At 72.0% G+C, this 56,018-nt stretch carries 50 protein-coding genes and 2 pseudogenes (1 of these 52 running past the window's edge); 21 read left to right on the top strand and 31 right to left on the bottom strand.

Features of this window, described 5'->3' with window-relative positions:
* Positions 1-98 (top strand): annotated as a pseudogene (locus ACIQGQ_RS29630) (IS5/IS1182 family transposase); the annotation flags it as partial.
* Position 99: 1 nt separating this feature from the next.
* A complete protein-coding gene (locus ACIQGQ_RS29635) occupies positions 100-369 on the top strand; it encodes a hypothetical protein (protein ID WP_402401294.1) in 270 nt (89 codons plus the stop codon).
* A gap of 172 nt (positions 370-541) precedes the next feature.
* Here the strand turns inward: ACIQGQ_RS29635 and ACIQGQ_RS29640 are convergent, their stop codons facing one another.
* From ACIQGQ_RS29640 to ACIQGQ_RS29675, 8 genes are all read right to left on the bottom strand, one after another.
* On the bottom strand, positions 542-2,065 hold the full coding sequence (locus ACIQGQ_RS29640) for an aldehyde dehydrogenase family protein (protein ID WP_402401297.1): 1,524 nt from the start codon (positions 2,063-2,065) through the stop codon (positions 542-544).
* Between the two features lie 100 nt (positions 2,066-2,165).
* Positions 2,166-3,413, bottom strand: coding sequence for a GAF domain-containing protein (locus ACIQGQ_RS29645; RefSeq protein WP_402401300.1), 1,248 nt, complete (start codon positions 3,411-3,413; stop codon positions 2,166-2,168).
* Positions 3,414-3,518: 105 nt separating this feature from the next.
* Positions 3,519-4,112: an N-acetylmuramoyl-L-alanine amidase gene (locus ACIQGQ_RS29650; RefSeq protein ID WP_402401303.1), complete on the bottom strand. Its 594-nt coding sequence runs from the start codon at positions 4,110-4,112 to the stop codon at positions 3,519-3,521.
* Between the two features lie 101 nt (positions 4,113-4,213).
* Positions 4,214-5,227: an acetamidase/formamidase family protein gene (locus ACIQGQ_RS29655; RefSeq protein WP_402401306.1), complete on the bottom strand. Its 1,014-nt coding sequence runs from the start codon at positions 5,225-5,227 to the stop codon at positions 4,214-4,216.
* Entirely contained in the window at positions 5,224-6,711 is a 1,488-nt protein-coding gene (locus tag ACIQGQ_RS29660; protein WP_402401309.1) for an APC family permease, read from the bottom strand. Before ACIQGQ_RS29660 ends, ACIQGQ_RS29655 begins: the two co-directional genes overlap by 4 nt.
* Before the next feature lie 271 nt (positions 6,712-6,982).
* Complete coding sequence (locus tag ACIQGQ_RS29665; protein ID WP_402401312.1) at positions 6,983-8,332, bottom strand: esterase-like activity of phytase family protein; 1,350 nt, start codon at positions 8,330-8,332, stop codon at positions 6,983-6,985.
* A 146-nt stretch (positions 8,333-8,478) separates the two neighbouring features.
* Positions 8,479-9,834 carry an SWF or SNF family helicase gene (locus ACIQGQ_RS29670; protein WP_402401315.1) on the bottom strand — a complete coding sequence of 452 codons (1,356 nt, stop codon included), beginning with the start codon at positions 9,832-9,834 and terminating at the stop codon, positions 8,479-8,481.
* Positions 9,831-12,737, bottom strand: coding sequence for a DEAD/DEAH box helicase (locus ACIQGQ_RS29675; protein WP_402401318.1), 2,907 nt, complete (start codon positions 12,735-12,737; stop codon positions 9,831-9,833). The genes ACIQGQ_RS29670 and ACIQGQ_RS29675 overlap by 4 nt, the downstream gene beginning before the upstream one ends.
* Before the next feature lie 300 nt (positions 12,738-13,037).
* Between ACIQGQ_RS29675 and ACIQGQ_RS29680 the strand changes: the two genes are divergently transcribed.
* Both ACIQGQ_RS29680 and ACIQGQ_RS29685 read left to right on the top strand, forming a co-directional pair.
* Positions 13,038-14,144, top strand: a complete 1,107-nt coding sequence (locus tag ACIQGQ_RS29680) for a fatty acid desaturase family protein (protein WP_402401320.1) — start codon at positions 13,038-13,040, stop codon at positions 14,142-14,144.
* 85 nt (positions 14,145-14,229) lie between these two features.
* Entirely contained in the window at positions 14,230-14,412 is a 183-nt protein-coding gene (locus ACIQGQ_RS29685; RefSeq protein ID WP_366297090.1) for a hypothetical protein, read from the top strand.
* Between the two features lie 73 nt (positions 14,413-14,485).
* On the opposite strand, the gene ACIQGQ_RS29690 is transcribed toward ACIQGQ_RS29685, so the two are convergent.
* A complete protein-coding gene (locus ACIQGQ_RS29690) occupies positions 14,486-15,331 on the bottom strand; it encodes a hypothetical protein (RefSeq protein WP_402401323.1) in 846 nt (281 codons plus the stop codon).
* Positions 15,332-15,501: 170 nt separating this feature from the next.
* Between ACIQGQ_RS29690 and ACIQGQ_RS29695 the strand changes: the two genes are divergently transcribed.
* Entirely contained in the window at positions 15,502-16,404 is a 903-nt protein-coding gene (locus tag ACIQGQ_RS29695; RefSeq protein ID WP_402401326.1) for an oxygenase MpaB family protein, read from the top strand.
* A 21-nt stretch (positions 16,405-16,425) separates the two neighbouring features.
* Here ACIQGQ_RS29695 and ACIQGQ_RS29700 read toward each other — a convergent pair whose 3' ends face one another.
* The 3 genes from ACIQGQ_RS29700 to tatA all read right to left on the bottom strand — a co-directional run bounded on the left by ACIQGQ_RS29700 (position 16,426) and on the right by tatA (position 18,177).
* Positions 16,426-17,025 (bottom strand): class I SAM-dependent methyltransferase, encoded by a 600-nt coding sequence (locus ACIQGQ_RS29700; protein WP_402401329.1) that lies wholly within the window; start codon positions 17,023-17,025, stop codon positions 16,426-16,428.
* 126 nt (positions 17,026-17,151) lie between these two features.
* Positions 17,152-17,727, bottom strand: coding sequence for a TerD family protein (locus ACIQGQ_RS29705; RefSeq protein ID WP_352280347.1), 576 nt, complete (start codon positions 17,725-17,727; stop codon positions 17,152-17,154).
* Positions 17,728-17,886: 159 nt separating this feature from the next.
* A complete protein-coding gene (gene tatA, locus ACIQGQ_RS29710; protein ID WP_402401332.1) occupies positions 17,887-18,177 on the bottom strand; it encodes a Sec-independent protein translocase subunit TatA in 291 nt (96 codons plus the stop codon).
* Between the two features lie 272 nt (positions 18,178-18,449).
* Between tatA and ACIQGQ_RS29715 the strand changes: the two genes are divergently transcribed.
* On the top strand, positions 18,450-19,856 hold the full coding sequence (locus ACIQGQ_RS29715; protein WP_402401627.1) for an LCP family protein: 1,407 nt from the start codon (positions 18,450-18,452) through the stop codon (positions 19,854-19,856).
* Between the two features lie 23 nt (positions 19,857-19,879).
* Here ACIQGQ_RS29715 and ACIQGQ_RS29720 read toward each other — a convergent pair whose 3' ends face one another.
* From ACIQGQ_RS29720 to ACIQGQ_RS29730, 3 genes are read right to left on the bottom strand one after another with little or no spacing between them, the layout of a single operon-like run.
* On the bottom strand, positions 19,880-20,428 hold the full coding sequence (locus tag ACIQGQ_RS29720; protein ID WP_402401335.1) for a GNAT family N-acetyltransferase: 549 nt from the start codon (positions 20,426-20,428) through the stop codon (positions 19,880-19,882).
* Positions 20,425-23,175 (bottom strand): magnesium-translocating P-type ATPase, encoded by a 2,751-nt coding sequence (mgtA, locus tag ACIQGQ_RS29725; protein WP_402401338.1) that lies wholly within the window; start codon positions 23,173-23,175, stop codon positions 20,425-20,427. The genes ACIQGQ_RS29720 and mgtA overlap by 4 nt, the downstream gene beginning before the upstream one ends.
* A complete protein-coding gene (locus ACIQGQ_RS29730) occupies positions 23,159-23,524 on the bottom strand; it encodes a metalloregulator ArsR/SmtB family transcription factor (protein ID WP_352280352.1) in 366 nt (121 codons plus the stop codon). Before ACIQGQ_RS29730 ends, mgtA begins: the two co-directional genes overlap by 17 nt.
* A gap of 211 nt (positions 23,525-23,735) precedes the next feature.
* Here ACIQGQ_RS29730 and ACIQGQ_RS29735 point away from each other — a divergent pair, with 211 nt between their 5' ends.
* The 3 genes from ACIQGQ_RS29735 to ACIQGQ_RS29745 all read left to right on the top strand — a co-directional run bounded on the left by ACIQGQ_RS29735 (position 23,736) and on the right by ACIQGQ_RS29745 (position 25,881).
* The gene (locus ACIQGQ_RS29735; RefSeq protein WP_402401342.1) at positions 23,736-24,149 is read left to right on the top strand and encodes a roadblock/LC7 domain-containing protein; all 414 of its coding nucleotides are present in this window, start codon (positions 23,736-23,738) and stop codon (positions 24,147-24,149) included.
* 114 nt (positions 24,150-24,263) lie between these two features.
* Positions 24,264-25,418 carry a DUF6397 family protein gene (locus ACIQGQ_RS29740; protein WP_402401346.1) on the top strand — a complete coding sequence of 385 codons (1,155 nt, stop codon included), beginning with the start codon at positions 24,264-24,266 and terminating at the stop codon, positions 25,416-25,418.
* A complete protein-coding gene (locus ACIQGQ_RS29745; protein WP_402401349.1) occupies positions 25,393-25,881 on the top strand; it encodes a GNAT family N-acetyltransferase in 489 nt (162 codons plus the stop codon). The genes ACIQGQ_RS29740 and ACIQGQ_RS29745 overlap by 26 nt, the downstream gene beginning before the upstream one ends.
* A gap of 41 nt (positions 25,882-25,922) precedes the next feature.
* Here the strand turns inward: ACIQGQ_RS29745 and ACIQGQ_RS29750 are convergent, their stop codons facing one another.
* Positions 25,923-28,067, bottom strand: a complete 2,145-nt coding sequence (locus tag ACIQGQ_RS29750; protein ID WP_402401352.1) for a SpoIIE family protein phosphatase — start codon at positions 28,065-28,067, stop codon at positions 25,923-25,925.
* 260 nt (positions 28,068-28,327) lie between these two features.
* On the opposite strand from ACIQGQ_RS29750, the gene ACIQGQ_RS29755 reads away from it, so the two are divergent.
* Positions 28,328-29,398 carry an enoyl-CoA hydratase/isomerase family protein gene (locus ACIQGQ_RS29755; protein ID WP_402401354.1) on the top strand — a complete coding sequence of 357 codons (1,071 nt, stop codon included), beginning with the start codon at positions 28,328-28,330 and terminating at the stop codon, positions 29,396-29,398.
* 77 nt (positions 29,399-29,475) lie between these two features.
* Here ACIQGQ_RS29755 and ACIQGQ_RS29760 read toward each other — a convergent pair whose 3' ends face one another.
* From ACIQGQ_RS29760 to ACIQGQ_RS29780, 5 genes are all read right to left on the bottom strand, one after another.
* On the bottom strand, positions 29,476-30,954 hold the full coding sequence (locus ACIQGQ_RS29760) for a rhamnulokinase family protein (RefSeq protein ID WP_402401357.1): 1,479 nt from the start codon (positions 30,952-30,954) through the stop codon (positions 29,476-29,478).
* Between the two features lie 16 nt (positions 30,955-30,970).
* Positions 30,971-33,016 (bottom strand): bifunctional aldolase/short-chain dehydrogenase, encoded by a 2,046-nt coding sequence (locus tag ACIQGQ_RS29765; RefSeq protein WP_402401360.1) that lies wholly within the window; start codon positions 33,014-33,016, stop codon positions 30,971-30,973.
* Positions 33,017-33,155: 139 nt separating this feature from the next.
* The gene (gene rhaI / locus ACIQGQ_RS29770) at positions 33,156-34,322 is read right to left on the bottom strand and encodes an L-rhamnose isomerase (protein ID WP_402401363.1); all 1,167 of its coding nucleotides are present in this window, start codon (positions 34,320-34,322) and stop codon (positions 33,156-33,158) included.
* A 263-nt stretch (positions 34,323-34,585) separates the two neighbouring features.
* The gene (locus tag ACIQGQ_RS29775) at positions 34,586-34,813 is read right to left on the bottom strand and encodes a hypothetical protein (protein WP_402401365.1); all 228 of its coding nucleotides are present in this window, start codon (positions 34,811-34,813) and stop codon (positions 34,586-34,588) included.
* Positions 34,814-35,686: 873 nt separating this feature from the next.
* A complete protein-coding gene (locus ACIQGQ_RS29780) occupies positions 35,687-36,187 on the bottom strand; it encodes a hypothetical protein (protein ID WP_402401368.1) in 501 nt (166 codons plus the stop codon).
* Positions 36,188-36,362: 175 nt separating this feature from the next.
* On the opposite strand from ACIQGQ_RS29780, the gene ACIQGQ_RS29785 reads away from it, so the two are divergent.
* The 4 genes from ACIQGQ_RS29785 to ACIQGQ_RS29800 all read left to right on the top strand — a co-directional run bounded on the left by ACIQGQ_RS29785 (position 36,363) and on the right by ACIQGQ_RS29800 (position 39,972).
* Positions 36,363-37,217, top strand: a complete 855-nt coding sequence (locus ACIQGQ_RS29785) for a pentapeptide repeat-containing protein (protein ID WP_402401371.1) — start codon at positions 36,363-36,365, stop codon at positions 37,215-37,217.
* A 146-nt stretch (positions 37,218-37,363) separates the two neighbouring features.
* Complete coding sequence (locus ACIQGQ_RS29790) at positions 37,364-38,734, top strand: radical SAM protein (protein ID WP_402401374.1); 1,371 nt, start codon at positions 37,364-37,366, stop codon at positions 38,732-38,734.
* Positions 38,735-38,933: 199 nt separating this feature from the next.
* Positions 38,934-39,485, top strand: coding sequence for a GH25 family lysozyme (locus tag ACIQGQ_RS29795; protein ID WP_402401629.1), 552 nt, complete (start codon positions 38,934-38,936; stop codon positions 39,483-39,485).
* Between the two features lie 208 nt (positions 39,486-39,693).
* Entirely contained in the window at positions 39,694-39,972 is a 279-nt protein-coding gene (locus ACIQGQ_RS29800) for a hypothetical protein (protein ID WP_352280364.1), read from the top strand.
* A gap of 26 nt (positions 39,973-39,998) precedes the next feature.
* Here the strand turns inward: ACIQGQ_RS29800 and ACIQGQ_RS29805 are convergent, their stop codons facing one another.
* The gene (locus tag ACIQGQ_RS29805; RefSeq protein WP_402401377.1) at positions 39,999-41,303 is read right to left on the bottom strand and encodes a nucleotidyl transferase AbiEii/AbiGii toxin family protein; all 1,305 of its coding nucleotides are present in this window, start codon (positions 41,301-41,303) and stop codon (positions 39,999-40,001) included.
* Positions 41,304-41,577: 274 nt separating this feature from the next.
* Between ACIQGQ_RS29805 and ACIQGQ_RS29810 the strand changes: the two genes are divergently transcribed.
* Positions 41,578-42,759, top strand: a complete 1,182-nt coding sequence (locus ACIQGQ_RS29810; RefSeq protein ID WP_402401380.1) for a S1 family peptidase — start codon at positions 41,578-41,580, stop codon at positions 42,757-42,759.
* Between the two features lie 63 nt (positions 42,760-42,822).
* On the opposite strand, the gene ACIQGQ_RS29815 is transcribed toward ACIQGQ_RS29810, so the two are convergent.
* Positions 42,823-43,380: a hypothetical protein gene (locus ACIQGQ_RS29815; protein WP_402401383.1), complete on the bottom strand. Its 558-nt coding sequence runs from the start codon at positions 43,378-43,380 to the stop codon at positions 42,823-42,825.
* Positions 43,381-43,667: 287 nt separating this feature from the next.
* Here ACIQGQ_RS29815 and ACIQGQ_RS29820 point away from each other — a divergent pair, with 287 nt between their 5' ends.
* Entirely contained in the window at positions 43,668-44,126 is a 459-nt protein-coding gene (locus tag ACIQGQ_RS29820) for a hypothetical protein (RefSeq protein ID WP_402401386.1), read from the top strand.
* Positions 44,127-44,364: 238 nt separating this feature from the next.
* Here the strand turns inward: ACIQGQ_RS29820 and ACIQGQ_RS29825 are convergent.
* A pseudogene (locus ACIQGQ_RS29825) lies at positions 44,365-44,883 on the bottom strand (MFS transporter); the annotation flags it as partial.
* A gap of 145 nt (positions 44,884-45,028) precedes the next feature.
* On the opposite strand from ACIQGQ_RS29825, the gene ACIQGQ_RS29830 reads away from it, so the two are divergent.
* Positions 45,029-45,949 (top strand): LysR family transcriptional regulator, encoded by a 921-nt coding sequence (locus ACIQGQ_RS29830; protein ID WP_402401389.1) that lies wholly within the window; start codon positions 45,029-45,031, stop codon positions 45,947-45,949.
* 49 nt (positions 45,950-45,998) lie between these two features.
* Here ACIQGQ_RS29830 and ACIQGQ_RS29835 read toward each other — a convergent pair whose 3' ends face one another.
* From ACIQGQ_RS29835 to ACIQGQ_RS29850, 4 genes are read right to left on the bottom strand one after another with little or no spacing between them, the layout of a single operon-like run.
* Positions 45,999-47,156: an XdhC family protein gene (locus ACIQGQ_RS29835; RefSeq protein WP_402401392.1), complete on the bottom strand. Its 1,158-nt coding sequence runs from the start codon at positions 47,154-47,156 to the stop codon at positions 45,999-46,001.
* Complete coding sequence (locus ACIQGQ_RS29840) at positions 47,149-49,314, bottom strand: xanthine dehydrogenase family protein molybdopterin-binding subunit (protein WP_402401395.1); 2,166 nt, start codon at positions 49,312-49,314, stop codon at positions 47,149-47,151. Before ACIQGQ_RS29840 ends, ACIQGQ_RS29835 begins: the two co-directional genes overlap by 8 nt.
* Positions 49,311-50,303: an FAD binding domain-containing protein gene (locus tag ACIQGQ_RS29845; RefSeq protein ID WP_402401398.1), complete on the bottom strand. Its 993-nt coding sequence runs from the start codon at positions 50,301-50,303 to the stop codon at positions 49,311-49,313. Before ACIQGQ_RS29845 ends, ACIQGQ_RS29840 begins: the two co-directional genes overlap by 4 nt.
* Complete coding sequence (locus tag ACIQGQ_RS29850; protein ID WP_402401401.1) at positions 50,300-50,863, bottom strand: (2Fe-2S)-binding protein; 564 nt, start codon at positions 50,861-50,863, stop codon at positions 50,300-50,302. The genes ACIQGQ_RS29845 and ACIQGQ_RS29850 overlap by 4 nt, the downstream gene beginning before the upstream one ends.
* Positions 50,864-51,132: 269 nt before the next feature.
* Between ACIQGQ_RS29850 and ACIQGQ_RS29855 the strand changes: the two genes are divergently transcribed.
* The gene (locus ACIQGQ_RS29855) at positions 51,133-51,726 is read left to right on the top strand and encodes a TetR/AcrR family transcriptional regulator (RefSeq protein ID WP_402401404.1); all 594 of its coding nucleotides are present in this window, start codon (positions 51,133-51,135) and stop codon (positions 51,724-51,726) included.
* On the opposite strand, the gene ACIQGQ_RS29860 is transcribed toward ACIQGQ_RS29855, so the two are convergent.
* Positions 51,723-52,172, bottom strand: coding sequence for an SUKH-4 family immunity protein (locus ACIQGQ_RS29860; protein ID WP_402401406.1), 450 nt, complete (start codon positions 52,170-52,172; stop codon positions 51,723-51,725). The two genes, ACIQGQ_RS29855 and ACIQGQ_RS29860, sit on opposite strands and share 4 nt — an antisense overlap.
* 125 nt (positions 52,173-52,297) lie before the next feature.
* Here ACIQGQ_RS29860 and ACIQGQ_RS29865 point away from each other — a divergent pair, with 125 nt between their 5' ends.
* Positions 52,298-52,834: a hypothetical protein gene (locus ACIQGQ_RS29865; protein WP_402401409.1), complete on the top strand. Its 537-nt coding sequence runs from the start codon at positions 52,298-52,300 to the stop codon at positions 52,832-52,834.
* 90 nt (positions 52,835-52,924) lie between these two features.
* Complete coding sequence (locus ACIQGQ_RS29870; RefSeq protein ID WP_402401412.1) at positions 52,925-53,266, top strand: DUF5713 family protein; 342 nt, start codon at positions 52,925-52,927, stop codon at positions 53,264-53,266.
* A gap of 33 nt (positions 53,267-53,299) precedes the next feature.
* Here ACIQGQ_RS29870 and ACIQGQ_RS29875 read toward each other — a convergent pair whose 3' ends face one another.
* The gene (locus ACIQGQ_RS29875; protein ID WP_402401415.1) at positions 53,300-54,118 is read right to left on the bottom strand and encodes an alpha/beta fold hydrolase; all 819 of its coding nucleotides are present in this window, start codon (positions 54,116-54,118) and stop codon (positions 53,300-53,302) included.
* Positions 54,119-54,344: 226 nt separating this feature from the next.
* Here ACIQGQ_RS29875 and ACIQGQ_RS29880 point away from each other — a divergent pair, with 226 nt between their 5' ends.
* A complete protein-coding gene (locus ACIQGQ_RS29880; RefSeq protein WP_402401418.1) occupies positions 54,345-54,557 on the top strand; it encodes a DUF4287 domain-containing protein in 213 nt (70 codons plus the stop codon).
* A gap of 17 nt (positions 54,558-54,574) precedes the next feature.
* Here the strand turns inward: ACIQGQ_RS29880 and ACIQGQ_RS29885 are convergent, their stop codons facing one another.
* Positions 54,575-56,018 carry the 3' portion of a hypothetical protein gene (locus ACIQGQ_RS29885; protein ID WP_402401421.1) on the bottom strand. 866 nt of this gene lie beyond the right edge of the window, so the window shows 1,444 of its 2,310 coding nt (coding positions 867-2,310); its start codon lies beyond the right edge, outside the window; the stop codon is at positions 54,575-54,577.

A 56,018-nucleotide genomic window follows, 5' to 3' on the forward strand; every position in this document is an offset into this window, starting at 1 on the left:
TGCGGATCCGCTACGAGATACGAGCCGATCTCCACCTCGGACTACTCCAACTCGCCTGCAGCATCATCTGCTTGCGAAGACTCCGAACCTCATTTTGAAATGATCAGTAAGAAGGCCCTGACTCCCAATGAGCAGCCGACGCTCCTCGCCAAGAGGCCCTATGACCTCCGGCACGCCGGGATCTCGTTCTGGCTGCACTCCGGCGTGGATCCTGCCGAATGCGCGCGCCGGGTCGGTCAGAGCATCCAAGTGCTCTTCCAGTACTACGCAAAGTTCCTGGACGGTCTTCAGGAGCATTCCAACCGGCTCATCGAGGAGTCGATGCAGGAGTGGAGCCGGCGCAGCGAAGACGGCAGCGCCAAGGGCTGAGCCGCAATCTGGCCCGTGTATGGCCCGGAACTGCTGGTCAGGACTGGGATACCGGTGGGATGAAATGGGAGAAGGGGGGTATTTCGGCACCTCTCCCACAGGAAGGCTCGAGTGCTCCAAGGAGGCGCCTGACCCGAGGAAAACCCCAGGTCAGGCGCCTTCTTTCGTGCCGCTAGAAGAACCCAAGCTTCTTCGGCGAGTAGCTCACCAGCAGATTCTTCGTCTGCTGGTAGTGCTCCAGCATCATCCGGTGGTTCTCCCGGCCGATCCCGGACTGCTTGTAGCCGCCGAAGGCCGCGTGCGCCGGGTACGCGTGGTAGCAGTTGGTCCAGACCCGGCCCGCCTGGATGGCGCGGCCCGCCCGGTACGCGGTGTTGGTGTCCCGGGTCCAGACACCGGCGCCCAGGCCGTACAGCGTGTCGTTGGCGGTCCTGATCGCGTCGTCGAAGTCGGAGAAGGACGTGACCGCGACGACCGGGCCGAAGATCTCCTCCTGGAAGACCCGCATCCGGTTGTCCCCCTCGAAGACCGTCGGCCGGACGTAGTAGCCGCCCGCCAGCTCTCCGTCGTACTCGATCCGCTCCCCGCCCGTGAGGATCTTCGCGCCCTCCCGCACACCGATGTCCAGGTACGAGAGGATCTTCTGGAGCTGGTCGTTGGAGGCCTGGGCGCCGACCATCGTGTCGGTGTCCAGCGGGTGCCCCAGCACGATCTTCTCGGTGCGGGCGATGCCCGCCTCCAGGAACTCGCCGTACAGCCCGCGCTGGATCAGCGCGCGCGAGGGGCAGGTGCAGACCTCACCCTGGTTGAGGGCGAACATGGTGAAGCCTTCCAGGGCCTTGTCCCGGAAGTCGTCGTCGGCGTTCCACACGTCGTCGAAGAAGATGTTGGGCGACTTGCCGCCTAGCTCCAGCGTCACCGGCTTGATGTTCTCGGAGGCGTACTGCATGATCAGCCGGCCCGTCGTGGTCTCACCGGTGAAGGCGATCTTCGCGACGCGCGGGCTGGAGGCGAGGGGCTTGCCCGCCTCCGCGCCGAAGCCGTTCACGATGTTCACGACGCCGGGCGGCAGCAGGTCGGCCACCAGCTTCAGCCACACGTGGATGGAGGCCGGGGTCTGCTCGGCCGGCTTCAGGACCACCGCGTTGCCCGCCGCGAGCGCCGGGGCCAGCTTCCACGTCGCCATCAGGATCGGGAAGTTCCACGGGATGATCTGGGCGACCACGCCGAGCGGCTCGTGGAAGTGGTACGCGACCGTGTCGGCGTCGATCTCGCTGAGGGTGCCCTCCTGGGCGCGCAGCGCACCGGCGAAGTACCGGAAGTGGTCGATGGCCAGCGGAATGTCGGCGGCCAGCGTCTCACGCACCGGCTTTCCGTTGTCCCAGGTCTCGGCGACCGCCAGCTCCTCCAGATGCGCCTCCATCCGGTCGGCGATCCGGTTGAGGAGCAGCGCGCGGTCGGCCGCCGAGGTGGCGCCCCAGGCGGGGGCCGCGGCGTGGGCCGCGTCGAGGGCCAGCTCGACGTCCTCGGCCGTGCCGCGGGCGATCTCGGTGAAGGGACGGCCGTTGACCGGGCTCGGGTTCTCGAAGTACTGGCCCCGGACGGGCGCCACGTACGCGCCGCCGATCCAGTGGTCGTAGCGGAACTCGTACGAGACGATGGCGCCCTCGGCACCCGGCGCGGCGTAACGGGTCATCTCTGTGGCCTCCCGGATCCGGTGCCGCCCGCCGTCGGGCGGCCCTCGGCGCGAGCCTAGGAGGCCGCACGTTGCAACCCCGTTGCGCCGCGCCCGGGGATCAGCGCTGTTCGGACTCCAGCGCATGGGCCCTGGCGAGCAGGGCCGGGCGCTGGGCGGGCCGGGCGGCCGAGGCGAGTGCCCGCCAGACCGGGAGGTCGTTCTCGCCCCAGGGGCTGTACGCCCAGTCGGCCAGCAGCCCGGGGTCGCCGCGGGCGATCAGAGCGGCCCGCAGCTGGTCGTCGAGCCGGCGCCGCAGGCGGATGACGGACGGCGACTGCGAGGCCGGGAGCAGCGGCCCGGAGTACGCGTTCATCGCCGCGGCCACCGCCCCCGACGCCAGCCTGCGCGCCACCGTGTCGAAGTCGGCGTCGACCGGGGAGGCCAGCCGGTACGGGCGGGAGAGCAGGAGGTCCGGCCCCAGCAGACGCCGCAGCCGGGAGAGCTCGGCGCGCAGGGTCACCGGAGTGACCGACTCGTTCTCGTACAGCTCGACGAGGAGTTCGTCGCCGCCGAGGCCCTCGGGGCGGCGGGCGAGCGTCACCAGGATCTCGCTGTGCCGCCGGCTGAGCCGCAACCGCCGGTCACCCGCCACCAGCAGGGCCTCGTCCCGGCCCAGCGCGCTCAGCCGCACCCTGGTGTCCGGCGCCGGGGCCAGCAGTGCGAGCTGGCTCTCGGCGGCGCGCGCCACCGCTTGCACGAACGCCAGGCTGTGCGGGTGGGCGAGCCCGTCCCCGCCGGTGATGTCCACCGCGCCCAGGACCCGGCCGGTGTGCGGGTCGTGCAGGGGGGCCGCCGCGCACGTCCACCGCTGCACCGGGCGCAGGTAGTGCTCGGCGGCGAAGACCTGCACCGGCCGGTCCACGGCCAGCGCCGTCCCCGGGGCATTGGTTCCGGCCACCGACTCGGCCCAGCGGGCCCCTTCCACGAAGTTCATCCGGCCTGCGGCCCGACGGGGTCCCGCCGGACCCTCGACCCAGAGCAGCCTGCCGTGCGCGTCGCAGACCGCGAGCAGGTGCTCCCCGTCGGTCGCGTACGCCCCCACCAGCTCGCGGATCAGCGGCATGACGGGGGCCAGCGGGTGCCCGTCCCGGTACGGGCCCAGGTCCTCCGGGCCCAGCTCGACCAGGGGCGCGCGATCCGGACCGACCCGGGCCCTGGCCGAGCGCCGCCAGGACTCACCGACGACCGGCCGCACCGGTCCTTCCAGTCGGCCGGCCGTGGTGAACGCCTCGTGCGCGCGGCGCAGTTGGCCGATCCGCTCGCCGGGGTCCGCGCCGGCGGCCAGCGCCACCCAGGGGTCCTTCAACTAGCCCTCCGGTCCAGGGGAATCGTGCATCCCCATCGTCACCGCGGCGGGCCGCCGCGACAACCGCCGCGCACCGGAAGCACCGGTTCGGGTGGTGCGGCCGGATCAGCCCGTCGAGTACAGGTTGACGAGCCGGATGTAGCGCACCCAGTCCCACTGGGGGCCGGGGTCGGTGTGGTCGGTGCCCGGCACCTGGGCGTGGGCGAGGATGTGTGCGCGGTCCTTCGGGATGTTGTACCGGTCGCACACCGACGCGGTCAGCAGCGCGGACCGTTCGTACAGGGCATTGGTGAAGTAGGAGGGCTGGTCCACCCAGCCCTCGTGCTCGATGCCGATGCTGCGCGTGTTGTAGTCCCAGTTCCCCGCGTGCCAGGCGATGTCCTTCTCCCGGACGCACTGGCCGACGTAGCCGTCCGACGAGCGGACCACGTAGTGCGCGGAGACCTGCTTCGCCGGATTCTGGAAGATCCCGATCGTGTTCCCGTACGTCTCCTGGGTGACATGGATGATCACGTACTGCACGGGATAGGCCGAAGGGCGGCTCGACACCGTGTAGTTGGAGGTGGAGGCGGGCGTCCAGTGCGCGAGAGGGTAGTCAGTGTCGCCCGCCGTGGTCGCCGCCGCGGCCCGGGCGGAGGCGGGCAGCAGGGCGGCGGCCGCGGTGGCGGCGGCTCCCTGGAGAATCCTTCTGCGGTGCATGAGCGCTCCTGTTGTGTGGGGGGAGAGGGGCGGGACAGGGCAGGGGGAGGAACGGACGGAGCGGGAGGAGGGACGGGCAGGGTGGGGGAGCCCGGCCGGTGTCAGCGGTCGAACACCGCCGATGTCTCCCGCAGATGGCGGTGAAGGCCACGGTGGGGGTCACCCGCGGGAAGCCATTCCTTGCGGATCTTCGCCACGCTGGTGTAGTTCGTGTCGCACACATTGGCCAGCGGCGCCTCGCCCGCCTGGCTGATCAACTGGTACGCGTCGAGCTCGGACAGGCCGTAGTCGCGCGAGAGCCACTGCACCAGGTCCAGCTGGGAGATCCGGAACGCGTCCTCCAGCGGACGGGCCGATCCGGTCGACATGAGGTGGGTGTCGGACTCGATGCGCGGCCACGGCGTACTGACGCCCTTCAACAGCTCGACCAGCACCACCGTGTTCATCGCGCACTCCACGGCCACCCCGCAGGTCTCGCCCTCGCCCTGGCGGGCGTGGCCGTCACCCAGGCTCAGCAGCGCGCCCTCGACGTTGACCCCCAGGTAGCAGGTGACGCCCGCCCGCATCTCGGGCGTGTCCATGTTGCCGCCGTGCGCGTCCGGCACCAGCGCGGACCGGACCTCCAGATTGGCCGGGGCCACCCCGACCGTGCCGTGCATCGGGTCCATCGGCAGCTCCACCTGGATGTCACTGTCCCGGGCGCTGAACAGACAGGTGCGGCGTGCCCGGTCCAGCTGCCACATCCACACCACCTCGGGCAGCGGGGCCTGCAACGAAGCGGTGGTGTGGGTGGAGGTGAGCGCCCCGAAGAGCGGAACGGTCGTCGAGGCGGCCCAGTCCCTGGCCGGTTCGATCGAGACGAAATGGACCGCGACCGTGTCCCCTGGCTCCGCGCCCACCACGTGGAACGGGCCGGTCTGCGGATTGAGGAACGGGAACTCGCAGACCTCGGAGACCAGATCCTTCTCGGAGCGGACCCGTCCGGCGAAGCAGTCCTCCGTATAAAGGTCGAGGAAGGTGCCCGGCTCGATCCGGGCCACCGGGGCCGCTCCGCCGAAGGTCCAGGCGTACTCGCCCTCCTTGGGCCGGACGGTCAGGACACGGGGGTCGCTCATCGTTGCTCTGCTCCTGTCGCAGTCGTCCCGGCCGGTACCGGGTCGTCGTCGAGGTGGATCCGCCCGGTCTCCGCCACCCGCTCCGGATGCCGGCGCATCAGCACCACCAGCACAACGACCCCGATCAGCATCCAGACACCGACGACCGGGCCCGCGTACGACACGGGTGCGCTGAGCTCGGAGACGAAGTCGAAGGCGGGGATCCCGGCGGCGGTCAGCAGCGCGGGCACGAACGCCGCGATGCCCAGTACGGGGAAGAGAAGGTGGAGTACGGGGTTGAAGGCTTCGCGGCACCGGCGCAGGAAGTATCCGGCGCACGACAGGTTCACGATGATGTACACACCGATGATCACGGTGACGATCACCGTCGCCAGCAGCGTGAACGCGGTCACCGGGTCGTAGGCGAACCCGAGCCCGAGCGTCGCGCCGACCGCGATCACGAACTGTGCCGCCACCCCCATGACGGGGGAGCGCCGCCGGGGGTGCAGCCGGGCGAAGCCCCGCGGGAACACCCCGATACGGCCGAGCGCGAACGCGGTACGGGTCGACACATTGGCACACGCGTTGGCGTTCGCCACGGTCGAGTTGACCACGGCGAGGAAGAGCAGCACCCAGAACAGCCCGAACGAGGCACGGGCCACCCCCTCCCACGAGGCCGCGCCCGAGCTGCCGAACCCGGCGAATTCGTCGGGCCCGAAGTACACCGACATGGCGTACGTGGTCAGCACGTACACCAGGCCGATGGAGAGCGCCGCTCCGAGTACGGCCCGCCGCATCGTGCGTCTCGGGTTCTTCGTCTCCTCGGCGAGCGGGGCCGCGGCCTCGAATCCCGCGAAGGCGAGCACGGTGTAGACGGAACCGGCGAAGATCCCGCTCGTACCGCCGTATCCTTCCGCGGTGTGCGACGTGCCGAACACCGAGAGGGTGTTGTCGGAACCGGCCTGGCCGATGAGCAGCGCCGCGAAGACGACGAAGACGAGCACCTCGAAGATGCCGAGCACGGTTCCGAAACGGGCCGAGGCCCGTACCCCGAAGTACCCGGCGAGCGCGATGATCACCGCCCCCAGCAGTGACCACGGCCACCACAGGTCGGCCGGGTAGGAGGACCACTCCTGGTGCAGGGTGCCCGACACGGTGAAGCCGAGCTGGAGCAGCAGCAGCGCGGGCACCAGCGCCTCGACGAAGACATAGCCCCAGCCGACGAGGAAGCCGATGGCCGGATGCAGCCCTTGGGCGGAGTAGGTGGCGACGGATCCGGCGGCCGGCAGCCGGCGGGCCAGCTCGGCGACGCACGACGCGGTGAACAGGCAGGCGACCAGGGCCACCACCACCGAGAGCGGCAGACTGCCGCCCGCGAAGGCGGCCCCGGCGGGGATCGACGCGGCGATGGCCGCGGCGGGAGCCATCGCCGTGACACTCTGGAACAGGACCTCGCGCAGCCCGACGGCATCGCGTAACAGCCCGTTGTTCGATTCCCCCGACATCCCTGGCTCCCTCTGCGTCCGATGACCGGAAGGCGGTGTCCGATGTGCGGCCGTGCGTCTCGCGCGCCCTACCGTACGGGGCGCCGCACGGCTCGCGGAAGACGGTGGGAGAGGGAAACGGTTCCCCCGCTCGGGGGAGGACACCGGCATGTACGGCGATGTCGGTACGGACGTGTCACGGACGAGGTGGAGCGAGGATCCCGGTCCCCGGCGGGACGGGCCGCCGGGGACCGGGGCGGGGCGGCGCACACGGGCAGGCGCCGCGCTCCGGTCAGCCGCGCAGCGGGCGCGGCAGCTTGATCTGCGTCACCGATGTCCTGATGCCGCTGTCGACCAGACGGCCGTCGGCGTCGAACGCCTCGGGGCCGTCGGTCATCCCGAAGTCGTTGTCGTTGATGATCGCGACGGTGTCCCGGCCGGTCACCGCCACCCCCTCGATCTTCCCCGGCACGCCGGGCACCTTGCCGAGGTCGACGACCAGGCTCTTGCGGAGCACCGGCACACCCGCGGCGGCGGGGTCGCCGAGCTGCTCGTAAGACGGGGACGTCGTCGGGTCGTCCCAGGCGGAGCCGAGGATGCCCCGGCCCTGAGGGAGCGTCACCCGGTGCAGCCGGGCCGCCCGGTCCGTGCGCTCCTCGACCAGCAGGTCGCTTCCGCCGAGCGCGACGACCGAGGAGATCTTCAGCTCGGAGGTGTCGTCCTCGCCCGGGTCGACGACGTCCACCGGGTCGAACCGGTAGGCGTACTCCGCGGTGACCGCCTGCTTCTTCGTGGAGAAGCGCAGCAGCCGCACATTGCGCGAGGACTCGCCCGCGCCCTGGTCGGGCAGCGAGAGCGGGCTCTGCACCGCGATCACCAGGTCGCCGCCCGGCAGGAGGGCCAGACCCTCGAAACCGCGGTTGATCTTGCGGTGCAGCAGTACGCCGGGCAGCGCCTCCACGACCGGGTAGTCCGCACCGGTCAGACCGAGCCCCCGCGGCACGTAGCGGGTGAGCACCTGGCCGCGCGGCGAGACGTGCACCAAGGAGGGGCCGTACTCGTCGACGAGCCAGAAACTTCCGTCGGCGGCGCGGACGATGCCCTCGGTGTCCAGACCGTCGGGGTTGTACTCCAGCGGCGTCGAGGCGTCATAGGTGTACGGGGCCTCGTCGCGGCCCGACTGGTTGGAGAGCCCCGTCACCGGTGCGCCGGAGCGGGTGGTGACGGGGATCGCGTCCACCACCCGCAGGTGCTTCCCGCTGACCCGCACCTTGACGATCGACGGGTTGAAGCCGGGCACCGGGAAGGTGCGCCGCTTCTTCCCGTCGACCTTGATCTGCCCGTTCGGGCCCCGGTCGGTGACCGTCCAGAACTCGCCCGGGCGCTCCGCCGGGTAGATGTCGCTGCCGATGCCGCCGAGCTTCACCCCGCGGTCGTCCGGGACCGTTCCCGGCAGCAGCCCGTTGCTGAACCGGCCGAGCGGTACGTCGCCCAGTACGGCCGTGCCGGTGACCCGGGCCTGGTGCCCCGGGCGTCCGTGACCGTCCGGCGCACCGGTCGCCGTTCCGGCCACGCACACCGTCGCGAGCACGGCGAGCGGCAGCCCGGCAGCGAGGGAACGGCGGACAACACGCACGGACATGGAACCTCCTGGAGAACGAACAGTCCTGACGGCCGTCAGGTTCCGTGTCCGTTCTCAACGGAAGGTGACATCGGACTGAACGCGCGGGGGGAACGCGGCGGCGGCCCGGGGGAGCCCGGGGCCGCCACGTCCCGCGTCGTCCCCGCTCAGCCCTCCGCCGGGGCCGAACCGCCCAACGCGGCCGCCGGATCCTCGTCCGCCGGACCGGCCGGCACCCACCGCCCGTCCTCCTCGCGCAGTGGCCACCACCGCCCGTCCGGCCCGAACCGGAGCTGGACGCCGCCGTCCGCAGAGGTCCAGCGGTTGCCCTCCTCCCGCAGCGCGGGCCGCTCGCCCTCGTCCCATGCCGCCGCGATCCGGGCCCGCGCCCTGGCCAGCGCCTCCCGGTCCGGCACCCACTCCTCCTCCAGCACGGTGAGCGCGGCGACCCCTCCGTACCGCCACGCCCGGACCGCCGCGTCGAACTCGGCTGGGCTCCGCCGCGAACCGGCCGCCAGCCGCTTCGCGATCCACGGGGCGGGCCGGGCCTCGGCGGCCAGTCGCACGGCATCCTGGCGCGGTGTCAGGAGCGTGGGCGGCGGCTGGTGCCCGTGGCCGGGGGCGAGCGCATCGGCCAGCATCCGGTGGGCGCGCGCCGCGCCGTCCGCCGCCAGCAGCTCCAGCGCCGCCGGATCGATACCGGCCCGCGGCTCGGTCTCGGTGTCCAGCGAGGGAGCCGGCCCTGGCGCGTCGGGCAGCGGCGGAGGCGCGGGCAGCGGGGGCAGGATGTCCCGGGCCGCGAACGCCTCGTCGGCCGGTACGCCCTCGTCGTCGACCGGTACGGCGGAGCTGCCGTCCGCCCCGGCGGGCCCGTGCCCCTCCGCGCGGGCCGCGATGCGGATCTGGAGTTCGTCCAGGAGCCGCCGCTCACCGCGCCCCCGCATCAGCAGCAGCACGAACGGGTCCTGGTCCAGCAGCCGCGCCACCTGGTAGCAGAGCGCGGCGGTGTGCGGACAGTGGTCCCATGCCTCGCAGGTGCACTCCGGGTCCAGATCGCCGATCCCGGGCAGCAGCTCCACCCCGGCCGCCTCGGCGTCCTCCACCAGATGCGGGGGCATCTCCCGGTCCAGCAGCGCCGCGATGTGCCCGGCCCGCTCGACGGCCATGCCGAGGAAGCGGTCCCACTCCGCCGCGTCCAGCTCCTGGAGCAGCACGTCGCTGCGGTACGTGGCGTCGCCGTCGCGGACCAGCGCGGTGATCCGGCCGGGCCGTACGGAGACCGCGCCCACCCGGCCCTCCCGGGCGAACTTCCGCCCCTTCTTGAGCTGTTGGCCGTCCAGCGCGGTGTCCTCCAAGGCCTTCAGCCAGGCCCGGCCCCACCACGTCACGGCGAAGCCCCGGCCCTGTGCGGGCGGCAGCGCGGCGAACGTCCGCTCCTGGCCGGGGCCCGTCGCCTCCTCGTCCTCGCCCGTGTACGCGTCGCCCTCGTACGCGTCGTGGTCGCTCTCGTGCGTGCCGTTCATCGTGCGCCCCCTCGCAGCTTTACCAGCTCGGCCAGTTCCGCGTCGGACAGTTCGGTCAGGGCCGCCTCGCCGGATCCGAGCACCGCGTCCGCGAGACCCTGCTTGCGGGCCAGCATGTCGGCGATCCGATCCTCGACCGTGCCCTCGGCGATCAGCCGGTGCACCTGGACCGGCTGGGTCTGCCCGATGCGGTACGCGCGGTCGGTGGCCTGTGCCTCGACCGCCGGATTCCACCAGCGGTCGAAGTGCACGACATGGCCGGCCCGGGTGAGGTTGAGGCCGGTTCCGGCCGCCTTCAGCGACAGCAGGAAGACCGGTGCCTCGCCCGCCTGGAAGCGGCCGACCATCGCCTCGCGCTCGGCGACGGACGTACCGCCGTGGAGGAACTGCGTACGGACCCCGCGTGCCGCCAGGTGCCGTTCGAGCAGCCGGGCCATCCGTACGTACTGCGTGAACACCAGCACGCTCGCCCCCTCCGCCAGGATCGTGTCCAGCAGCTCGTCCAGCAGCTCGACCTTGCCCGAGCGGTCCGCGACCCGCGGTTCCTCCTCCTTCAGGTACTGCGCCGGGTGGTTGCAGATCTGCTTCAGCGCGGTCAGCAGCTTGACGACGAGACCGCGCCGGGCGAAGCCCTCGGCGCCGGAGATCGCGTCCAGCGTCTCGCGCACCACCGCCTCGTACAGCCCCGCCTGCTCGGCCGTCAGCGACACCGTGCGGTCGGTCTCGGTCTTCGGCGGGAGTTCCGGCGCGATGCCCGGATCGGACTTGCGGCGCCGCAGCAGGAACGGCCGCACCAGAGAGGCGAGCCGTTCCGCGGCCGCCGGGTCACCGCCCTCCACGGCCCGCGCGTAACGGGTGCGGAAGGTGCCGAGGCGGCCCAGCAGGCCGGGGGTGGTCCAGTCGAGGATCGCCCACAGCTCGGAGAGGTTGTTCTCCACCGGGGTGCCGGTGAGTGCCACCCGGGCCCGGCCGCCGATCGTCCGCAGCTGCCTGGCCGTCGCCGAGTACGGGTTCTTCACGTGCTGTGCCTCGTCCGCGACCACCATGCCCCACGCGGTCCCCGCGAGCCTCGGCGCGTCGAGCCGCATGGTGCCGTACGTGGTGAGGACGAACTCGTCGTCCGCCAGTGCCGCGAGGCTGCGCGCGGAGCCGTGGAAACGGCGTACGGGTGTGCCCGGCGCGAACCGCTCGATCTCCCGCTGCCAGTTCCCCATCAGCGAGGTGGGGCAGACCACCAGCGTCGGCCCGGCGGCGGACTCGACGGTCCGGCGGTGCAGATGCAGCGCGATCAGGGTGATGGTCTTGCCGAGTCCCATGTCGTCGGCGAGGCAGCCGCCCAGCCCGAGCGAGGTCATGGTGTGCAGCCAGTTCAGACCACGCAGCTGGTAGTCGCGCAGGGTGGCGGCCAGTGCCTCGGGCGGGCCGATCCGCTGCTCGGCCCCGTCCGGATCGGCCAGGCGCCGGCGCAGCCGCTCCAGCCAGCCGGTGGCCTGCACCTCGACCCGGCGCCCGTCGACCTCGGCGGAACCGGTGAGGACGGCACCCAGTGCGTCGATCGGGGCCACCTTGCGGTCCTGGGTCTCACGGGCGCGCCGGGCCTCCTCCGGGTCGATCAGCACCCACTGGTCCCGCAACCGCACCACCGGCCGGTTCGCCTCGGCGAGGCGGTCCAGCTCGGCCCGGTCGAGCCGCTGATCCCCCAGCGCGAACCGCCAGTCGAACGCCAGCAGCGCGTCGGCGGAGAGCAGGGGCTCCGCTCCGGACCCCGTACGGGCTGCGCCGCCTCCTTCCTCGTCCCGCTCCTCGTCGGGCGGTCCGATCACGGCCCGTGCGGTGAGCTTGCGGGCCAGCTCCTTGGGCCAGTGCACCTGGACACCGGCTGCGGCCAGGGCGCGCCCGGCAGGGCCGAGGAGCTCGACGAGCTCGTCGTCGGCCGGGTCCACTGCGTCGGGGACCGAGGCGGACAGCAACGGCGACAGCGGGGGCCAGGCGCGGGCGGCCCGGCGCAGTGCCAGGAGCACGTCCATCCGGGCGCGCGGCCCGAACGCGGCTGCCGTGCGCGCGTCACCCGCCCAGACCTCCGCGGCGTCGGCGACCAGCGCGGGGTCACTGACGCTGTGGATCTGGAGCACCACGCGGAAGGCCGGGCCACCGGACCGCCCCTCGTCGGCGCCGTCCGCGTCCGGGTTCCGCGCCTCCGGTGCGGTGAGGCCGGAGACCTCCACCCGCAGCGAGAGCCGTACGCCCGCGTCGTGCCCGGCCGCTACGTCGGCGGCCCAGGCCCTGTCGCCGGGCAGTTGCTGGGGCTCGTCCGAGGCGAAGGCGGGGCCGCCGCCGGCCGCCACGGCGGCCGGGGTCCTGGGCAGCCCGTCCGCCACGGCGTCGAGGAACGCGCGCAGCAGGCGTTCGGGCCCGGGGAGCAGAAGAGGCCGCCCGGCCGGACCGTCGAGGGGCAGCGCGTGGGCCGACGGCGGCATCGAGGCCGCGAGCGTCCGGATCAGCGCCTGGTCGTCGGCGGTCAGCGGGCCGACCCGCCAGGCATCGTGATCGGTGGCGCTCAGCCCCGGCAGCAGCAGCCCCCGGGCGGCGAACTGAAGGGCGAGGAGCGCGGCCGCGCCCCAGAACGCGGCCGGGCCTGACGCGTCCGCCGAAAGGCGCGCACGCGTCAGCACCGGCAATGCCTCCCGGACCGGGAGGAGCCGTGCCGGTACGGCGTACGGCCGTGCGTCGGCGTCGACGACGGTGAGCTCCTCGACGGTTCCGGGACCGTCGGGCGGAGCGCTGCCGTCCGGATGCCAGAAGGCGATCCGGCCGGTACGGGAGGGGTCCCCCGGGAGGAAGACCACGGAGCAGGCGGAGAGTGCGGAAATCTCGGAGAGCGTTGCGGCAGGAAGTCTGTGCACAGCGAAGCCGAATTCCTCAAATTTGACTAGTGGGATGTCGGGGCGTCGGGGGCGCCGAGGGTACCCCACCCCCGCCCCGCGACGTGAGCGCAATCGCTGTGACATGGGACATGTTCCCAAGCCCCTGGCTGTGCCCTCATGCCGGAAGGCGCTGTTCCGGGACGCCGGGGTGGAGACAGCACCCCCTGGGGGAAGGGGGTTTGCCCCCAGGGTTCCGGGGTGCTGGCGCCATGGTCGGCACACCCGCGACAGCCCTACGTTTTTCCAGGTCAACGCAGCTTTTCAGAGACCGGAGACATCATGCCCCAGGCCATGGCCGCCACGACGGGAGCCACCCGCGACGGTGCGGCAGGCGCTGCCGCGGAAGATCCCGCCACCACGCCTGCGGCAACCGGCGTGGAGGAAGCCGCCCCGCCCCGGGGCAGCGACTTCGCGCCCTTGCTCAGGGCGGTTAAGGGGCAGGGCCTGCTGGACCGGCGGACCGGCTGGTACACGACCGTCATCACCGTCAACCTGGCCGCACTGGCCGCCGTGATCACCGGAATGTTCCTGCTCGGTGACACCTGGTGGACGCTGTTCCTCGCGCTGCCGCTGGCGGTCTTCTGGTCGCGCACCGCGTTCATCGGGCACGACGCCGGACATGCCCAGATCACCGGCGACGGCCGGGCGGTGCGGGCCATCGGCCTCGTCCACGCCAATCTGCTGCTCGGCATGAACGAGGCGTGGTGGAACGACAAGCACGTCCGCCACCACGCCAACCCCAACCACATCGACAAGGACCCGGACGTCGCCGTCGGGGCACTCGTCTGGACCCGGCACCAGGCCGCCCGGCGGGCCGGCTTCGCCCGCTGGCTCACCCGTAACCAGGCCCGCCTCTTCTTCCCGATGCTGCTCCTCGAAGGCATCGCGCTCAAGGTCTCCGGCTTCCAGTACCTGCGCCGGCAGCCCGCCCGGGAGCGCCTGCTCTCGGCCCTGCTCCTCGTCGCCCACCTGGGCCTCTACGCCGCGCTCCTCCTCGCCGTCCTGTCGCCGGGCAAGGCCGTCGCCTTCGCGCTCCTCCACCACGCGCTGTTCGGCCTCCACCTGGGCATGGCCTTCGCGCCGAACCACAAGGGGATGGAGATGCCCGACCCGGACGGCGAACGATGGGGCCACCTCCAGCGCCAGGTCCTCACCTCCCGCAACGTACGCGGCAGCGCCCTCACCGACTGGTTCCTGGGCGGGCTGAACTACCAGATCGAGCACCACCTCTTCCCGAGCATGCCCCGGCCCCACCTGCGGTTGGCCCAGCCCCTGGTACGGGCCCACTGCCAGGCACTGGGCATGCCGTACGCGGAGACCGGGCTGGTCGAGTCCTACCGGCAGGCGCTGCGGCACATGCACGAGGTCGGCGAACCGCTGCGCTGAACGTCCGCCGCTCCTGGAACCGACGGACACGCACAGGCGTTCTCACAGCAGATGCGGCTTCGGGCCGTGAAGGAGGATACGGACGATGTCGAACAGCGCGAAGATCGCCATCGGGGGAGTGGTCGCCGCGGTCATCCTGATGCCGTTCATCGGCTTCTGGCTGTCGCTGCTGGTCCTGGTCGGAGTCCCGGTCGTCGCCTACCTGCTGCTGGATCCCGGGCAGCGGCGAAGGCTCCGCCGGATCACCCGCAAGGAGATAGGCCGCTGAGCCCAGGGGCGGGCCCCGGAAGGAGAGGGGCCACCGACGCGGTCCCGCCCCGCGGACGGCCGGCGGGGGCCGGTCAGACGGGCCGGACCGCGAGCGCGTCCAGGGCCGACAGCAGGCCGGGCAGCTCGGCTCCCCGGCCGACCGGCAGCACCTCGCCCGGCTCCTCGTCCAACAGCACGAAGGCGATGTCGTCGGTCCTGGCCACCAGGGACCAGCCCGGGCCGTCGGCACGCAGCATCCGGGCGTCCTCCGTGGCGAAGGAGGACCGTACGCGGCCCGGCGGCGGCGGTGACTCGACGTACTCCCGGGCCTCCGCGAGCACCCGGCGCACCCCGGGGTGGGCTCCGGACGAGGCACTCTCACCCTTTACCTCAGGGTGAGGGTCGGGCGTCGGCGAGGCGGGGGCGAAGTCGGTCGCGTCGTCGATCTGCTGCCGCCACGCCGCCCACTGGTGCGCGATCTCGTCCGCTCCCAGGCGTCGTTGGGCGGGTCCCCACGTCTCCGTGTCCGGGGGCGACAGCGGCGCCCGGTCGGCGCCCTCGGCCTCCGGATCCGGTGCGGGATCGTGGGGCGCGGCCACGCCCGGGGCCGCGACCGCCAGCGGGAGCGGCCAGCCCGGCAGTGCGCAGACCACCGACCGGTCGTCCGGGGACAGGTCGTACTCCATGCCGCAGTCCCAGGCCGCGATCGCCACGGCGACCAGCGACACGTCCTCGACGACGACGGTCCACCGCGCTCCCGTGCCGTCCTGCCCGAGCACCAGCCCGTACCCCTCGGCATACGGCTCGATGCCGAGCACCGCGCAGGCGGCCGGATAGTCGTCGCCGAGCACGGTCGGGAACTGGGCCGGGGTCAGCAGCGCCGCGGTCAGCACATACAGCGCGTCGTCGTCGGCGACCGTGTCGTTCGGCGTGGCCACAGCACCCTCCTCGTCGGTCGTCCTTGAGTCGTCGGCGCACCTTAACGACTGAGCCACCCGCTCGTCGAGAGGCCGGGAAGCCGGGTGAACGCGGGCCTCTCCGTATCCCCGTGATGACCACCCCGCCGGGGCTAGAGTTGGATCTCCGGCCGACAAAAGGGGGCAGCGCGGTGAAGCGGTACGACCGGCTGAAGGAGATCCAGCGTCTCGACCCGGAGCGCGACTTCCTGCGTATCTACCGGATCACGGCGACCTACGAGTTCCCCTGGGACCTCGCGCGCGCACTCGAACTGGCCCTCTACCGCACCTACGCCGTACCCAGCATCGGCCGCCTCCTCGCGCGGACCGCCGAGCTGACGGACCGTTCCCAGAAGCGCTACGACGACACCGCGCTGCTCCTCGACACGGTCCTGGAGCACGGCTTCGACAGCGGATCGGGCCGCACGGCGCTGCGCCGGATCAACCAGATGCACCGCAGCTACGACATCAGCAACGACGACATGCGCTATGTGCTCTGCACCTTCGTCGTGACCCCGAAGCGCTGGCTCGACAGCTACGGCTGGCGTCGGCTCGCCGACCACGAGCTGCGCGCCTGCGCCGCCTACTACCGGACCCTGGGCGGCCACATGGGCATCAGGGACCTGCCACAGACCTACCAGGACTTCGAGCGAACCCTCGACGCCTACGAGGCGGAGCACTTCGGCTGGGACGACGGGGCGCGCCGGGTCTCCGACGCCACTCTGGACCTGATGGGTTCCTGGTACCCGCGCCCCCTGGCCCCGGTCGCCCGCAAGGCCGCCCTCGCACTGCTCGACGACTCCCTGCTCCAGGCCTTCCGCTACCCCCGCCCCGGCGCCGCGGCCCGGAATCTCACCCGTGGCGCCCTGCGGCTCCGGGCCCGGGCGATGCGGCTCCTGCCACCACGCACCCACCCGCACTACGCCCGGCAGAACCCTGAGGTCAAGGGTTACCAGGACGGCTACGAGGTCGCCGAGCTGGGCACGTTCCCGCGCCCCGGCGTCGGCGGCTGCCCGGTTCGGCACCAGCGCCGCCCCGACGCCCCGGCGGAATGACCGCGCGGATACGGGGAGAAGTCAGGGCGCCCGCACGGCGAGGGCGAGGAAGCCGTCGTCCTCGTCGGTGTACACGTCGAGCCGCCAGCCCGAACGCGCCAGCAGCGGGCGGAGGTTGGGCTCGGCCCGCAGATCGCCGTCGGTGACCGGGCGGCCGTGGCGCGCCGCGAGGGCGGCCCGCCCGATCGGGTGGAAGAGCGCCAGCCGCCCTCCCGGTCGCACCACCCGGGCGAGCTCGGCCAGGTCGGGACCGGGCCGGGAGAGATGGGAGATCAGTCCGGACGCGAAGACGGCGTCGAGGACACCTGTGCCCAGGGGCAGCCGGGCGACATCGGCGAGCAGCAGCGTTCCTTCGCTGCCGCGCCCCGCCCGTACCGCCTCCGCCAGCATGGCCGGGGTGAGATCCGCTCCCAGCACCGTTCCCCGTGGCCCGACGGCCGCGCGCAGCGCGGGGAGCGCCCGCCCCGTTCCGCAGCCGGCATCGAGCACCGCGTCGCCGGGCCGCAGCGCGAGCGAGTCGGCGGCGGCGGCGAAGGCGGGCCCGTCGTCGGGGAAGCGGCGGTCCCAGTCGGCCGCGCGAGCGGCGAAGAACTCCTGGACGTTTCTGTGGGCGTCGGTCATACGGCCATGATCACCCGGACACCCGCGTGGCGACGCCGGGACCCGGCACGGAACGGCGGCCGTCACGGGCCGGGCATCCCCGAAGAAGGGGCGGGCCCGCGACGGCCGCCGTTCCACGCCGCCGCCTCAGACGTTGACGCCGTAGTCGGACGCGATCCCCGCGAGGCCGGAGGCGTACCCCTGGCCGACGGCGCGGAACTTCCACTCGCCGCCGTGCCGGTAGAGCTCACCGAAGACCATGGCGGTCTCCGTCGAGGCGTCCTCGCTGAGGTCGTAACGGGCCAGCTCCACGCCGTTCGCCCGGTTGACGACACGGATGAACGCGTTGCGGACCTGGCCGAAGCTCTGCCCGCGGCTCTGCGCGTCGTGGATCGAGACCGGGAAGACGATCTTGGCCACGTCGGACGGGACCGTCGCCAGGTCCACGTTGATGGACTCGTCGTCGCCCTCGCCCTCGCCGGTGAGGTTGTCGCCGGTGTGCTGGACCGAGCCGTCCGGGCTCGTGAGGTTGTTGTAGAAGACGAAGTGCAGGTCGGAGAGGACCTTGCCGGACTCCGAGCAGAGCAGCGCGCTCGCGTCGAGGTCGTGGTCGGCGCCCGTCGTCGTCCGTACGTCCCAGCCCAGGCCGACCGTCACTGCGGTCAGGCCGGGTGCCTCCTTCGACAAGGAGACGTTGCCGCCCTTGGCCAGGGTCACACCCATGAAACATCCTCCATTGATCCAGTGGTCCAGCGGTTCGGTGACGGAGCCTCGGCTGCCGTCACCGGGTCAACGACGGCATCGTGACCATGGTTCCCATGCTTGCGCAAGCCGTGAAGTGATCGTTCCGCGAGATGCTTCCCGCGGGGGCGGTTCCGAGCGTTACGCGGTCGGCCCGGTGCGGGCGGTCTGCGGGTCGGTGTGCGGCACCGGTGTTCCACTGATCACCTGCGTGCCGGTGCGGGCGGTCTGCGGTTCGGTGGGAGACGTCTGTGCCTCGGCCCCCGGTGTCGGTGTGTCGGTCTCCTTCATGGCCTTCGCCTCACTCTTCAGGATCCGCATGGATTTGCCCAGGGCCCGGGCCGTGTCCGGCAGCTTCTTCGAGCCGAACAGCACGATCACCACGACCGCCACGATCAACAGGTGCCAGGGCTCGAGGCCGTTTCGCAACATGTGGGGTCCCACCCTTCCTTTCGGTTCTTTGGCCGGAGTTTCCGCCCCGCGCCGACTGACAGTGCTTCAGGCTGACTATGGGCAGGTCCGATGATCCACTCGGGCGCCAACACTTGCTACATTGCGCAACTGTACAACCATGAGGGGCTGGCGCACGTCCTACCTCATGGAAACCGGACGGATGGGGTGGGCCGATGGCGGGACGTCGGAAAGCGGCAGCGAGCAGGGGCGCGGTGCGCCTGAGGCGCACGGCCCTGGTCGGGACGTCGTTCATGGTGCTGCTCGTCGCGGGTGCCGGATGGGCCTACCTCAAGCTCGGCGGCTCCATCGACACCTTCAGCGCGGACGGGATCTCGGACAACCGGCCGCCCGGCTCCGCGCAGGGCCAGAACGTCCTGGTCATCGGGTCGGACTCGCGCTCGGGCGACAACAGCGGTCTAGGCGGTGGCACGGGCGAGGTGGGGCGTTCCGACACGGCGTTCCTCCTGCACGTGTACGGCGACCGCAAGCACGCGGTGGCGGTGTCCGTCCCCCGTGACTCGCTGGTCGACATACCGCCCTGCAAGGGGCGGGACGGTAGGTGGACCGAGCCGCAGCACCGCGTGATGTTCAACTCGGCGTTCACGGTGGGGGAGACCGCCGAGGGCAATCCCGCCTGCACCCAGAACACCGTGGAGCAGCTCACCGGTCTGCGGGTGGACCACACCATCGTCGTCGACTTCGTCGGCTTCTCCGCACTGACCTCGGCCGTCGGCGGCGTCCCGGTCTGTCTGCCCAATGACGTCTACCAGCGGGACCTGAGCCCGAAACGCCCCACCCGGGGCGAGAAGATCTTCTCCAAGGGACGGCAGACCGTTTCCGGACAACGGGCGCTCGACTACGTCCGGCTGCGGCACGGAATCGGCGACGGCTCGGACATAGGGCGCATCAAACGGCAACAGGCCTTCGTCGCCGCCCTCATCAAGAAGGTCAAGTCCAACGGTCTGAACCCCACCACACTGCTGCCGCTCGCCAACGCTGCCACCGACGCGATGACCGTGGACCCCGGGCTCGGATCGGCGGACAAGCTGCTGTCCTTCGCCCTGTCGATGAAGAACGTCGACCTGCACAACACCAAGTTCGTCACCGTCCCCTGGCGCTACGAGGGCGCACGGGTCGCGATCGTCGAGCCGGACGCCAGTGCCCTCTGGGCGGCGCTCAAGGCCGACCGCACCATCGACGGGAAGGACGCCAGCGGCAAGAAGTCCGACGGCGGCGACGGCAAGGGCGGCACCCCGGGGGCCGCCGGGAACACCCCGGTCTCCGGCAAGGGCATCAGCGTCGCGGTCCACAACGGCACCACGACCCCCGGCCTCGCCGCGCAGGCGACCGAGCTGCTGCGCTCCCGGGACTTCACCGTCACCACCACCGACACGGCGAGCAGCCAGGACCACGCCACGACCGTCGTCGAGTACGGACCGGGCCTCCGGGAGCAGGCCGAGACCACCGCGCGGCTCTTCGCCGGAGCCAGGGCGGTCGAGTCCACCACCCCCGGCATCCAGGTCATCCTGGGAACCTCCTACGCCCAGAACCCCACGGCCGCCCCCGGGGCGACGGCGCCCACCACCGTTCCCTCCACCGTCGCCGACGAGGGCCGGTCCGCCGACGACGACCCGTGCGCCAACCTCTCGTACGGCTGACGATCCGCCCGGGGCCGGCCCGGTCAGTGCGACGGCCCGGCCGTCCGGAGCCGCAGAACCGGGTGACGGGGCGGCGCGAAGCCGTACGACTCGTACAGCGCGATCCCGTCCCCGGTGGCGTTCAGGGCCACCTCGGCGACAGTGGTCTCCGTACGGAACCAGTCGAGCAGGGCGTCGAGACAGACCCGGGCGTGACCGAGGCGACGGCGACGGGGGTCGGTGCTGACGTTGAAGACGTGCCCCTGGAGGCCGCCCAGGTTCGTCGGGCCCGGGGCGCGCGCGTCGCACGCCCCTGCCGCGCCGGAGACCACACCGAGCCGGGGATCGTCGACCAGGAACGCCGCGAACAGACCGGGCCGCCCCAGTTGGTCGGCGAACCAGTCGGCCGCGGCCGCCCGCCACGGCGCGTCGGGGCCACCGGTCTCCACCCCCATGCCGTCCAGCATCAGCCCCCGCAGCCGTACCAGCGCCGGTACGTCGTCGAGCGTGGCGCGACGGGCGCGTACCGCGGCCGGGCCACCGGGCTCCGCACGGCCGGCGGGCAGGGAGGGACGGGTGTGCGGTTGGATCATGACCGGCTCCACTTCCGTTCGTAGCGGTTGCGGGCCGCCCGCAACGCGGCCGCGTACAAGGTCAGCACCGACGCCAGCAACAGGTAGTAGAGCGGCGGTAGCGCGCTCATGCCCAGCAGTCCGCCGAACGGCGTGAGCGGCAGCAGCAGGCCGACCACCGCGAGGCCGCAGGCGGCCATCCGCAGCGGACCCCCGCCACGACCGCCGGCGGCCCGACCGCCGGTGCGGAGCAGCAGCATCACCAGGGCCTGGGTGAGCAGGTTCTCGGTGAACCACCCCGAGTGGAACGCCTCCTGCTCGCCGGAGGCAGAGGAGCCGTGCAGGGCGATCGCCAGCACCGCGAAGGTCGCCAGGTCGGCGGTGGCGTTGATCAGTCCGAAACCCGTGATGAACCGGAGGAAGTCGCGCGGCCGGAGCAGCGCGGGCCGGCGCAGCACCTCGGCGGCGGGGCGGTCGAAGGCGAAGGCGAGCTGTGCCACGTCGAAGCAGAGGTTCTGCACCAGAACCTGCGCCGGAAGCATCGGCAGGAACGGCAGCATCAGCCCCGCCGCCAGCATCGCGATGACATTGCCCAGGTTGGACGAGAGCGTGATGCGCAGATACGTCGCGATGTTCCCGCTGGAGCGCCGTCCCGCGGTGATCGCGTCGTCGATCGCCGCGAGGTCCTTCTCGGCCAGCACCACGTCGGCGGTCTCGCGCGCCACGTCGACCGCGTCGCGCGGGCAGATCGCGACATCCGCGGCGTGCATCGCGGGCAGGTCGTTGACACCGTCGCCGAGGAACCCGGTGGTCCGCCCGGTGGTGCGCAGCGCGGAGACGACGCGTGCCTTGTGCTCCGGAGTGCACCGGGCGAAGACCTTGGCCCGCTCGGCGGCCTCGGCGACCTCCGCGTCCGACAGCGCGTCGAGCCGCTCGGCGGGTACGACCTCGCCCGGATCGAGGCCGAGGTTCCGGCAGGCCCGGGCCACGGTGCCCGGATCGTCGCCGGTCAGGACCTTGACGTCGATCCCGCGGTTCCGCAGTGCGTCCAGTGCGCCGGACGCGCTCGGCGCGAGCGCGTCCCGCAGTGTGACGAAGCCGAGGAAGGTCAGCCCCCGCTCGTCGGACGGGGTGTACGCGCGCGCCCGGGCAAGCCGGTCGGTCCGTGCCACGGCGAGCAGCCGCAGTCCGCTCGCGGTCTCCCGCGCGGCGAGCGCACGCAGCCGGCTCCGCTCGGTCTCCTCCAGCGCGCACCGTTCCAGCACCGCCTCGACCGACCCCTTGGTCACGAGGGTGTGCACCCCGAGCCCGCCGGGGCGGCGGACGACCGCGGTGGAGAGACGGCGTGCCGGATCGAACGGCAGCGCCGCGACACCGTCGTACGCGGACCAGTCCTCGTCCCGTTCCTCGGCCGCGTCCAGCACCGCTTCGTCGAGCGCGTCGGGGGAGGGCAGGTCGGCGAGCTCCAGCGTCCACAGCGCGTTGACCGCGGCCCAGTGCAGTACCTCGGGGTCCTCCCGGCCCGAGGCGTCCAGCGCCTGCTCGACGACCGGGCGGTCCTGGGTGAGGGTCCCGGTCTTGTCCACGCAGAGCACGTCGACGGCACCGAGATCGTGCAGCGCGGGCAGCCGTTTGACGATGACCCGGTGGTCCCTGGCGAGCAGCGAAGCGCCTCTGGCCAGCGCGGTCGTGACGATCACCGGCAGCATCTCCGGCGTCAGCCCGACGGCCACCGCGACGGCGAACGGCAGTGTCTCCAGGCCCCGGCCGCGCAGCGCCGCGTTGGCCATCAGGACCAGGGGCGGGGTCAGCAGCATGAAGCGGATCAGCGTCCAGGAGATCCCGTGCACCGACCGGTCGAAGGCACTGGCCCCGCGACGGCGGGCCGAACCGTCGTACGCGGCGGCGAACCGGGTGTCCCCGCCCGTGGCCGTCACGACCGCCGTGGCGCTGCCGGAGGCCACGCTGCTGCCCTGGAAACAGAGCTCCGGCCGGGTGAACAGCCCCTCGCGGCCGTCGTGCGCGTCCCCGGCGGAGCGCGGCCGTGGCACCGGTTCGACGGCGTGCTTGGCGACCGGCACCGACTCGCCGGTGAGAGCCGACTGGTGAACGGTCAGCCCGCTCGCCCGCAGCAGCCGCACATCGGCGGGTACGAGATCGCCGGCGGCGAGCCGGATCACGTCGCCCGGGACCAGCTCCGCGACGGGCAGCTCACGGGCCTGCGGCGCCGCGTCCGGGCCGGTCCGGCGCAGGACGCTCGCGGTGGTCGCGACCAGTGCCCGCAGCGCGGCCGTCGAACGGTCGGCCCGGTGCTCCTCCACCGAGCGCAGCAGGCAGCTGACGACCACGAGCACCAGCGTCACGCAGGCCGTTCCCCAGGAGGACACGGCCGCCGAGACCAGGCCCAGGCACAGCAGCACGGACGTGAAGGGGTCGCGCAGACTCCGCAGGAATCGCCGGGGCCAGGAGACCGGGCGCCAGGCGGGCAGGACGTTCTCGCCGCAGCGCACGAGCCGGTCGGCGGCCTCTTCCTCCAGCAGCCCGCGCGGACCGCTGTCCAGCGAACGGAGCACCTGGAGGGACGTGGGCCCGGCTTCCCCCACGGCGGTCGGGACGACGGCGGCGACGGGGCCCGGATCCCTCCGCGTTCCCGACAACGGCAGGACCACGGCGGACGGGCCGTCGTGACCGGCCCTGCCGGGAAGGGGGCTGGTGGGGTCTGTGCTGCCGGGACCTGCGGCGGCACTGCTCTCAGGCACCGAGCCCACGGAGGCGTGAGGGCGGTGCGGGAGCGTGCCCGGCACGCTCGGCGAGCTGTCCGACCATCAGCCGGACGACGGTCACCACGTCGGGGTCGTCGACCAGGTACACCTGGCGGCGGCCCTCCCGCCGGGAGCGGACGAGTCCCGCGAGCTTCAGCTTGGTCAGATGCTGGCTCACCGACGGGAGCGTGCCGCCCACCCGGTCGGCGAGACCGGTCACATCGCTCTCGCCCTGGGCCAGGGCCCAGACGATGTGCAGCCGCGCGGGTGTCGCCAGCAGGCCGAAGGCCGCGGCGGCCTCCGCCAGCACCTCCGCGGGCGGATCCTCGAAACCGCCATCGGCAGCTGTCGGCACTCTTCGCTCTCCCTGTCCGCTTCCGCTCCGCGTGGCCCGGACGACACCGTCGTCCGACCGTGCGGTCCGTTCGTGTCATCCGTCCCCGAAGCGTCCAGTGTAGGTGCCGGACCAAGCCACATGAGAGAGGAGTCCTTGCCCCTACGTGACCGGTGCGCAAGGCTTGTACCAACGGGGCACGGGGAACGTATGAGCGGGGAGGAGCGGGGAAATGGCGCTGAACAGGGGACTCGACTGGCTCCTTGACGATCTCACGAGCAGGGTCGAGTACATACGGCACGCGCTGGTGCTGTCGAACGATGGACTCGTCACGGGAGCGAGCGCGGGGCTGGCTCGCGAGGACGCCGAGCATCTGGCCGCCGTCTCGTCCGGTTTGTACAGTCTGGCGCGGGGGTCGGGGCGCCACTTCCGGGCCGGTAGGGCTCGTCAGACCATGGTGGAGTTCGACGAGGCGATGCTCTTCGTGACGGCGGCCGGGGACGGCAGCTGTCTCTGTGTGCTGAGCGATGCCGAGGCGGATGTCGGGCAGGTCGCGTACGAGATGACGCTGCTGGTCAACAGGGTCGGCGAGCACCTGGGCGTCGCGGCACGGCAGTCGGCGGAGGAAGAGGACGACCGCGCCTGACCGGTCCCGCGGTCTCCGGACGGTCGTCGGAGTTATCCACAGGCCGGACGGGAGGATCCCCTTCGGGGTTACGGTGCTCACGCAGAGTAACCGAACTTCGTGGGGGAGAGTGTCATGGCTGTTGCCGAGGAAGCGCGGATGGGGGCGGCCGGTCCGGGGGCGAGTGGCGAGGCCGCCGAAGCCACGATGGCGATGGGCGCGGCGGCGCGCGAACTGGAGCTGAAGCGGGGAGAGTTCGTGATCGCCGCACATCTCGGGCTGATCCGCCTGACCGCATCGCGGGACGGCAGGCGGTCCCGGGTCGGCTGCGGTGAGGTCGAACGGCTCCGGTCGCAGGAGGGTTTTCCGGACGTACTGCGCGCCAGGGTGCGTACGGTCGGCACGGCGCAGGGGGCCGAGCAGCTCGGGATCAGCCCGGACCGTTTCACCAAGCTCGCCCGCGCGGGATGCCTCACACCCATCGCGTTCTATCTCAACCGGTACCGGGCGGTCGTCTGGCTCTATCTCGCCGACGAGATCGCGGACTTCGGTGCCCGGGAACCACGACTCCTGGAAGGCCGGAGCCCGGCCTGGCTGCTCGGCCGGCTTGCGGACGGCGCCGACTGCCGGGCGCGCAACTGGCGTTCACGGCGGGTCGAGCGTCTGTGCGGTCTGACGGAGGATCCGTGGGCCCGCGCGGCCGTGCTCGCGGAGACGCTGGACCCGGTGCAGCTGGCGGAAGTGGTCGACGATCCGTACGAGCGGGCCTACCTCGCCAGGATCGGGCCCGAGCCGGTCTTCGGTCCGGTCGGGCCGCCGTGGGCGCGCGAGACCATGGCGCGTCTCATGCGGGCCGACGAGCCGGACGAGCTGCTGTGGCGGCGGGTGACGCTGATCATGGAGTTGGACAATGCCAGGGATGTCCGGCCGGCCCCGCGCCCGGACGGTGCGTGGCGCGACCTTGCCCCTGCGGGCCCGGAAGCCGGGGGCGGCACACCCGGGCAGCACACTCGGGTCGATGTCGATGCCGATGCCGCGCCGTGTGGGGAGGCGGACCGGGGTGCAGTGGGCTCGGTGGTGCCGTCGGGCGGTGGGCTGCTCGCCCGGATCGGCCGGTTCCGGCGTACGCGCAGGGCGGCCGACCGCCGGCGCGTCGGGCCGCGAGGTGCGTCGCCGGGACGGCCTTCGGGGGTGACCGCCGTCCGTGACCGCGGGGCGCGCAAAGCGCTCGCGTGCGGAGAGCGGGCAGGGCATCCTGACCCGCATGATGATCAGGGAAGCCACACCTGAGGACTGGCCCGCCATCTGGCCGTTCTTCCATGAAATCGTCGCCTCGGGCGAGACGTTCACCTATCCGCCGGACCTCGGGCAGGAGGAGGCCCGCTCCTGGTGGCTCCTCCAGGCCCCCAACCGGACGGTGGTCGCGGTCGACGAGGAGGGAACCGTCCTCGGCACGGCCAAGATGAACAACAATCAGATGGGCAACGGTGCGCACATCGCCAGCGCCAGTTACATGGTCGATCCGGCACATGCGGGGCGGGGCGTCGGGCGGGCCCTGTGCGAGCACACCCTGGAGTGGGCGCGCGCGGAGGGGTTCCGGGCGATGCAGTTCAACGCGGTCGTCGAGACGAACGTGCACGCCGTCAGCCTCTACCGTTCGCTCGGCTTCGAGATCCTGGGAACGTTGCCGGAGGGGTTCGAGCACCCGAGGGAGGGATTCGTCGGACTGCACATCATGCACCGCCGTCTGTGATCCGGCCGCACCGGCGGCGGTCGGGGAGCCGTCGACGCGGATCAGGGCCGCTCGGCGGTCGGGGAGGGAGCCGGGGGAGTACCGGAGGGCTGGGTGGCCGGGGGGCCGATCTCGCACCAGACCGCCTTGCCCTCGCCACGCGGCTCGATGCCCCAGCGCGAGGCCACGGCGTCCAGCAGAAGCAGCCCCCGGCCCGAGGTCGCGGTCTCGCCCGGGCTGCGCCGCCTCGGCCAGGCGCTGGAGCGGTCCTGCACGGACAGCCGGACCCTGCGCACGGGCTCCGGCAGCACCTCCAGGGTGAGTACCGCGCCGCCCTCCGTGTGCAGCAGCACGTTCACCAGCAGCTCGCCGGTCACCAACTCGGCGTCGTCCGCGAGTTCGGCCATGTCCCAGTCGGTCAGGGCCTGACGCACGATGTTCCGGGCGTCGGACAGCCCCTCCGGGTCCGCCTGGTGGATGTACTGATGCAGGCGGGGAGCCCTGGGCGACCCGGGGTCCGGGCTGCGGCGGAGCACCAGGAGTGCCACGTCGTCCCCCGAACCCCAGCGTTCCCAGAGCTGGTCCGAGAGATGGTCGGCCAGCGCCTCGGCACCCGCCGGTCCCACGCTCACCTCATGGACCAGGGCCCGCACACCCACGTCGATGTCGGCCCCCGGCTCCTCCACCAGGCCGTCCGTGTACAGCACGAGCGTCTCGCCCGGCACCAGGTCCAGCCGGGTCTCCGGATACTCCTCGTCCCCGAAGTCCGTCGAAATGCCCAGCGGCAGCCCTCCGCGCACCTGCGGGCTGCCGACCCGGCCGTCCATGTGCCGGATCAGCGGGCTGAAATGCCCCGCCCGGACCACGCGTACGGTCCCCGACGCGAGATCGACCTGCGCGTACGTGCAGGTCGCGAACCGGTCCGTGTCCAGCTCCGCGAGGAAGCGCGAGGCGCGGGCCAGCACCGTGGAAGGAGGGTGCCCCTCACCCGCGTACGCGCGCAGCGCGATGCGGAGCTGGCCCATGATGGCCGCAGCGTGCGTGTCATGGCCCTGCACGTCACCGACGACGATCCCGAACCGCTTGTTGGGCAGGGCGATCACGTCGTACCAGTCGCCGCCCACCTGGCGTCCGCTCCAGGCGGCGTGGTAGCGCACCGCGATCTCTCCGCCCTCGATCTCCTGGATCCGCCGCGGGAGCATCGCCGACTGAAGACCGGTGGCGAATTCGCGTTCCTCGTCGAAGAGCTTCGCGCGCTGCAGGGACTGCGCGACGATGGCGGCCAGTCCCAGACAGAGGTTGCGTTCGTCCGCGTTGAACGAGGTGCTCTCCCGGTAGAAGAGGGCCAGGGTGCCCAGAGGGCGGGCCTGGGCGACGAGCGGGAGATAGGCGGCCGCCCGGAACTCCAGTCGGCCGGCGTGGGGAGCGAGCGCGGGGTAGCGCTCGATGAGCGCCGCGACGGAGGTCAGGAACCGTGGCCGGCCGTCGAGCACGGTGTCCGCGAGCGGGAATCTCCGGTCCAGCCCGGCGTCCCCGACCCCGTCGATCGCCTCCACGGAATCACCGCTCAGCGCGAGGACGCTCAGCGAGGTGTTCTCGACCAGGGCGAGCGCGAGGCCGTCCGCCCCGAGCCGGGTCAGCGCATCAGGACCGGTGAGCGCCGCGGTGACATCGTCGACGGTCACCGCTCGTGACAGCGCGCTCGTTGTCCGTTCAACGATGCTGGTCTGCCGCTGGCGCCGCCTCTCCAGGTCGAGCATGAAGGCCGAATGGGTGACCTCCGCGGTGGCGTCCTGCACCACCCCGACGACCCGGTGCGGCCGACCGTCGTCATGGCGCAGGATGCGGGCCTGAATATGGGTCCACTGGTCCCGCCCGTTCTCCATCGGCACCAGGAAATGAACACTGCAGGAACTGCGCCCGCTTCGGATCGCGTCGTCGATCGCCATGTCGAGACGGGTCCGCTCCGACTGTTCCAGCAGGTTCAGCACCGTATCGGGCCGGGAATCGAAGGTCTGGGGGTCCAGGCCGAAGACGAGCAGCCCGGCGTCGTCCATGTCGATCGTCCCGGCCCCCACGTCCCACTCGAAGCTGCCCGTCCGGTTCATGGCAAGCCGCTGCGCCGTCCCGATCTCACCGCTGTGCACCCTCTCGAACAGCAGATGCGACGGGACGGAGGTGCTCGGTTGCTGGTCGTGATCGGTCATACCTGCTCCGGAAGTCGCCGGGCGGGGCTGCCGGACGGCGCGGCCCGAACGGGGTCACTCAATTGTCGAACCGGTTCCGGCAGGTTGCCACAGCGGACACCGGGCGAATTCCTCCGGCCGGGGAACGGCGGCGGACCCGCGCGCCCGGACCCGTCCCCCACCCCTGCCGGTCCGGTCCGCACCCCGCACCGGAGAATGGCGGCGGAAGATCGCCGGCGGACCGCGGGCGATACAACACAGGGGCTGACCGGAGCGCAATCATGAACCACGAAGATCCCGTTCTGCTGCACGACGAGGGGCGTGTCCGCCACATCACCCTCAACCGGCCACGTGCCCTGAACGCGCTGAACCATGACATGGTGAAGCGTCTCGACGCGGCGCTCGCCGAAGCGGGGGCCGACGACACCGTCATCGCCGTCCTGATCACCGGGGCGGGCGGGCGCGGCCTCTGCGCCGGTGGCGACATCCGGTCGATCTACGAGGACGCCAGGGCGGGCGGCAGCGCGTCGACGGACTTCTGGCGCGACGAGTACCGGCTCAACGCCCGGATCGCCCGCTTCCCCAAGCCCTACGTCGCGATCATGGACGGCATCGTGATGGGCGGCGGTGTCGGCGTCTCGGCCCACGGCGACGTCCGGATCGTCACCGAGAACTCGCGCATCGCCATGCCCGAGACCGGCATCGGCTTCGTCCCCGACGTCGGCGGCACCCACCTGCTCGGCGCCGCCCCCGGCGAACTCGGCATCCATCTCGCGCTCACCGCGGACGCGGTCGGCGCGGCCGACGCACTGCTCTGCGGGCTCGCCGACCACTTCGTCCCGTCCGAACGCCTCGCCCCACTCGTCGCGGACCTCGCCGGATGCGGCACGGCGGCGGGGATCGAGGAGACGGTGCGCCGCCATGCCGCGCCCGCACCGGCCGGCGAACTGGCCGCGCACCGGGAGTGGATCGATGCCTGCTACCGGGCGGACACCGTCGAGGAGGTCGTCGACCGGCTCGACGGCAGCGGCGTCCCCGCCGCCAAGCAGGCCGCCCAGACGATCCTCGGCAAGTCGCCGACCGCGCTGAAGGCGACCCTCTCGGCGGTCCGCAGGGCACGCGGTCTCGGTAGCCTGGAAGCGGCGCTCGACCAGGAGTACCGGATCTCGTGCGCCGCTTTCACCCGGCCCGACCTGGTGGAAGGCGTACGAGCGCAGATCATCGACAAGGACCGCACCCCGCGCTGGAATCCGGCGACCCTCGCCGAGGTCACCGAGGAGGACGTGGCCTCCTTCTTCGCTCCGTTGGGCGACCGGGAACTCGGCCTGGCCGCCTCCGTGACGACGGACTGAGCCCGGCGGCGCGCCCGCATCCCGTCTGCGGCGGTCCGGCCCGGCCGCACCCCGGAGCGGGACCGGGCCGCACCGGCTCAGCACGCGTGCAGCCGGGCGGCGGCCCCGTCCCAGGCCCGCTGGTCCCCCTGCGGGACGTAGTGGCGCAACTCCTGTGTACGGGACACCAGTTGCCGCATCCCGGTCAGGTCGCCGACCAGCCCCCGCGCACGGGCCTGCACCAGGATGTTGCCGAGCGCGGTCGCCTCGGCCGGTCCGGCGGTGACGGGCAGCCCCGTGGCATCCGCGGTCCACTGGCACAGCAGCTCGTTGCGCGAGCCGCCGCCCACCATGTGGATCCGGGCCACCTCCCGACCGGCGAGCGAGGCCGCCTCCCGCAGGGTCCTGCGATGGGCCAGCGCCAGGCTCTCCAGCACGCACCGGACGTACCCTCCCGGGCCGTCCGGCGGCACCTGCCCCGACGCGGCGAGCCGCTCGTCGATGCACGACACCATGTCGTCCGGTGCGAGGAACGCCTCGTCGTCGGGGTCGACCAGAGCCGCGAACGGCCGGGCGCGCGCGGCGGCCGAGAGCAGCTCGCGCAGCCCAGGATCCCCGCCCCGCCGCTCCCAGGACCGGCGGCACTCCTCCAGCAGCCACATTCCCATGATGTTGCGCAGGTAGCGCACGGTCCCGTCGATTCCGCGCTCATTGGTGAAATTGGCCGCCCTGGACGCCTCGGTCAGCACCGGCGACGTCAGCTCCAGCCCCGCCAACGACCACGTGCCGCACGACACATAGGCGAATCCCGGCCCGGTGGCGGGCACCGCCGCCACCGCCGACGCCGTGTCGTGCGAGGCGACGATCGTCACCGGCGTACCGGCCGGCAGACCCGTCTCCGAGGCGACATGCGGCAGCAGCGTTCCCGCCGGGTCACCCGGCTCACGCAACGACGGGAACCAGGAACGCTCCAGGCCCAGACGGGCCATCAGCCCGTCCGACCAGCCGCCGGCCGAGGCGTCGAACAGACCGGTCGTCGACGCGTTGGTGATCTCGGCGCCCACCGACCCGGTCAGCCAGTACGTCATCAGGTCGGGGATCATCAGCACCGTCCGCGCCGCACCCCACTGCGCCCCCGCACGGTGGGCCGCGAGCTGGAACACCGTGTTGAACGGCAGGTACTGCACACCACTCACCGCGTACAGCTCCCGCGCCCCGCACACCGCGAGCACCCGCTCGGCCGCCCGCGCGTTCCTGCCGTCCCGGTAGTGGAACGGCAGGCCGAGCAGGGACCCGTCCGCGTCCAGCAGACCGTAGTCGACCGCCCAGGAGTCGATGCCGACCGAGGCCACCGGGCCACCGCGCGCGGCGGCCCGCAGCCCGACCAGCACCTCCCGGTACAGACCGAGCACATCCCACCGCAGCCCGTCCGGCAGCCGCACCGGCACATGGGCGAACCGGTGCCTCTCGCACAGCGCCAGCCGCTCCGGCCCGACCCGACCCGTGATCACCCGGCCGCTCGTCGCACCGAGGTCCACGGCGGCGAAGACCGCGTCGCGCTCCGGTGTCACAGTCATCGGCAACCCCGTCCGGTCATCGGAGGAAGGCCGCGGCCACACCGGCGTCGACCGGAACATGGACCCCGGTGGTGTGCGTGAGCTCGCCGCCGGTCAGCGCGAACACCGCGTTGGCCACGTGCTCCGGCAGCACCTCGCGCTTGAGCAGCGTCCGCTGGGCGTAGAACTCGCCGAGCCTCTCCTCCTCGATCCCGTACGTCGCCGCGCGCTGGGCGCCCCAGCCACCGGCGAAGATCCCCGAACCGCGCACCACACCGTCCGGGTTGACGCCGTTGACCCGGATCCCGTGCTCGCCCAGCTCCGCGGCCAGCAGCCGCACCTGATGGGCCTGATCGGCCTTGGTGGCCGAGTAGGCGATGTTGTTCGGGCCCGCGAACACCGAGTTCTTCGACGTGATGTAGACGATGTCACCACCGAGCCGCTGTCCGCGCATCACCCGGGCGGCCTCCCGCGAGACCAGGAACGAGCCACGCGCCATGATCGCGTGCTGGCGGTCCCAGTCCTGGGCCGTCGTCTCCAACAGCGGTTTCGAGACGGAGATCCCGGCGTTGTTCACCACCAGGTCCACCCCGCCGAACGCCAGCACGGAGGCCCGGAACGCCTCGACGATCTGCTCCTCCCGGGACACGTCGACCGTCACGGCGACCGCGGTGTCCGGCCCGCCGATCTCCCGCGCCACCGAAGCGGCGCGCTCCGCGTCGATGTCGGCGACGACGACACACGCCCCCTCCGCGGCCAGCCGGTGCGCGATCGCCCTGCCGATGCCGGACCCGGCGCCGGTGACCAGCGCCACCCGGGCGGCCAGCGGCTTCGCCCTCGGCATCCGGCGCAGTTTCGCCTCCTCCAGCTCCCAGTACTCGATCCGGAACTTCTCGGACTCCTCGATCGGAGCGTAGGAGGAGACGGCCTCGGCGCCGCGCATCACATGGACGGCGTTGAGATAGAACTCCCCGGCGACCCGGGCCGTCTGCTTGTCCTTGCCGAAGGAGAACATCCCCACCCCCGGTACGAGCACGATCGCCGGATCCGCACCACGCATCGCCGGGGAATCAGGGGCGGCATGACGGTCGTAGTACGCGCGATACGCCTCCCTGTACTCCCCGTGCAGCTCCGTCAGCCGGGCCACCGCCTCCTCCAGCGGGGCGTCCGCCGGCAGATCGAGCACCAGCGGACGGACCTTCGTACGCAGGAAGTGGTCCGGGCACGACGTTCCGAGCGCGGCGAGCCGGGGATGTCCGGTCCGGGACAGGAAGTCGAGGACCGGCTCCGCGTCGGTGAAGTGGCCCACCTGGGGGCGGTCGGTCGAGACGAGGCCCCGGACCAGCGGGGCGAGTTCGGCCGCGCGCTCCCGGCGCCGCTCCCCGGGCAGGGGCTCCCGGCCCGCCCATACGGGGCCGAAGGGCTCGGCCCTGCCCCGTTCCCGGAGGAAGGCCTCGGCGGTCCGGATCATCCACAGGGCGTTCTGCTCGCACTCCTCGGACGTCGTGCCCCAGGCCGTGATCCCGTGGCCGCCGAGCACCACCCCGACGGCCCGCGGGTCGGCCGCCCGGACCGCGGCGATGTCCAGGCCGAGCTGGAACCCGGGCCTGCGCCAGCCCACCCAGGCCACCCGGTCGCCGAAGCACTCGGCGGTGAGCCTCTCGCCGTCCGCCGCGCAGGCCAGCGCGATTCCCGCGTCCGGATGCAGATGGTCGACATGCGGCGCCTCCACCAGGGCGTGCATCGCCGTGTCGATGGACGGCGCCGCACCCCCCTTGCCGTGCAGGCAGTAGTCGAAGGCCGCCACCATCTCGTCCTCGTGCTCCACCCCCGGGTACACGTCCTTGAGGGCGCGCACCCGGTCCAGGCGCAGTACCGCGAGCCCGGACTCGGTGAGTGTGCCGAGGTCCCCGCCGGACCCCTTGACCCACAGCAGTTCCGTCTCGCCGCCCGTGACGGGGTCGGTGCCGTTGGCCTTGACCGAGGTGTTGCCGCCGGCGTAGTTGGTGTTCCGGGGGTCGGAGCCGAGCCGGTGGGCGCGTGCCAGGAGCGCGGCGACTTCGGGGTGCGTCGCGGAGGCCATGTGATTCCTTCGTCGTCGAGGTCCGGCCGGGCAGGCCGGTGGGGGCGTGGGGGAGCGGGCGGGACGTCCGGGGCTCAGGGCGTGTCCGGCGGATCATGGCCGGGGTCGCGGTGTCCGCCCCTGATCCTCCGGACACGCCCTAGGCTCCCCAGCCGGCCTGCTCGCCGCCGACCCGGGCCTCGGCGATCCGCTCCTGGTTCCCCGAGGCCAGATAGGCGGCGAACGGGTCCCTCGCCAGCCCCAGCTCCTCACGGACCTCCGCGAGCAGCGGACGCACATCGGTGTTGTACGCGTCCATCAGGACGGCGTTCGCTGCCAGGACGTCGCCGGACCGCTGCGCGTCGCCCAGCGCGGCCCTGTCGACCAGCAACGCCTTGGCCGTCGCCTCCTGCACATTGGCGACCGAACGGATGACGGCCGGGATCTTCGCCTCGATGTTGTGACACTGGTCGAGCATGAAGTTGACGTTCGTCTCCGGCTTCAGACCACCGTTGCCGATCACCTCGTGCATGATGCGGAACAGCTGGAACGGGTCCGCCGCCCCGACCATCAGATCGTCGTCCGCGTAGAACCGGGAGTTGAAGTCGAACGCGCCCAGCTTCCCCGCGCGCAGCAGGAACGCCACGATGAACTCGATGTTGGTGCCGGGCGCGTGGTGGCCCGTGTCCACCACCACCTGGGCCTTGGGCCCGAGGCTGAGGCAGTGCGCGTACGCCGTGCCCCAGTCCGGCACGTCCATCGTGTAGAAGGCCGGCTCGAACAGCTTGTACTCCAGCAGCATCCGCTGGTCGTCGGCGAGCCTCCCGTACACCTCGGCCAGCGCCTCGGCGAGCCGGTCCTGGCGTGCCGCGATGTCGTCCTGACCGGGGTAGTTGGTGCCGTCGGAGAACCAGAGCTTGAGATCGGGCGAGCCGGTCTCGTCCATGATGTCGACGCACTCCAGCAGATGGCCGACGGCCTTGCGGCGCACCTTCGGGTCCGGATGGGTGACCGAGCCGAGCTTGTAGTCGTCGTCCTGGAACACGTTCGAGTTGATCGCCCCGATCCGCACGCCGAGACCCTTGGCGTGGCGGGTCAGCGCGGCGTAGTCGTCGACCTTGTCCCACGGGATGTGCAGCGACACCTTCGGGGCGACCCCGGTGAACGCGTGCACCTGCGCCGCGTCCTCCAGTTTCTCGAACGGATCGCGCGGCACCCCCGGCTGCGCGAACACCTTGAACCGCGTCCCCGAATTTCCGTATCCCCACGACGGGGTCTCGATGACCTGGGACTTCAGAGCTGCCTTGACGGCCGAAACATCAGACATGAACACCTCGTGGGTGGAGTCGCCGCCCGGCGGCCGGAGGAGACCGCGCGGATGCATGAATCGTTTCACTCGATACGTACGCTAGGTTTGCCGCAGAGGGACAGTCAAGAACCCCGCCGGGTCCCCGACTACCATCCTCCGGATGCCCCGAATTGGCGGTGTCCTCGGCCGGTGGCCCTGTGGCTACAGCCTTCTTGAATCAATTCACCGACGGATCCGGGACACCGGACCATGACGCTCGAAGCCGCCTCCACCGCGCCCGTTCAGCGCGTGTCGCCCGGCGTGCCCGGCCGCAGCGAGCTGACCAGGTCGAAGAACCGGGACTCGTTGCCGCGGAGGCCGGCCTGCCGCAGTGCACCGTCCGCCTCCGCGATCGGGCAGGCGAGCAGCGGCACATACCGAGGACCGTCCCCCGGATCGGCGAGCGCCGCACGCGTGGCCTCCAGCAGTCGGACGTAGGCCTGGGCCGCGGCGAGTTCGTCAGCACTCATCTCAGCATCTTCCGGTCAGAGGTGTCGGATCCACCAGCATCCCCCATGGGTACGACAACGGCCTTCAGATCGTGCCCGCACGGACGTCTTGTTCGAGTCGGCCGACACCGTGCTCCGCACCGACGGATGGGTGCGGTTGCTCGTGGATCTCGCGCTGGCGGCCGAGTATCGCCGGGGCCCGGCGCCCTCTACGCCGGTCTCAACCGCGGACAGGCGAACCGTCGCCCGGCTTCGGCGGGTCCTGGCGGTGGGCATCTCACTGTGGCTTCGGCCGGATGTCGGCACCGTGCAGGACCGCTCGTTCTGTCGCGCCTACGGCCGCGGCAATGCCACGTACCAGATGCCCGGCTGGCCGTACTCGGTCGTCGTCGCCCTGGAGAGCGGCCGCATTTCCTTGTCCGCGTTCCTGGACGCGGTCCGCCTTGAACCCGGTGCCGACCTGGCCGCTGACACCGCCGCTCAGGTTCGTGAGGTGGTCGAACGACTCGTCGCGGCGTGGGACGAACCCTCGCCACCGGCACGGCATAGAGCCGCCCCGCCCACTACAAGGCCGGCACCAAACCTCGCAGCGCAGGCTGACAAGCACCACAGACGTCAGCACACTGAGCACATGCGATATGAGGAGAAGGCGAAGATCACCATCGTGAGAGCCCTTGTCCCAGCGGCCGTTCTCATCTCCTCACCGGTACTGCTGATCGCCGGAGCACCGATCCGCCGCCGATACCTTCGCTACATCTACCGGGATGAGGCCCCACCGATCCTGGAAAAGGAGCAGGGCACGGTCAGGATCCACTGGTTCGTTGTCACCAGCCCCCTGCTCGCACGGCTCTGCCGGCCCACAGAGTCACTCGCCCGCCTCGTCCCACGCCGAGGTCAGACAACAAGCCGACGGCCGTCCGGCCCCCGCGCACCGCCCGGAGGCTCGACCTCCAGGAATCTTCGACGGCGCGCTCCCCGGTACACCAGCACCGTCCACCCCAACTCGCGCAGCGCCGTCGCGCACCGCTCCAGCCCGTCCTCCTCCGTGCGGGCGGCACCGCTGCCCGGCGGCCCGAGCCATTCGACTCGTACGCCGTCGGCGGCCTCGCCCGGTCGCAACCGGTACCCCGTCGCCGTCCGCAGGCCCACGGCATCGGTGGCCGACACGGGTAGGCCTGCCGCTTCCAGAGCGAGGGCGACCGCCCGGACCGGCCGGTTCGCCTCCCACGGGGCGGGAACGCTCTCCGGAGCGTCATGGCCGACGTTCGTCAGCCGACGGATCTGCAGCATGCCCTCGAGCGCCGTCCGCACGGACGCGGCGCGCCTCCCGTCCGCCACCGGCGCCGGGCCGTCCCCGGTCGCCGGATCGAAGCCGGGATCGTTCTCGGTGCTCATCGGCGTCCCCCTTCACCCGTGCCGTGCTCCTGGCTCCTGCCAGTGTGCGACACGCCACTGACAACGGCGCCCGGCATCGGGGCGCGGCCCCCGAGCGTCATTAAGGACGGCGAACGGGTGACGGCTCCCGGTAGGGTCGGCGGTCCGCCCCCGCTCATCGAAGGATCCATCCGCCGTGCCCCACAATGCCCAAGGCTCCGGAACCGACCGCGACGACCGTGCCGCGCTGCGCGCCGACTGCGCGAACTGCTCCGGGCTGTGCTGCGTGGCACTGACGCTGACCCGGTCCGCGGACTTCGCGGTCGACAAGGAGGCCGGGCAGCCCTGCCGGAACCTCCAGGAGGACTTCCGCTGCGGTATCCACACCGAACTGCGGACCCGGGGCTTCCCCGGCTGCACCGTGTACGACTGCTTCGGGGCGGGCCAGAAGGTCTCCGGCGAGATCTTCGACGGAAGGGACTGGCGCGGGGACCGGGCGACCGCCCGGCAGATGTTCCAGGTGTTCCCGGTCGTACGCCAGCTCCACGAGCTGCTCTGGTACCTCACGGAAACGCTGTCCCTCGCCCCGGCGAAACCCCTGCACGACGAGGCCCGGAGCCTCCTCGACGAGACGGAGCGTCTCAGCAGGCTGCCCGCCGACGCCTGTGCGGAGCTGGACGTTGCCGCTCACCGCGAGACCGTGGCCGAACTCCTGCACCGGGTCAGCGCACGCGTCCGGGCCACCGCACCGCGCCCGAAGAACGGGAGGAAACGCGACCGCCGGGGCGCCGACCTCATCGGAGCCAGGCTCCGGGGCGCGGATCTGCGCGGTGCCGACCTGCGCGGCGCGTACCTGATAGCGGCCGACCTGAGCGGGGCGGATCTGCGCCTCGCCGACCTGATAGGCGCCGATTTCCGGGACGCGGACGTATCGGGCGCCGACCTCACCGATAGCCTCTTTCTCACCCAGGCCCAGCTCAACGCCGCCCGGGGCGACGCGGCGACCCGGCTTCCGTCCGCGCTCCGCCGTCCCGCGCACTGGGACCGGTGAGCCCCGGAGCCTCTTACACGGAGCCCGGCGGACGATCCGGACCGTGTGGCCGAGGTCGGTGAGCCGGGCACTGCGGACGTGTCCGGTTCGTTGCACAGTGCGGCGTACCCGGACGCCGACGACGACCGGACCGAGGAGTTCCGCACATGCCCAGCACCACCGACGGCAGCACAGATCCGAGCCGCAGGGACGGGAACCGCACCCGCCTCGTGGAGGACCTCATGGAGCGGTTCCCGCACGTGCCCCGGGAAGCCGTCATCAAGGAGGACCTGCTGCGCGGCGGCGTGGCGTTCGACGAGTCCGCCCTCAGCGACAACGAGAACGGCGACGTCAAGCCGAAGTCCTACTTCATCTTCTCCTTCGACCACGGCACCCTTCCCGAACTGGGAGCGGCCGCGCTGCGCCGCCCGCCGGAGGAGATCGTCCTCACCGGCGGCCCGTACGACCTGCGCAGGACCGTCGTGTCCGTGCGGGTCAACCCGTCGTCCCCGTACCGCGTCGCGGCCGACGCCGAAGGTGTGCTCGGGCTGTACCTCGACGGCAGGCGGATCTCCGAAGTGGGCCTGCCCCCGATGCCGGACTACTACCGGCACACGCTGGAGAACGGCAAGTCCGTGATGGAGGTGGCGCCCACCATCCAGTGGGGATACCTGGTCTACCTGACCGTCTTCCGGGTCTGCCAGTACTTCGGCGCGAAGGAGGAGTGCCAGTACTGCGACATCAACCACAACTGGCGCCAGCACAAGGCGGCCGGCCGCCCCTACACCGGTGTGAAGCCGGTCGAGGAGGTCCTGGAGGCGCTCGCCATCATCGACAAGTACGACACGGCGAAGACATCCACCGCCTACACCCTCACCGGCGGGGCCATCACCTCCCACATCGGCGGACGCGACGAGGCCGACTTCTACGGCCAGTACGCCAAGGCCATCGAGGAGCGCTTCCCCGGCCGCTGGATCGGAAAGGTCGTCGCCCAGGCCCTGCCCAAGGCCGACGTGCAGCGCTTCCACGACTACGGCGTACAGATCTACCACCCCAACTACGAAGTGTGGGACCGCCGGCTGTTCGAGCTGTACTGCCCCGGCAAGGAGCGCTACGTGGGCCGCGACGAGTGGCACCGCCGCATCCTGGACTCCGCCGACGTCTTCGGCGCGCGCAACGTCATCCCCAACTTCGTGGCGGGCGTGGAGATGGCCGAGCCCTTCGGCTTCACCTCGGTGGACGAAGCCATCGCCTCCACCACCGAGGGCCTGCGGTTCTTCATGTCGCACGGCATCACGCCCCGGTTCACCACCTGGTGCCCGGAGCCCACCACCCCGCTCGGAAAGACCAACCCGGACGGAGCTCCGCTCGAATACCACATCCGCCTGCTGGACGCCTACCGCGCCACGATGGAGGAGTACGGGCTCAGCTCGCCCCCCGGCTACGGCCCGTCCGGGCCCGGACGGGCGGTCTTCTCCGTGAGCTCGTTCATGGACAGCCTCCCGGCCGCCGCTGCCGCCGACGAGAACCCGGCGTAGCGCCCGGCCGAGGCGTTCCGGACCCGGCGGGGATGTGCTCCGCCGGGCCCGGCGGAACGTTGTGCCCGGTCGGGGCGGGTCCGTCCGTTCCGGACGGGGGAAAAACGGTTCGTCCGTTGACACCGAGGATGGGAGCAGATGTCTGCGGGCACGTAGAGGTGGAGAACGGAACCACGGATACAACGTGAAGGCGGTGCCCATGTTGCATGGCGTCGATGTCAGCTCCCATCAGTCGTCCTTCGACCCGGACGGACTGGACTTCGTCTTCATCAAGGCCACCGAGGGCCGGTCGTACGTCAATCCGCATCTGGCGGAACAGGTGAAGCGTGCGAGGGACGCGGCATGCGTGGTCGGCTTCTACCACTTCCTCTGGCCCGGGGACATCAACGCCCAGGCCGAGTACTTCGTGGACAAGGCCTCGGAGAAGGACGGGGACCTGCTCGCGGTCGACTGGGAGGAGAACGGTGAGGGCACCAGGGCCAGCAATGCCGAGAAGGACAGCTTCATCCGGGCGGTCAAGCGGCTGCGGCCGCACAACAAGGTCCTGCTGTACTGCAACCGGTACTTCTGGCTGAACCACGACACCACCTCGTACGCCGGGGACGGCCTGTGGATCGCCGACTACGTCCCCCAGGGGAACCCTCGTATCCAGGCCTCGTGGCGGATCCACCAGTACACCGACCAGCCTCTCGACCGGGACGTCGCCGACTTCCCGTCCAGGGCCGCGCTGCTCGACTGGGCCAAGGGGTAGACACCGTGGGGCGGGCCGCGCGGCACCGGTGCCGGACACCGGCGTCCCGCGGCCCGGCGGTGCCCGCTCGACGGGGCCGTCGCCCCGCCGACCGGAAACGGGTCGGGCCGGCCGCGCTGTTGACGCGGGTCTGCGCCCGGTACGGCCCGCGGATGCCGCGTCCAGGTCGCTGACGGATTCCCCGGTCCGGGTGCGGCACACTTCTCGGATGACCACAGCCTCGGCTCAGCCGCCTCGCGACCGCGCGCTCGGGCGCGGTATCACCACCCTCATCCCGCAGGCCGCCACCGAGCCCCCGGCCACCCCGGCCGAGCAGGCGGCGGCCGTGCTGACGGCGATGCAGAGCGTTCCGGTGCGTGTGGGAGTGCTTCAGGCGGCCGTGGTCCTCCTGGAGGAGCGGGTACGGGCGACGGACGACCCGGCGGAGCGCGCCGCGGCCGCGACGACGGTCGCCATGCTGCGCAGCGCGATCGGCCGGGCGGGCTGAACCAGGGCCCGGCAACGGCGCCCGGCTCAGCCCAGACCGGCGAGGATCCGGGCGCACGCCTCCGGCCGGTCGCGCCAGTACGACCAGCGCTCCTGACAGGAGAACACCTCGGCGAGGGCCTCCTCCAGGCCGAGGCGCTCGGCCCCGGCGAGCTCCCGTACGACCACGACGGCGGCCATCAGGCCGTCCCGTCCGCCTTCCGACAGGCAGCCGAGCGCGGAAGCGGGATCGTCGGCGGACGTCGCGCGGACGTACTCCACCAGGGGCTGGAGCCAGTCGGCCCACTGCTGGTACCCGCCCGCGCCGTCGGCCGCCACCTCCGCGTCGAGCAGCGGTTCCAGCACCCGCACGAGACGGGCGTGGTACTGCTCCGCGCTCCCGGTGACCCATGGATGCTCGGCGACGAAGTCCTCCCATTCGCCGCGGGCCGGCACCATCTCGTCCAGGAACCAGGTGCCGACGGGGCGCAGGGCCTCGACGCCGCTGAGGACGAGGGCCTTGCGCAGCAGTTCGTAGCTCGGCGCCGTGTACTCGGCGAGCAGCACGGCATCGTAGAGGTCCTTGCCCTGGGGGTACATGTCCGTGGCCAGCCACAGCAACTTCCAGGCCAGGGAGAGGCCGGGGGAGGCGGCGCGTATCCGGCACCCCGGCCCGCGCCCCAGCGGCCGGAGGTCGGTGGGCACGGCCGGTTCGGGAAGGAACTCGTTGAACACCACGTCGAGTTGTACGGTCCCGCCGGGTACCCGGTCGGCCGTCCACGGCAGCAGCATGCGGCGGCCGGGCACCCGGTCGTACGTCCAGATCTCCTCCGTCACCATGCCCGCCGCGTCGATGCGCACGGCACCATGGCGTTCCGCTGCCGCCGCCGCGTCCCGGGCGAGGGTCTCGAAGAGGGCCGCGCAGCGCGGGTCGTCCATGGCCCGGTCCCGGGGCGTGAAGAGGAAGTCCAGGTCCCCCGGATCACGGGCGGCCCTTCCGAACCACGTCGACATCAACGCGCTGCCGCGCAGCACCAGATGACCGCCCCACGGCCCTTCGGCGACCGAGGCGAGGACCATGTCCAGGACGGTGCGCCGTGCCCAGTGCCAGGCCCGTCCCAGTTCTTCCTCCCCGGAGCCGAACCGCGGCTCCCCGGACCGGAGGGCATTCGGGAACTGTTTGAGGGCGGGATCGAAGAGCAGGGGGTGGTCCATCCCGGCCGGTGCGGGCAGCAGGGTGGCCGGAAGGCCCTGAGTACGCCGGGTTTTCTCGTCGAGCGGGGTCCCGGGGACACGGCGCGGGCCCCGGACCAGTCTGTTCCAGGTCGGGGTCTCGTCGGGGGAGGGTGCCATGGTGCGACTCCTGCGGGAGGGAAGGGGCCTGCTCGTGTCCGGGTGGTGGTACGGAGACCGAAGTCCCTGATGTCCGTGACCGTCTGACGCGAGCATAGGCGGCCGGGTGGGCACGGATACCGGGCGTCCCGAAGACCACGGCATTGGCATGGACCTGGCGTGCACTCTGCGTTACAGTCCGTCTCGGCACAATCTGAGAGCGCTCTCAGAAGAGCGTTCCCGGACGCCTGCTGTTCCTTCCCCACGATGCCGGAACAACAGAAGGGCCACTGCCTTGAGATACAAGAACGCGCTGCGCACAAGCCTGGCTGCCGCACTGGTCGCCGGGGCCTGGACCGCCGCCGGCCTGGCCTCGGGCCCGGCTTCCGCCGCTGCCGCGGACCGGGCCTCCGCGCCGTCGCCCTCGTCCGTGACCACGGAGGAACCCGCGACCGCGGGGATGCTCGCCGCCATGCGACGGGACCTCGGCCTGACCGAGGGGCAGGCCAGGGTGCGGCTGGCGGCGGAGAAGACGGCAACCGCCGTACAGGCGAAGGCGCGCCGGGCCGCCGGGCCGTCCTATGCCGGATCCTGGTTCGACCCGGCCGCGAACCGGCTCGTCGTGGCCGTCACGGACACCCGCGCGTCGAGCGCGGTCCGGGCCTCCGGCGCGGCGGTCCGGCTGGTGCGCCACAGCGCGCGGCAGCTCGACGCCGTGAAGGCACGCCTCGACGGAATGCGGGCGCCGGCCGGGATCGGTGGCTGGCACGTCGATCCGAAGATGAACCGGGTCGTGGTCTACGTCGTCGCCCCGGCAGCTTCTGACAACGATGTCCGCACCTTCGTCGACCGGGCCCGCGCCGCAGGTCCCGTGGTGGTGCGCGAAACCCCGGAGGCTCCCCGTACCTTCTCCGCCGGAACGGTGGGCGGTGACCCCTACTACACGGGCAATGTGCGGTGCTCGATCGGCTTCTCCGTGTACGGCGGATTCGTCACGGCGGGGCACTGCGGTCAGGCCGGTGCCGCGGTGAGCGGCTGGGACGGTTCGGCCATCGGTGCCTTCCAGGGCTCGTCCTTCCCGGGCGACGACTACGCCTGGGTGAGCGTCGGCAACGGCTGGTGGACCGTGCCCGTGGTCCTGGGCTGGGGCACCGTTTCCGACCAGCTGGTCCGGGGATCCGCGGAGGCGCCCATAGGGGCCTCGATATGCCGCTCCGGCTCGACCAGTCACTGGCACTGCGGCAACGTGCTCGCCACCAACGAGACCGTGAACTACAGCCAGGGCGCGGTGTACCAGATGACGAAGACGAGCGTCTGCGCCGAACCCGGTGACTCGGGCGGCTCGTTCATCAGCGGCGACCAGGCCCAGGGCGTCACGTCTGGCGGCTGGGGCAACTGCACCAGTGGAGGGGAGACCTGGCACCAGCCCATCAACGAGATCCTGGGTAGGTACGGACTGACCCTGCACACCGCCTGACCCCCGCGGGCGTCGCACCCGACTGCCCGGACGGGGCGGCCGGGTGCGACGCCCCGGGCGGGGTCAGCCGCCGGGGTGCGAACGGCCCGCCGACCGTGCGAAGTCGGCGAGCCTCCCGAAGTCGTCCTCGCGCAGGCCGATCCGGGGATCGACCTGGTGCAGAAGCCCGCGACCGGGGTGATGGGCGGCCACGTACGCCTCGTCGGGTTCGTCCTGCTCGTCGTCCACCCAGGCGAAGGGGCGACCGGCCGCGTACTCCACCAGCGGAGCGGCCTTCCAGTGGACGCCGTCGGGGCGTTCTTGGAACAGGGCGTCGCCGAAGTCGACGAAGGGCAGTTCCGGAAGGCCGAGCACCGGGGCGATCCACCGGTTCGCCTCTGCCATCCACGTGGTGGCCCAGCACAGCTCGTAGCCGAGCCGGAGCAGGGCGGGTCCGTGCTCCGGGTTGAGCCAGACCCGCAACGGGCCGCGCCGGAGGCGGAGTCCGCCCCCGCTTCCCGTCGACGTTCCGCCGTCCAGGGGCACATGGATCGTGGTGTAACCGGCGGGGCGCCTCTCCGGCTTGGCGGCGTAGGGGTTGAGCGGCCCGTCGACGTCGAGGAACAGCAAGGGCCTGTTCATGGGGTTCCCCCGTCGTGGATCCGCCGGTCGAGTGATGCGGACAGCCTAGTCGCCGCTGCGGGGCGGCCCCGGGCCCATGCACCCCTAACGTGCGCTGGAGCCTCGGCACCCCTGACCTGAATTGGCCGTAGCATGTCAATAAATCATGGCGATGTGTCTTGTTGCTTCGAGGGGCCCGTGCCTCAATGGGCGAGGCAGTCCCGCTGACGATACGTCAGGGAATGTCGTGTCCGGCGCCGTGTGCCGGTTCGGTGCGCCGGATCCCCCCACAGGAAAGGCAGATCACCATGAGGCATGGCATACGGCGGATCGCCGTCTGTTCCGCCCTGGCAGCGGGCGCGCTCGCGCTCGCGCCGACGGCCGAGGCGGTCACCCCCACCACCGCCACCATCTCCTTCGACTGCGGAATCTACGGCTCGGGCAGCGCGAACCTCGTCGCCACCCAGAGCGGCACGAGCGCGACCATCGAACTGTCGACCTCCGCCATCACCGCCCCGATCGACGTCGGCGCGAACACCGTCACCTCCACGCTCACGCTCACCAGGAACGGCACCGGATCGGTGGACTTCACCGGCAGCGGCAACCCCGCCATCCCCGCCGGGAGTCCGGTTTCGACGGGGCGGCTCAGCGGGACCGTCGCCGCGGGGGACAGCCTGGTGGCCAAGTCCCTCAAGATCGTGGTGATGGGTATCACCGTGACCTGCAACGCGACCTCCGCCCAGACACCCGGGCCGTTCGTGTTCTGACCGGCCGCCGAGCGCCGTGGTCCCGTGTCCGGCGCCGGACACGGGACCACGGGGCGGTCCGCCCCTGCCTCAGGCGTCCGCGAGTCCCTTCGCCGGAGCGTTCGCGTGGCGTGGGAGCAGCATCGGGGTGGCGAGGAGGACGATGCCCGCGACGGCGATCGCCGTCGGAGGACGATGCCCGCGACGGCGATCGCCGTCCGGGTGCCGATCATGGAGGCCGGCGCCCCCACGGGGCGGTTGTCCCGCCGATGGCGCGGATGCCCAGGGCCGAGAGCAGGTGGCGGCGCGCATCGGCGATCACGGACCCGCCGAGCGGCGGCCCGGCCATCATCACCGACCAGGTCGTCGACTCGAAACGGTCGTTCGCGACCAGCAGGTCCTCGGGCGGCAGAAGCCTCTTGAGGTACGCGCCGCAGGCGGCGTTGAAAGCGATGTCGGCCGCGGCGACCACGATCGGCACGACCAGGAGCCGGGCAAAGCTCAGCCGGCCGAGCCAGTACGCCACCGACACGCTCAGCAGGTCCGTCTCCACCACGATCGGTCGCTTGCGGCGGAACTCCACCCACGGCCCGAGCGGAACCGCACCCACCGGCCGCCCGGCGGCGGCAGGTACCGCCACCTGTGTCGGCCCGGAGTGCAGGACGAGCACCGCGATCATGGAGAACGCGCCGAGGCCGAGCCCCGTCCCGTACGCGCTGACGGCGTACGCCGACCGCGCTCGTCCGAACCGCCGCCCCAGAGGCCGTCCGCCCGCCATTCCCCCACACGCCTCTCGCGCACTTCTCGCCGGCCTGGACAACCACACGCTGACCGACGGCATCAAAACGAGTGCTGGAGGCTCGGGGCAAACAACTGTTCTGTGCAGAACTACAACCGATTGTTGTGCCGGTACGATGCCCGATGTGGATCTCGATGCTGTGCGTACCTTCGTGACCGCCGCCGACGCGGGGCGGTTCCAGGATGCCGCCACGGAATTGTCGGTCACCCAGCAGGCGGTCTCCAAACGCATCGCGACCCTGGAGAAGAACCTCGGCGTGCGGCTGTTCACCCGCACCTCCCGCGGAGCGAGGCTCACCATCGACGGGCAGGCGTTCCTGCCGCACGCCCGCGACCTGCTGCGGACGGGGGAGCGGGCCCTCGCATCGGTCCGGCCCGGTCGCCGGGCACTGCGCGTCGACGTGATCGGCCGCCGCCTGGCCCCGGCCGACCTGCTGCGCGACTTCCACCGTGCCCGCCCCGAGGTCGCCCTCGACGCCGTGACCCTCTTCGACACCGACGCGGCCGTCGACGCCGTCCGGTCCGGCACGATCGACGCGTCCATCCGGGCCGTCACGATGCCCGGCCAGCGCTTCCCCGACGACATCAGGAGCACCCGGGTCCTCGACGAGCCGATCCAGCTCCTCACCGGACCGGGCCACGAGTTCGCCGACGCCCGCTCCATCGCCCCCGGCGACCTCGCCGGGCACCGCATCTGGATGCCCGGCATCGTCCCCGGCACCGAGTGGGCCGCGTACTACGACGCCCTGGCCGCCGCCTTCGGGTTCACCATCGAGGTCACCAGCCCCGACTTCGGTGTCGAGCCCCTGCTGGACACCATCGCCGACTCACGGACGCTGGCCACCCTCGTGGGCGAGCAGACCCGGTTCGCCTGGCCCGCCGACCACGGACTGCGCCGGGTCGTCCTCAGGGACCCCACCCCGGTCTACCCGCACTCACTGGTGTGGCACCGCGACAATCCGCACCCGGCGCTCGCCGCGTTCCGGGAGCACCTCCGCTCCGGCCGGTCCGGCCACTCCGGCACCGGGACCTGGACACCTTCCTGACCTGCCGCTGCCGGTCAGGAGGCGGCCGGGCCCCGGCCCCGGAGCGCGCTCACGCGGCCGACCGGGAGCGGGACCCGCCGCCCCCGCCCCGCTCCGCCCCGTCGATGTCGTGGTGGATGGGCGTGCCCGCACCGGTCAGCGGAACCCCCGTGCCGCCGCGCCGCGTCGCGACGATCTCCGCCGCGATCGACAGCGCGGTCTCCTCGGGCGTACGGGCGCCGAGGTCGAGGCCGATCGGCGACCGCAGCCGGGCCAGCTCGTCGTCGGTCAGACCGGCCTCGCGCAGCCGGCGGTCACGGTCCGCGTGGGTCCGGCGCGACCCCATCGCCCCGACGAACGCGACCGGCAGCCGCAGGGCGGCCTCCAGCAGCGGAACGTCGAACTTGGCGTCGTGGGTGAGCACGCACAGGACGGTCCGCGCGTCGGTGCCGGTGCGCCGCAGATAGCGGTGCGGCCAGTCGACCACCAGCTCGTCCGCCTCGGGGAAGCGGGCCCGGGTGGCGAAGACCGGCCGGGCGTCGCACACGGTCACGTGATAGCCGAGGAACTTGCCCGCCCGAACGAGCGCCGTCGCGAAGTCCACGGCACCGAACACGATCATCCGGGGCGGCGGCATCCTCGACTCCACGAACAGCGTCACCCCGCCCGGGCACCGCGAACCGCTCTCCGAGACTTCGCAGGTCCCGGTACGCCCGCCGTCCAGCATCGCGCGGGCCTCCGCCACCGCGACCCGGTCCAGCTTCCGGCCACCGCCGAGACCGCCCTCGAACGACCCGTCCGGACGGACCAGCAAGGCCCCGCCGAACAGCTCCGCCGGGCCGCCCGCCACCCGGACCAGGGCCGCCGACTCCCCGCGGCACGCCGCCGCCACCCCGGCCCGTACCACCGGCGCGTCCGCACGCACCGGGGTGACCAGCACATCGACGACACCGCCGCAGGTGAGCCCGACGGCGAAGGCGTCCTCGTCGTCGTACCCGAACCGCTCCCGCACCGTGCGCCCGTCCTGGAGGGCCCGTACGCACAGCTCGTACACCGCGCCCTCCACGCAGCCACCGGACACCGATCCGACGGCCGTGCCGTCGTCGGAGACGGCCAGGGCGGCACCGGGACCGCGGGGCGCGCTGCCACTGACCGCCACCACGGTGGCCACGGCGAAGTCCCGGCCCTCCTCGAACCACCGGTTCAGCTGCTCGGCGATGTCAAGCACTCGGCGCGCCTCCTTCCGCCGCCCCGCCCCGGGCCTCCCGCGCCGCGCGCAGGACCCGGTCCGGACGGATCGGCAGTTCCCGGTGGCGGACACCGGTCGCATGCCACACCGCGTTGGCGATGGCGGCCGCCACGCCCACGATGCCGATCTCGCCGATGCCCTTGATCCCGATCGGGTCGCCGGGAACGGGATCGTCCACCCAGTCTGCCTCGATCCGGGGCACATCGGCGTTCGTGGCGTAGTGGTAGCCGGCGAGATCCGCGCCGACGTGGCGGCCGGTGGCCCGGTCCCGGAGCGCCTCCTCGTGAAGGGCCATGGACAGCCCCCAGGTCATGCCGCCCACCAGCTGGTTACGGGCGGTGAGCGGGTTCACGATGGTGCCCGCGGCGAAGATGCCGAGCAACCTGCGCACCCGCACCTCGCCGGTGCCCGTGTCCACCGCGACCTCGGCGAACTGCGCACCGAAGGAGTGACGTTCCTGCGCCGCGAGGGCACCGACCGCCTCGGTCGTGTCCGACCGGGTCGTGACCCCCTCCGGCGGGATGCTGCCGCCCAGGGCCAGCCGTTCCCGCAGCTCGTTCGCGGCGACGGCCACGGCCCAGCCCCAGGAACGTGTCCCCATCGAGCCTCCCGCGATCATCGCCGGGCCCAGGTCACTGTCCCCGACGCGCACCCGGACCCGGTCCGGCCGCACCTCCAGGGCCTCCGCCGCGACCAGGGCCATCGCCGTCCGCGCCCCGGTCCCGACGTCCGCCGCGTTGATCCGCACGGTGAAGCCGCCGTCCGGCTCCGCGGTGACGGCGGCCGTGGACGGGCCGACCCCCGAGGGGTACGTGGCCGCCGCAGTGCCGGTGCCGATCAGCCAGCGCCCCTCGCGGCGCACCCCGGGGCGGGGGTCCCGGCCGGCCCAGCCGAATCTGCGGGCCCCCTCCTCGAAGCAGGCCGGCAGATTGCGGCTGCTGAACGGCAGCCCGGACACCGGCCCCCGCTCGGGCTCGTTGCGCAGCCGCAGCTCGATCGGGTCCAGGCCGCATTTCTCGGCCAGCTCGTCGAGGGCCGACTCCACGGCGAAGGATCCCGGCGCCTCGCCCGGAGCTCGCATCCATGTCGGCGTCGGTACGTCCAGGCGGACGAGCCGGTGCCCGGTGCGGTGCGCGTCGGCGTCGTACATCACCCGACCCAGGGCGGCACTCGTCTCGACGAACTCGTGCACGGTCGACGTGACGCTCCGTGCCAGGTGGTCGAAGGCGAGGAACCGCCCGTCGGCATCGACACCGATCCTGACCCGCTGCGCGGTCGGACTGCGGTAGCCGACGAGGGAGAACATCTGGCGCCTCGTCAGTACGGTACGGACCGGGCGGCGCAGGACCGTCGTGGCCATCACGGCCGCCACCAGGTGCGGAGCCAGCCCCTTCGAGCCGAAGGCGCCACCGACATGTTCGGCCCGGATCCGTACCGAGGCCGGGTCCAGGGAGAAGAGCTGCGCCAGCTCGCCCGCCACCCAGGTGCTCCCCTGGTTGGAGTCGATGACGTCGAGACGGCCGCCCTCCCAGCGGGCGGTCGCCGCGTGCGGCTCCATCGCGTTGTGGTGCTCCTCCGGGGTGGTGTACTCCTCGTCCACTACCACCGCGGAGGCGCCGATCCGGTCCTCCAGATCGCCCTTCGCCGTCTCGGCCACCACCAGCGGGCTGTCCTGCGGGGTGTAGGCATCGGGACGCCCGGCCCGGAATTCCACGTCGTGCGGTTCGGCCTCGTACCGCACGATCAGGGCCTCTGCGGCCTCTCTGGCCTGCTCGGACGTCTCGGCCACCACCAGGGCCACGGGCCAGCCCGCGAAGGGGACGCGATCGTGCTGGAACAGGCCGATCACCGGATTCGGCCGATCCAGCATGCCCACGTAGTCGAGATGGAGGCGGGGCGCGTTCCCGTGGTGCAGCACGGTCAGGACGCCGGGCATCTCCAGGGCGGGGCCGTCCTCGACGGAACGGATCCGGCCACGGGCCACGGTCGACAGCACCAGCCAGCCATGGGCCAGTTCGGGGAAGGGCACCTCCCCCGAGTAGCGGGCGGCCCCGGTGACCTTGGCGCGGCCCTCCAGCCGGGTGTGGGCGGAACCAACGACTCCGGTCGGGGTCGTGACGCCGGTGGTCGTGGTCATCGGGCGGCCTCCTCGGCGAGTTCCGTGAGTACGGCCACGACGAGGTTCCGCATCAGCGTCACCTTGTAGCCGTTGTCGGCAAGGGGCTCGGCGGCGGCCAGCTCGGCCTCGGCCGCCGCGGTGAACGACGGTGCGTCAGCCGGACCCCCGATCAGTGCCCGCTCCGCCGCCCGGGCCCGCCACGGCCTCGAAGCGACGGCCCCGAACGCCAGGCGCGCATCGCGTACGACACCGTCGTGGACGGTGACGGCGGCCGCGACCGAGCCGAGCGCGAAGGCGAACGAGGCCCGCCCCCGCACCTTCCGGTACCGCGAACGGGCGGCGACCGGGGCGGGCGGCAGCACGACGGAGGTGATCAGCGCACCGGGCGGCAGAACGGTCTCGACGTGCGGGGTGTCGCCCACGGGCCGGTAGAACTCCTCGATGGTGACCTCGCCCGGCCCGTCGGCCGACTCGTAGGCGACGACCGCGTCGAAGGCCGCGAGCGCGACCGCCATGTCCGAGGGGTGGACGGCCACGCAGTGTGCGGAGGCGCCGAGGATCGCGTGGTTGTGGTGCTCACCCTCGACGGCGGGGCACCCGCTGCCCGGTGAGCGCTTGTTGCACGGACCCGCGAGGTCGGTGAAGTAGCCGCAGCGGGTGCGCTGGAGCAGATTCCCGCCGACCGTGGCCATGTTGCGCAGCTGCCCCGACGCCCCGGCCAGAACGGCCTGCGTCAACGCGGGGTAACGGCGCCGGACCTCCGGATGGGCCGCCAGATCGCTGTTGGTCACGGCCGCACCGATGCGTAACCCGCCGTCCGGCGTGGGCTCGATCCCGTCCAGCGGCAGTTCGCGTACGTCGACGAGCAGCGCGGGCCGCTCCACCCCGGCCTTCATGAGGTCGACGAGATTCGTGCCGCCGCCGAGGTAGCGGGCCTCCGGAACGGAACCCAGCAGATTCACCGCCCCCGCGACATCGAAGGCACGCTCGTAGCCGAACTCCCTCACGCCACAACCTCCTTGTCCTGGTCCTGTCCGCCTGCCGCCCTCGCGGCCTGCTCCACCGCCTGCACGATCGACACATAGGCGCCACAGCGGCACAGATTGCCACTCATGCGCTCGCGGATCTCGTCCGCGTCGAGCGCCGGAATCCCCGCCTCCGGACGTACGTCGTCGGTCGCCGCGCTCGGCCAGCCCGCCGCGTGCTCCTCGATGACCGCGATGGCGGAGCAGATCTGCCCCGGGGTGCAGTAGCCGCACTGGAGTCCGTCGAGGTCGAGGAAGGCCTGCTGCACCGGATGGAGTCGTTCGCCGTCGGCGACGCCTTCGATCGTGGTGATCGCACGCTCCTCGGCCGCGACCGCGAGCTGGAGGCAGGAGAGCGTGCGACGGCCGTCGACCAGCACCGTGCAGGCCCCGCACTGCCCTTGGTCGCAGCCCTTCTTGGAGCCCGTCAGGTCGAGCCGCTCGCGCAGTGCGTCGAGCAGGGTGGTGCGATGGTCGACGGGCAGTGTGTACTTCTCTCCATTGATGTTCAGGGTGATGACACTGGACGTCGATGGGGTCATGGATCGGCCTTCTTTCGCATGGGTGATGCGCGTCGAACAAGACGATCCCGGTCGCTGCTCGGTGTGTCCGGGAGGGACCGGGGGGAGAGGACGACAGAACGGCAGGAGAGCGATGAACCGCAGGCGGACGGGTGAAAGCCGGAGGCGCCGACCCGATCTGCCACTATGGTGAATCCAGGCGGACAACTGTCCATTTGTTGTCGAACCTAGCGGACAGCTGTCCGCTCAGCAAGGACGGACTCGGCCGAGGTCCTTGGGGAGGAGGGCGAGTGCGGGACGGGAAGAACGTGCCGCTGCGTCCGGACGCGCGGCGCAACCGCGAGCGCATCCTGGAGGTCGCGCTGGCCGAACTGACACGGGCGGCGGACGCCCCGCTGAGTGTGATCGCGAAGAAGGCGGGGGTGGGGCAGGGGACGTTCTACCGGAACTTCCCGCACCGTGAGGCCCTGGTGCTGGAGGTCTACCGCTACGAGATGCAGCAGGTGGCCGACGCGGCCGAACAACTGCTGCGCACCTTCGCACCCGACCGGGCGCTCCGGGAATGGATGGATCGTCTCGCCCAGTACGCCATGGCCAAGGCGGGGCTGGCCGACGCGCTGCGCACGTCGACGGGCAGGAGTGGCGGCCTGGCCTCCTTGGGTCATGGTCCGGTCACCCACGCGGTCGAACTGCTGCTGGACGCGAACGAGCGGGCCCGCAGCATCCGCCCCGGTCTGACGTCCGAGGACTTCCTCCTGGCCATCGCCGGTCTCTGGCAGCTCGACCCGCACGGCGACTGGCGGCCACGTGCGGAGCGCCTGCTCGACCTGGTCATGGACGGCCTGCGGGCGGGCGCCCCGGGAGCGGAACGGGGCGGACGCTAGGCGTCCATGCCGTATCCCAGCTCCTCCGCGGCGACGCACCAGAAGGAGTTCTCGTCGGCGACCGCCGCCGCGTCGAGCCCTTCGAACCGTGCGATGAGGGCTTCGGTGAGCGCGTCCGCCGCCTCTTCCGAGGCGTCCTCGGATTCCTGCTCCGACCCCGGGTGGGCGTCGGCCTCCTTGGCGGCCTCCGTGTACGCGCGGGTGAAGGCCATGAATGCCGCGATGTCGGAGTTCACCAGATGAGGCGTACCGCCCTCCGGCAGCCCCCAGAGCGAACCGTCGGCACGGCGCACGCCCAGCGCGCTCAGCCCGGGATCGAGCGCCACCAGGGCGTAGCGCGCCCCATCGACCGTGCGTTCGGTGAAGGGGGCGTCCTGCCAACTGCCGGGGTAGGGGCTGGCGGTGCATTCCGCGAGGAGCGGAGCGAGCGTCATGTCGTCGTCCATGCGGGCAACGTAGCGCTCGGCACTGACAGGGCGACCGGCGGGGGATCGGTGGTCCGCCGGAGCGGGGCACTCCAGGTTGGAAACTATAGTTGTCAACTTCAGTTTGGGTAACTAGAGTTACCGTCATGATGCTGCCTGAGATGACCGCCGACGAGCGGTCGGCCCTTGCCCGAGCCCTTCTGGACGCACTCGATCCGCTCGCCTCGGCGATGCGGGCCCGGACGACGGGGCAACCCGTGGAGCAGATGTGGAACGCCGAACCCGTCGAGGTGACGTTGTCGGTCCTCGCCACCTGGAAAGTGGTGGACGCGGAGGTCAAGCGGCTGACGGCCATGGCGGCGAGGACTGCCGGTTCCTACGGTGCGAGTTACGAGCAGTTGGGGGCTGCCTGGGGGATCACCAGGCAGGGTGCCCGCAAGAAGTGGCCCGACGCCGTCGACAGGCCTGCCACTCCCGTGCGTGCGGAGCCGAGCGGCCTGGAACTGTTCGGCGGAACGGCCGAGTTGAGGCCCGATCCGGCTGGCGGGGGCTGGCGCTGGTCCGCCACCGGTGCCGACGGAATCCGGGTGGAAGGCGAGGGTGCCGCACTTCGGGCGACGAAGGAGGAGGCCGCCGCGCACGCGGGCGCCTTCCTGCGGGAGCACGCCACCGGCCGGCCGTAGCGGCCGGGGCGCTGCCCGGCCGCTTCGAGGGCACTGTCAGTGGGGTGATGCATGATCGGTCCCACGATTCTTCGGGAGGGACGAGGACCCATGCCGATCACCAACCAGAAGGTGGCGGAGCGCGCCTTTCTGCAGCAGCTGTACAGGGACGACTACTACCCGGACCACGTCCTGGACAAGGGCAGGGCGATCCTGCTGGAGCTGTGCGAGAGCATCGAGGCCGAGCGCCCGGCGGATCTGCCGGCCCTGTACGCGCTCACGGAAGCGGCGACCGAGCGGTTCAACCTGCTGGAAGTCGAGTTCGAGGCCGCCGGGAGCGAGATCGAGACCGTGGCCCGGGAGGAGATAGGTGAGGAGTTCTGGTTCGTGGCATCCGCGTACGGCTTCCCGGAGGCGGACGCGGAGGAGCTGATCGCGGCCCGGGAGTGGTGAGAGCGCCTGTGCGGCCGGGTGTGGGACGCGCGGTCAGTTCCTGGAGGTGTCGGCCGTGTGGGCGTCGAGGAAGTCCGAGAGCAGCCGGTGGAGAACCTCGGGGCGTTCGAGATGTACGTCGTGCCCCGTCCCGGGGACGCTGACGGCCAGTGTCTCCGGCCGGTCCCCGAGCATCCGGTCGGCCTCCTGCGGCGGGATGATGCCGAACTGCCCGAGGACGGCCAGGGTGGGGCAGGAGATCTCGGTCCACCGGTCCCAGGTGCCGTGCCGGGCGTTCTCGGCCAGCGAGTCGACCATCACGTCCCGGTCGAATCGGGGCCACCACCCGTCCGCGCGTTCCTCCAGCCCGGCCGCCCACCCCTCGCCGACCGGGCCGCCGCCGAGGAAGTCGGCGGCCTCCTCCCGGGTGGCGAACGGCACCGGCCAGGTGTCGAGCCATCCGCCGATCCGGGCGGGCAGTTCCGGATCGGGATCGCCGGGGCCGGCCTCGACCAGTACGAGCGCGCGGACGAGCCCGGGGTGGGCCGCCGCGGTGAGCATGGCGGTGTGGCCACCCAGTGACTGGCCGACGAGCACGGGCCGCTGGAGGTCGAGTTGGTCGAGCACGGCGACGACATCGGCGACGTAGGCGGCCCGGGAGACGTCACCGGGGCAGCGCTCGCTGGCGCCGTGGCCGCGCTGGTCGACGGTGACGACCCGGTGGGCGGGGCTGAGCCGCCGTGCCACGGAGTCCCATTCGCCCGCGTGGCCGGCCAGGCCGTGCAGGAGGACGACGGGCGTGCCCGCCCCTTCGTGGTCACGGCAGGAAAGCTGTACGCCGTCCCGTACGACGGTGCGTTCGGCCCATGTCATGAGTCGTCCCTCCCGGGTGTAGGCCTGGTGGAGCGTATCCCGGCGGCGCCGGGTGCGAGAGAGGCCGTGTTCCGGCCCGCCCGCGAGGGTGGAGTACTGGACAGTCCAGTTTCCTCGTGGGTACTGTACCGTCCAGTTCCGATAAGTGGCCGCTCGTTGCCGGGTGTGCGCGATGGAACAGTTCGAGATCGTCAACGGTGGACAGAAGGAACGAGGACAACGCGACATGGCTGAACCGGTCAAGGGCCCTGCCAGCTACTTCCCCTCGATCGAGAAGAAGTACGGACGCCCCGTCTCGGAGTGGAAGGACCTGATCCGGTCCTCGCCGCTGACCAAGCACATGGAACTCGTCTCATGGCTCAAGGTCGAGCACGGACTCGGTCACGGCCACGCCAATGCCCTGGTCGCGCACACCCTCGCCGAGGACAGCGGGAAATGAGCGGTCCGCCGGGCGGATCAGGCCCGGCCCGGACCCGTCGCCGGATCCGGGCGGAGCCAGTGGCGCTCGGTGGTCCAGCCGAGGAGGCGGCGCCCGCCGCCGCCCTCCGGGGACCGGCCGGCCGCCGCCCGGCGCAGGCCGGTCAGCGCCGGAACCAGCCGCGCCGCGACATGCCAGGGGAAGCGATCCGCCTCGGCGTCCAGCCGGGCGATCACCTGTGCCTGTTCCGCGGCGTCGCAGAGCGACAGGTGGAACACCATCTGGCGCCAGGCGTAGGCCACGTCCTTGATCGTGGACAGGGGCCACGGATTGCCGTGCACCCGGGCGGTCAGTGCGCACACGGTGGCAAAGGAACGCAGGGCCAGATCCTCCCACCCGGGCTCCGGGGCGATCCTGACCCGGCCGACCAGGGTCGCCAGATTGTGCGTGGTCAGGATCTGGGCCTGCTCGATCACCGTGCCGTTGGCCGCCACGGAGAACCGGTCCCCGGTCCCGTCCGCCCGGGCGGCGCACAGGGAGGCGAACCCTGGTGAGGTGCGTGCCCGGTGACCGCGGCTCAGGGACTCGCCCGCCTCGACGACCGCGAGATCGCGGACCGCCGCGTAGTCGATCGCGTAGTAGCGCTCGTACAGCGTGCCGCGGAGCAGTTCGGCGGCGATCCGCGCCGACGCGAGGAACTTCGGGGTGAAGGTGCCCATGAAGATGTCCGAGGCCAGCTCCTCGACGAACGGGGCACCCGCCTCCGCCTGCCGGGCCAGCACGCCGAGTTCGCGGACCAGCGGATTGGGCAGGATCGTGCCGGGGAACGCCTGCACGGCCAGTTCGCCGAGCTGGCGCAGGGCCGTACGCGCCGCCTCCTGCCCCTCGCCGCCGGCGCGGAACCGGGCCACCGCGTCCACCCAGGGCAGTTCCTCGACCCGCACCTGACGGGCGAGGTTCAGCAGGAGCAGCGAGCGGCGGTTGCGGAACGCCCGGTAGTTCGCGGCCATGAGCGTACGCAGCGCCGGATCCTGGTACTCCTGGGCGCTGACCGAGGCGACGAGCTGCGGGACCAGCTCGGCCAGGACCTCGGCCGACGGCACCACACCGCGTTCCACCAGCGTGCCGAGCGGAGCGCTCAGCGCACCCTCCACGACGCGGCGCACCGCCACCGGCACCACCGCGCCCTCCGGCAGCGACATGTCCGCGGCCTCGGCGGCCGAGACGTCCGCGACCAGCGGGGCCACATCGGCCGCCCCGGCCTCCTGGCGGAGACCGGACAACCGGCTCAGCACGAGCCGCGCGAACGCGTGGTGCGAGGGCAGGGCCGCCTGAGCCGCCTGGCGGGCGCGCAACGCGCTGTGCGGCCCGGAGCCCGGACGGCCGCGCCGCCGGACCATGGACTCCACCGCGTGCCGCAACAGCCCGAGCAGGCGCGGGGTCAGTGTCCGGCCCGCGACGGTCTCCTCCAGGGCGGTGCGC

The sequence above is a fragment of the Streptomyces sp. NPDC092952 genome, assembly GCF_044754785.1.
Taxonomy (GTDB): domain Bacteria; phylum Actinomycetota; class Actinomycetes; order Streptomycetales; family Streptomycetaceae; genus Streptomyces.

Coding starts and splice junctions, on each gene's coding strand:
- ACIQGQ_RS29860 (WP_402401406.1), bottom strand. CDS start 52,172: ATGGACGACGACATGACGCTCGCTCCGCTCCTCGCGGAATGCACCGCC.
- ACIQGQ_RS29700 (WP_402401329.1), bottom strand. CDS start 17,025: ATGACCGACGCCCACAGAAACGTCCAGGAGTTCTTCGCCGCTCGCGCG.
- ACIQGQ_RS29715 (WP_402401627.1), top strand. CDS start 18,450: ATGGTGCTGCTCGTCGCGGGTGCCGGATGGGCCTACCTCAAGCTCGGC.
- ACIQGQ_RS29880 (WP_402401418.1), top strand. CDS start 54,345: ATGGCTGAACCGGTCAAGGGCCCTGCCAGCTACTTCCCCTCGATCGAG.
- ACIQGQ_RS29760 (WP_402401357.1), bottom strand. CDS start 30,954: ATGACTGTGACACCGGAGCGCGACGCGGTCTTCGCCGCCGTGGACCTC.
- ACIQGQ_RS29800 (WP_352280364.1), top strand. CDS start 39,694: ATGACCACAGCCTCGGCTCAGCCGCCTCGCGACCGCGCGCTCGGGCGC.
- ACIQGQ_RS29720 (WP_402401335.1), bottom strand. CDS start 20,428: ATGATCCAACCGCACACCCGTCCCTCCCTGCCCGCCGGCCGTGCGGAG.
- ACIQGQ_RS29745 (WP_402401349.1), top strand. CDS start 25,393: ATGATGATCAGGGAAGCCACACCTGAGGACTGGCCCGCCATCTGGCCG.
- ACIQGQ_RS29755 (WP_402401354.1), top strand. CDS start 28,328: ATGAACCACGAAGATCCCGTTCTGCTGCACGACGAGGGGCGTGTCCGC.
- ACIQGQ_RS29795 (WP_402401629.1), top strand. CDS start 38,934: ATGTTGCATGGCGTCGATGTCAGCTCCCATCAGTCGTCCTTCGACCCG.
- ACIQGQ_RS29705 (WP_352280347.1), bottom strand. CDS start 17,727: ATGGGTGTGACCCTGGCCAAGGGCGGCAACGTCTCCTTGTCGAAGGAG.
- ACIQGQ_RS29660 (WP_402401309.1), bottom strand. CDS start 6,711: ATGTCGGGGGAATCGAACAACGGGCTGTTACGCGATGCCGTCGGGCTG.
- ACIQGQ_RS29805 (WP_402401377.1), bottom strand. CDS start 41,303: ATGGCACCCTCCCCCGACGAGACCCCGACCTGGAACAGACTGGTCCGG.
- ACIQGQ_RS29680 (WP_402401320.1), top strand. CDS start 13,038: ATGCCCCAGGCCATGGCCGCCACGACGGGAGCCACCCGCGACGGTGCG.
- ACIQGQ_RS29765 (WP_402401360.1), bottom strand. CDS start 33,016: ATGGCCTCCGCGACGCACCCCGAAGTCGCCGCGCTCCTGGCACGCGCC.
- ACIQGQ_RS29815 (WP_402401383.1), bottom strand. CDS start 43,380: ATGAACAGGCCCTTGCTGTTCCTCGACGTCGACGGGCCGCTCAACCCC.
- ACIQGQ_RS29735 (WP_402401342.1), top strand. CDS start 23,736: ATGGCGCTGAACAGGGGACTCGACTGGCTCCTTGACGATCTCACGAGC.
- ACIQGQ_RS29840 (WP_402401395.1), bottom strand. CDS start 49,314: ATGACCACGACCACCGGCGTCACGACCCCGACCGGAGTCGTTGGTTCC.
- ACIQGQ_RS29685 (WP_366297090.1), top strand. CDS start 14,230: ATGTCGAACAGCGCGAAGATCGCCATCGGGGGAGTGGTCGCCGCGGTC.
- ACIQGQ_RS29650 (WP_402401303.1), bottom strand. CDS start 4,112: ATGCACCGCAGAAGGATTCTCCAGGGAGCCGCCGCCACCGCGGCCGCC.
- ACIQGQ_RS29775 (WP_402401365.1), bottom strand. CDS start 34,813: ATGAGTGCTGACGAACTCGCCGCGGCCCAGGCCTACGTCCGACTGCTG.
- ACIQGQ_RS29870 (WP_402401412.1), top strand. CDS start 52,925: ATGCCGATCACCAACCAGAAGGTGGCGGAGCGCGCCTTTCTGCAGCAG.
- ACIQGQ_RS29740 (WP_402401346.1), top strand. CDS start 24,264: ATGGCTGTTGCCGAGGAAGCGCGGATGGGGGCGGCCGGTCCGGGGGCG.
- ACIQGQ_RS29850 (WP_402401401.1), bottom strand. CDS start 50,863: ATGACCCCATCGACGTCCAGTGTCATCACCCTGAACATCAATGGAGAG.
- ACIQGQ_RS29820 (WP_402401386.1), top strand. CDS start 43,668: ATGAGGCATGGCATACGGCGGATCGCCGTCTGTTCCGCCCTGGCAGCG.
- ACIQGQ_RS29875 (WP_402401415.1), bottom strand. CDS start 54,118: ATGACATGGGCCGAACGCACCGTCGTACGGGACGGCGTACAGCTTTCC.
- ACIQGQ_RS29635 (WP_402401294.1), top strand. CDS start 100: ATGATCAGTAAGAAGGCCCTGACTCCCAATGAGCAGCCGACGCTCCTC.
- tatA (WP_402401332.1), bottom strand. CDS start 18,177: ATGTTGCGAAACGGCCTCGAGCCCTGGCACCTGTTGATCGTGGCGGTC.
- ACIQGQ_RS29790 (WP_402401374.1), top strand. CDS start 37,364: ATGCCCAGCACCACCGACGGCAGCACAGATCCGAGCCGCAGGGACGGG.
- ACIQGQ_RS29670 (WP_402401315.1), bottom strand. CDS start 9,834: ATGAACGGCACGCACGAGAGCGACCACGACGCGTACGAGGGCGACGCG.
- ACIQGQ_RS29780 (WP_402401368.1), bottom strand. CDS start 36,187: ATGAGCACCGAGAACGATCCCGGCTTCGATCCGGCGACCGGGGACGGC.
- ACIQGQ_RS29865 (WP_402401409.1), top strand. CDS start 52,298: ATGATGCTGCCTGAGATGACCGCCGACGAGCGGTCGGCCCTTGCCCGA.
- rhaI (WP_402401363.1), bottom strand. CDS start 34,322: ATGTCTGATGTTTCGGCCGTCAAGGCAGCTCTGAAGTCCCAGGTCATC.
- ACIQGQ_RS29640 (WP_402401297.1), bottom strand. CDS start 2,065: ATGACCCGTTACGCCGCGCCGGGTGCCGAGGGCGCCATCGTCTCGTAC.
- ACIQGQ_RS29750 (WP_402401352.1), bottom strand. CDS start 28,067: ATGACCGATCACGACCAGCAACCGAGCACCTCCGTCCCGTCGCATCTG.
- ACIQGQ_RS29655 (WP_402401306.1), bottom strand. CDS start 5,227: ATGAGCGACCCCCGTGTCCTGACCGTCCGGCCCAAGGAGGGCGAGTAC.
- ACIQGQ_RS29665 (WP_402401312.1), bottom strand. CDS start 8,332: ATGTCCGTGCGTGTTGTCCGCCGTTCCCTCGCTGCCGGGCTGCCGCTC.